Source organism: Hornefia butyriciproducens (assembly GCF_009695915.1).
Taxonomy (GTDB): domain Bacteria; phylum Bacillota; class Clostridia; order Peptostreptococcales; family Anaerovoracaceae; genus Aminicella; species Aminicella butyriciproducens.
This window is the reverse complement of record NZ_VUMZ01000006.1, coordinates 115,344-169,041: the sequence shown is the minus strand read 5'-3', so window position 1 is coordinate 169,041 and position 53,698 is coordinate 115,344. Positions and strand designations below refer to the sequence as shown.

The window sequence follows — 53,698 nt, the reverse complement described above, 5'->3', positions numbered from 1 at the left end:
AACTGAATCCGGTGGCAATAGCGAGGAGGTCACACCTGTTCCCATCCCGAACACAGAAGTTAAGCTCTTCAGCGCCGATGATACTTGGCGGGTGACTGCCCGGGAAAGTAGGACGCTGCCGGTTCAGTTTTTTTTCATCATATGGCCCCATGGTCAAGCGGTTAAGACACCGCCCTTTCACGGCGGTAACTCGAGTTCGATTCTCGATGGGGTCACCACACGGCAGGATCTTTCCCGGATCCTGTTTTTTTGTTTGGATATATGGTATACTATAACCCGACGGAGGAACTTTTTTATGGAAATTACACTGATCATAATGGCAGCAGGAATCGGATCCCGGTATAAAGGTGGAATCAAGCAGCTGGAGGCGATGGATGATCAGGGTAGAATCATTATCGATTATTCGGTCTATGATGCAGTTGAGGCAGGATTCAACCACATTATCTTTGTGATCCGCAGGGAGATTGAAGACGATTTCCGGTGCATTATCGGAAACAGGATTGAGCGTCTGTACTGTGAACGGGGCGTCCGGTTTGAATACGCCTTTCAGGAACTGGAAGACATTCCTCAGGGACACAGTGTCCCCGCTGGCCGTGTCAGACCCTGGGGAACCGGTCAGGCTGTTCTGTCCTGCCGGGAGCTTGTCAGCGGTCCCTTTGCGGTGATCAATGCGGACGATTATTACGGCAGGGATGCGTTTCAACTTCTGGCGCGTTACCTGACCGAAGACCCGAAGGAGGCGGAGGCCTGCCTGATCGGTTTTGTACTGAAAAACACCCTGAGCGAAAACGGAGGCGTGACCCGGGGCATGTGCGATGTAGACGGACGGGGAATGCTCCGGAGCATTCGGGAAACTTATAACATCCGCAGTACGGGCGGGATGATCGTCTCGGACAGCGGAATTCTGGATTCGGACGCCGTCGTTTCGATGAATATGTGGGGATTCGGTGCGGATTTTATGCGTGTACTGGGCAGGGAGTTTGCTTCGTTCCTTGGCAGCGGTGAGGAGCTTGCAGAGCAGGAGTTCCTCATTCCGAAAGTTGTCGGGAGCCTTCTGGAACAAAAGAAAATTCGCGTGCACGTCCGCCGGACGCGCGACAGGTGGTTCGGCATTACCTACAAGGAGGACCTTGAGCCGGTCAGGGACGAATTCACCAGACTTCGCTCGATGGGCGAATACCAAGAAAACTAAACGACGATAATATGATACTGTACGACCGCTTGTTTTGAAATTTCCGAGCTTTTCATACACGAAGAGGGGGGATAAGACGTACACTGCATAAAACACGCTGAAAACAGTTATATTTCCACTTGAAAAATCCTTTCCTGCACGCGTTGTTTGCTCTGTTTTTTCCTTGACACAATTCAATGATTTTGTTAGAATTTACATCGTGATCACTCGCGCGATTGGCGGAACTGGCAGACGCGCCAGATTTAGGTTCTGGTGGGAGACCGTGGGGGTTCAAGTCCCTCATCGCGCATTAGGAAAACCCTGTAGCCGTAACGGTTGCAGGGTATTTTGTTGCATTCGAAGACGCGCTAGATTATTTAATGGTTTCGGGAGGGTCTAGTGCGTCATAAAATTACGTTTAAGAAAGAAAATATTACCCCGGATTCAGCGGTAGAAGAGTTCCTCGAAAACAAACGGTTGATGGGACTGTCAAAAGCAACCCTGACAACTTACTGCGATCATTTGAATATGTTTCTCACCGCGGTTTCCTGTGATTCCATGGACGACATTACGCAGCAGAGCATCTCTCAGTTCGTCTCTTTTATGATGGATCGAAACGTGACCGGTCAGACAATCAATTCCTACCTCAGGACAATCCGCGTCTTTCTCAGATGGAGCGCAGGCAAGGAATATCTGGGTGAAATAAAAGTCACTATGGTTCGTTCCGACAGAAAATTAAAAGACACCTACACCGATGCCGAGCTGAGACTGCTTCTCGGTCATAAGCCGAAGAAAAAAGAGGGATTCCGCGTCTATCAGATTTGGGTACTCGAAAACTATCTATTGGCAACGGGAAATCGGATCGGTTCTGCGCTGGGTCTGCAGATTCAGGATATTGACCTCACAGAGGCCACAGTCAGGCTGAGACGGACGAAAGGACGCAGACAGCAGATAATCCCCCTTCAGGACAGTTTGGTTGCAATTCTGGCCGAATATCTTTCGGTTCGCGGTGGAAATGCGGAAGATTATGTTTTTTGTAATGTTTACGGCGGTCAGGGAGACCGGAGAACCTTTCAGGAAGCGGTTCACGATTACAATATCAGGCACGGGGTTGCTAAAACATCCTGTCATCTTTTCCGTCATACCTTCACGAAAAAATGTGTTCTTGCCGGAGTCAGTCTGCCGACCATCCAGCGGATGCTGGGCCATAAAGACATCACGACAACACAGAACTACATCAATCTGGTGGTATCGGATATGCAGATCGATATGAAAAACATCGATATTCTTAATAGTTTCCGTCACGATAAAATACAGCTCTGAGATTGGACGATTATGTATATTTTGAGGCTCATATGCTAGGAAATATGCTTAATGGTAGAGTTAAACTTCTGACAGTAAAACGTTAATGGTGACTTTAAAACGTTGAAATTCCAATGTGTTTTTTATGTGAAATAACTGCATACTGATTGTTTTTTTATATCGAAAGTTGTATAATGCATCTGCCAAAAGACAGATATTGATAAATCCGTTTCGGGCGGGATGCCGGCATGTACGGGTGACCGAAAAAGATTTGGCTTTAATCCGTTATTGAACTAATAAAAGAAGGAGAGATGATATGTCTATTAATCTTTCTACAACAGTGGTTCTCCATTTTGAGCCGCTGGAGGAAGGTTACTACCGGCTGACGATTCCTAAGGAAGTACTGAAAGCCGGCGAAACTGATACAGATGGAAACCTCGTCATGTATGCAGTTTTGAGTCCTGAGGATGATGAGAAAGGAGGAGCGTTTTGAAACTTCATGAGCTGAAACTATCTCCTAGTATGATCGGAGAAGTCCTTCAGTGCGTAAAGACCACAGACTGGCATGAATACGCTGAGGACGGCAGTAAAGGGAAAGTAATAGGAACAAAGTATTCCTGCTTATCCCGTGAACTGAATTACGATAAAGTGGTTCTTAAGTGCAAGGGACCTTGTACGGTTGATGTGGAGAACCGAATTGTACCGGTTACATATGAAGGGGCGACGATTAAGCCCTATTACGATAAGGCTGGCGAAATTCAGTTGTCAATCGTAGTGGAAAAGGTTGAACCGTACGAATAGGCTTGCCTACCGCAAGGCCGGGGGGCGGGGCGAATCCCCCGCTTCTGAGGCCAGGCGGGACATGCTGAAGTGAACGAGCTAGTATTACCTTTATGTTCACTTCTATTACAAACAAATGAAAGGAGGCCGCAAGGCCATAAGCATAAGTAACAGGCCGCAAGGCCATAGGCATAAGTACATAGGGAAAAGAACTGTTCTACAAAATAAAAGGACATAGAGATTATCGGAGGTAATTATGGAAAACACAAATCATCGGGAAATCATGGAAAACACAGAAAGAGATAAAGAAATCATGGAAAGCATCAGAGAAGCCATTAAGAGCCTCGGTGGACTGCAAGTTAGGGCGATGAGTGAGCCGCTCGAAAGAATGTACACCGGACGAAGAAAGAAGTGGATCGGCACATACAACAATCCGCCCATGGACTTCAACACATTCGTGGAGGAACTGCATCAACTCCCGCTGAAATACTGCGCAGCCTGCCACGAAAAAGCATCGCAAAATCACTACCACGTATATCTTGTGGCCAAGAGCACCATCGAGGCCCAAAGAATCCTGAGCCTGTTTCCCGGGATGCATCTGGAACCGAAGGGACATTCTACATCCAAGCAGGTGCGGGACTACATCTTCAAAGTGGGGAAACATTCCGGAAAATGCCAGACACTGAATACGGCCGAATGGGGAGAACTGCCAAACGAAAGTCAGGGAGAGCGCACAGACCTGAAAGCGGCCCTTCAGATGCTCAATGACGGGTATTCTCTGAAAGACGTGATCCTGAATATGCCGGGAACCATCCGCTACATGAATCAATTAAGGCAGGCCAAAACCATGCTACAGAAACCGGTACATGGGAAAAAAGAAGTCATTGTGTTAATCGGCCCCACACGATGCGGTAAGACCAGTTGGGTGTATGCTCACAACCCCGAGGAAGATCTGTATTGCGTGGATGATTGGGATCACCCGTTCGATGAGTACGAATCGGAGTCGACACTGCTTTTGGATGATTTCCGGGGGGAATTCAGTATCAGTTATCTTCTGCGGTTGCTCGACCGATACCCGGTCAAACTGCTGGCGAGATATGCAAACAAGCAGGCGGCCTACACGAAAGTGTTCATCACGAGCAACACCCCAATTGATCTGTGGTACCCTAAAATCGATCCAGAGACACGGAAAGCCCTGTATGCCCGATTCGATAGGGTTTACGAGTGGAAAGACGGGATAATGACGGACACCACGGAGAATTACAGATAAAAAGATACCCAAAATAGTGCAGATTTGTGCTATAATTGAACTACCGAAGACACGCGGGAAGTAACGCCTGTGGACACTGCGGTGGAGGAAGCAGGAACAGTGTCTTTAACGAAAGTGTTGAGAAAGAAAGGAAGGACGAATGAAATGTAATTATCCCCCGTGAAAACGGGTTTGAGTTTAAGAATGATGTAATTCTGTAGGGCAAAAACCCCAAATCCAAGGAAAGTGTTAGGAAAGGAGAAACCATGACCATAACAAAAAGACTAAGCATAGTGATTATCGCGATAGCCGTCACGATGGCATTCATGCCGATGATGAGCCAGAACCAGATTTACGCGGCAAGCAAGAAACCTGCGACCGTGAAGATAACGAAGGTGTCAGTCAAAGGAACAACCGTCACCGTGAAGTGGAAGAAAGCCAAGAGAGCGAAGAAATATCAGGTCAAGGCGGGAACAAAGATTGTCAAGACCACGAGCAAGACAAGTGCGGTATTCAAGGTTAAGAAATCCTGCACAGTGAAGGTACGCGGGGTAAACGGCAAGAAGAAGGGAAGTTATTCCAAGTCCAAGAAAGTGACGATTAAAACCCCATCCAAGCCAAAAAACCCGCAATCCAAGGAAGGGAAAGTGCATAGCGAAACGATAGCCATTGACAAAGATTTCAACTACGGTAGTCTGGTGGTCGGAGATACCTATATGCTGAAAACCAAGTTTGCTCCCGAACCGTACAAGGTCAAGGTGACGAGCATAGAAGATAGAGGCGGTGTATGCGGTACAGGAGTTGGGGGAACGACTGAACACGGCGGTAAGTTCTATTACTCATACGCTAATAAGAATGCTCATGGAAACACTTGCGAATACTATGATTTCTCCGACAGCGTGACGGATAACGATATGGCACTTGCGATGATTGGCGAAAGAGATGTTCCGTACTCCTGTGTGTCTATTGACGGTGCGGGTTTCCAGTGGGAACTGAAATCTAAGGCGGGAAGTGGAGTGACCTTCTACTGGACACTTGACGGAACCGAGCCGAAGATTGGACAGAAAGACCGCTACGGAACCACTGAATACTTCCATTACGACAACAAGCCTGTTGAAAATGTGAAATTGGCGGGAACCGTAACCGAAGGGAACACGGACATCATGGGGAAAGAAGCCAATGACAGAAAGGGAAAGCAGTTCTACTGGGTCAAGGGCTATCAGGGGAATAACCTTGTATACGAAAGTATTACTCATCTTGAATAAACGATTAGTGCTAACAAAATTCCATAAATTTCACCATTACACGGCTCTGCCACACGGCGGGGCTTTTTTCGTAGAAAGGAGTCTTTGATGATAACAAGAAAACGGTCAGTAATAGCGATTGTGTTGATTTTGCTGATGCTGATGATATGCACGGTCAGCGTACACGCGATGTATGCCCCCGCAAGCAGTTCAAGAGTGACTCGCCTAAAAAATGATTTATTTACGAAATATGCAAGCGGGCAAACAAGCACCCCCGTAAAGACCACCATCAAGGGTATGTATGCCGTCAAACCGATTGACCCTGCCTATCAGTACATGATTCAGCCGAGCCAGATAACCAAAAAAAGCAGTCGCATCGTGTCTGGAACAAAACTGAGCGACAATCACATGAATGAAATCGCAAACAAAGGAAAAAGGGATTATGGCAAATGGACAGACGCAAATTTCTGCTTCAACCTCGATGCCAACGGACATCCGAAAGTAGAATACACAGGCTACGAGATATACGATGCCCAGAAACACGCGTATGTGCAGTTGAAAATCATCGGTGAGGTTAAAAGTTATAGTTATGTGAAGGACAAGGACGAATATTATACCGAAGGAAAGAAGAAAAAGTACAAGCCGATTGTGACCTTCGGAAAAAACCTTCACGGACTGCCTCAGATTATGGCGGTCAACTGCGGGAACGTGAAAATCAAGTGGAGTTTCTACACCACGGACGGAAAGCCGTATAATGTTAGAATGTCCATGACATACAACGATATTGACTGTATGCAGGCACTCAGCATTGACAAGGCATCTTCCGCAGGAGTTTTTTTCCTTGGATTACAGGTTTTTTTGTTGGACTTTGATTTTGCGTGATTTACATCCCGATGAAGCGCGTTATAATAGGGGCAGTCTAGCGCGCCAAATTTCAACGTTTATAGCGTGTCTTTATGAAAAATCGTTACGCATGGCCTGATGTTTCTCCCCGTCTGATTTAGGTTCTGGTGGGAGACCGTGGGGGTTCAAGTCCCTCATCGCGCATTAGGAATACCCTGCAGCCGTAACGGTTGCAGGGTATTTTGTTGCGCCGCCCCGGTTACCCGAAGCGGTGCGTTGGTTATCTTTTTTAACCGAGCAGTTACTCTATATAATCTGAACGGTTATCGAGAACAGATGTTCGGTTATCCAAATGGAAAAATATGGAAAATTTATTCCAGACGAAGCACATTAGTCCATGAAAAATATTTGGTCGGAGCGATGGAAATCTCGGTTCCAGAGCTGTCGCCGGATTTGCCGTCGCGGTCGTCATGGGCGGCAACGGAAAGAACATTTCCGTATTTGTCTTTTTCTCCGGTATAGATCTCTACATGGCGGGATGGGTTGATCAGGATGTCTCCACGTTTCAGTTTACTGATGGATAGACGGCCCTTATCCTTCCATCCGGCCTTTTTCAGCGTATTATAAAGGGTAGTGCAACCGCCGCTGTGAGAGCAGTAGGCGTTCATGACGGAGGAGCCGCCATAGCCGTGAGCAACAGCTGCCGCCACAAAGGAAGCACAGTCGTAATCGCGGGAGGCTTTGCTGCCATGGCAGAAGTAGCAGAAGCGATCGACCTTGGAGTTGATATTCGTTCCCATGCTGTATCCGAATCGATTGTCCCGGGCGATTTTTTCTGCCCATACAACCATTCCTTCCAGTGTGCCGGTGACCTGAATTTTTACTTTGGCACAGGCGGCGGATTTACCGGATGCTGCCTTCGCCTTTGCAGTGATGGTTGTGGTACCGATACCTACTGCCTGGACCGCGCCGGAGGAGGAGACTGTGGCGACGGATTTTTTGGAAGAAGTCCACTTTATTGTCATATCACCTGCCTGACTGGCAGTTGCACTGAGCTGGATTGCCTTTCCCTGTTTGACAGTCTGCTGCTTCGTGGTTGACAGCGTCACCTTGGTCGGATACTGGGGGATTACCTGAACTTCAATAGAAGAAACTGCAGGCTTTGCACCTTTTTCCGACTTTGCGGTTGCAGTGATGGTGGCAGTTCCTTCTTTCTTCTTTGCCGTAACGGTACCGTCGGAGCTGACGGTGGCGATGGAAGTATTGGAGGATTTCCAGGTGAGGGAAGTGTCTCCCGCCTCGTCTGTCTGTGCGGTCAGGGAAATCTTATTTCCGGTGACCAGTGTCTGAGAGGACTGGAGGATGGAAACCCTAGTCGGGTATTTCGGAATCACACGTACAGAGATCGATTTCCGGAGTCCGTTGTGAGCGACTGCGGTGATGGTGGTGGTACCGGCTTTTTTTCCGGTAACGACGCCTTTCTTTATGGAGAGGATCTTATCGTTTCTGATTGACAGTTTAACTTTATGGTCAACTGATCCGTTGGCTTTAGCCACGATTTTCGCGGTTTCTCCGACTACAATTACAGTCGGTTTCTGGGTGAAGGTGATGACCGTAGCGTTTTTCTTTCCGGGACGCACGAAAACAGAAGACGCTTTTCCGGTCTTCTTTTTGTGATAGGCTCTGACCTTGATGCGGTAGCTCCGTTTCTTTAGCCTGAGCTTTGCGCTTGTTTTCGTTACGGTTTTAACTTTCTTGTATTTATCGAATTTTCCCTTTGCGACGTAGATCTTATACCGGGTGGCTGTTTTGGAGCCGGCGGATTTCCATTTCAGCCGGACGATGCGCCGGGTCTTTTTCTCCTTCTTGCTGAGTCCCTTTGTGGAAATCTCTGCGTTCAGGTTGATGACCCGAACATCCGCTTTTGAAGTTTTCTTCTTAGCGCTTTTTCCGGAAGCGGCGTATGCCGGATCCGCCAGTAGCGGGAAAAAGGCCAGTGCAACGACAAAAATGAGCGCAATAAACAGCGCCTTCGACAAAAAAGTTTTCGGTGAATTGTGATAAACCATATCGTACCTCAATCATTATATGATTCTGTTCAGCGTGCCGCCCTCGATATAACTTGCGAGGTTCGCCGCGCTTACATCAACGACTTTCTGCCGGGTTTCTCTGGGCATCCACGCAATGTGCGGCGTTACGATGCAGTTTGGCGCACCGATCAGCGGGTGAGGGCGGACCGGCGGTTCTGTTTCCAGAACGTCGATGCCTGCACCTGCCAGCTTGCCGCTACGGAGTGCCTCCAGAACGTCGTCCGTCTGAATCAGTCCGCCTCGGGCAGTGTTGATCAGAATGGCGCCGTCTTTCATTCCGGCAATGAAATCTCTGTTGATCAATCCATGATTTTCGGAGTTCAGCGGGCAGTGGAGTGTAAGAATATCCGATTTACGCGCGGCTTCAGGATCGCGGCTGTAAATGTTTACCGTCATACCGAATGCTTCCGCAATGCGGGCGACACGTCTGCCGATGTGTCCGTACCCGACAATGCCGAGGCTCTTTCCGTCCAGCAGCGAGATGGACTCGCGCATGTAACAGAAGTCCGGACTGTCGTACCAGTCTCCCTGAAGCACGGAACGGTGATAACTGCCGACATGGTTCGTAAGTTCCAGGATCAGAGCGAATGCGTGCTGTGCTACCGCCTCGGTAGAATAGGCCGGATTGTTGGTCACGGCGATGCCGTGTGCCTTCGCGGCCGCGATATCTACGTGGTCGTAGCCGGTTGCCGTCACGCCGATGTATCGGAGGCGTGGGAGGGCATCCATAATTTCCCCTGTAATGACGCACTGACTGACATAGATTCCATCCATGTCCCGGCTTCGCCGGATGATCTGCTCGTCGGAAGTTCTGTCGTAGCATACCAGATCGCATAACTTCGCCAGTGGATCCCAGCTGAGATCTCCCGGGTTGATGTTATAACCGTCCAGAATTGCTACCTTCATCTTATCTCCAGTGCCGAAAATTGGTTTACATAATTTTCGATGCAGTTGACAATAACTTATGTAACGATTATTATACCACAGATTGTCAAGAATGTGGTATAATATTTTTCAAAGTACTGAAAGTAATATTGGAGACTTGAAAGGCGTATCATCATGGAATTAATCATTGCGGCGTCAAAGAACGCGAACAAAATCCGCGAAATGAATGAAATTACAGCGAAACTGGGACTTCACATCATCTCACGGGATGAGGCCGGTCTCCCCGACGTGGAAATCGAGGAGGACGGCGCAACCTTTGAAGAAAATTCTTTTAAGAAGGCTAATGAGATCATGAAGCTGTCCGGACATATTGCGATTGCGGATGATTCAGGGCTGGAGGTGGAATATCTTCATGAGGCTCCCGGCGTGTACTCTGCCAGGTTCGCGGGAGAGGATGCCAGCGACGAGAAAAATAACGAAAAACTTCTGTCCCTGATGGAGGATCTTCCGTATCGGGACAGGCGCGCGCGCTTTGTTTCTGTAATCACAATGGTCTGGCCGGACGGGCGGAAGCTGGTGGCCAGGGGAGAATGTGAAGGTCATATTCTTACCGAACCAATCGGTGAGAACGGATTTGGCTATGACCCGCTCTTTGTGCCCGACGGATATCAGCGCACATTCGCGCAGCTGTCCGCTGAGGAGAAGAACAGAATCAGTCACAGGGCGAAAGCTCTGACCAGACTGGCAGAGATGCTGAAAGGAAATGAATGAGGCGAGATCAGGTTAAGGAACGCATCCGGCAGATGGTACTTCTGGGAATCAAGCAGTTCGGAGACCCCTATTATCAGGGATTTGCCGCGCAGATTGCTTTTTTTGTAATGCTGTCGCTGGTTCCGACGATTATCGTGATCACCCAGCTGCTCGGTTTTTTGAATATCAACAATCTGGACTTTCTGGAGGACTGGATCGATAAATACATAACCTCTGATATGGGGAACACGATTAAAGGGCTGCTGAGGAATCACTCTTCTGTCGGGAACAACATCGTTCTGACTGTGCTGGCGCTCTGGGCGGCCTCCAGAGCTCAGTTCGCGATGATGCGCATTGCAAATTACACATACAGCAGCAGCCGCACAACGGGGAATTTCTGGACGGAACGGCTCAGGTCGCTGAGGACCATGGTTCTCACCATCCTGACCTTTGCCTTTGTCATCGTCGTTCTCGTCTATGGCAAAAAAATCCTGTATATCTTTGTCGGAGGTGTTGTCGAGGAATACAAGATCACGATGCTGTGGACCCTGTTCCGGTGGCCGCTGATCGCTGTGCTGTATTTCCTGGTCATCATGCTGAACTATTATGTGATGCCTGTGGAGCGTCTGAGCCTGCGGGATCTGCTGCCGGGCTCCATATTCGGTTCGCTGGGACTGCTGATCGTGACGTTCTTCTATGTGGTATACACTCAGTACATCGTGAATTACAACATTATATATGGTTCCATGTCCTCTGTGGTCGCTCTCATGTTCTGGTTCTATTTCCTGGCGTGGGTGCTGGTGCTCGGGGTGCTGGTGAACAAAGTATTTCGTGATACGAGGAGGAAACGATAATGGCGGATTATGAGGATTACAAAGAAGAAATCGGAGATGTGCTCTACGACTACGGGCGCGGACTCTATGTGAATATCACCAACCGCTGTCCGTGCCGGTGCGAATTCTGCATACGGGATATGACGGATTCCCTTGGCAGCGCGGATTCTCTGTGGCTGAAGCGTGAGCCGACAGTGGAGGAGGTAATCGCGATGCTGAAGGAGTGGAATCTGAACGCCTATGAGGAACTCGTATTCTGCGGCTACGGCGAGCCTACGGAGCGTCTGGACGATCTGCTCGCAATTGCGAGTTATGTCAAGGAAAATACGGATCTGTCCGTCCGTATCAACACCAATGGGCTTTCGGATTTGATCAACGGAAAGGAGACCTGTCCGATGCTCGAAGGCATCATCGATTCCGTCTCAGTCAGTCTGAATCAGTCTGACGCGGAGAAGTATACAGAGCTCTGCCATCCTAAATTCGGTCCCGCGGCCTACGACGCCATGCTGAAGTTCACGAAGGATGTGCAAAGGTATGTTCCACATGTCGCAATGTCGGTCGTAGGCGTGATTCCGGTGGAGGATATTGAGAAATGCAGAGAGATCGCGGCCGGTCTCGGTGTGCCGTTCCGCGTTCGCTGATTCCGGAACACAAAGTATGTCATGCGCCGCGGAGCGCATTCAATTTACGGTTCTTTACTGCGGAACAGAAGAAAAGGAACCGCGGTTCCGCATAAAGGCGGAAAAGGGCAGAAAGAAAGAATATGGCAAGAGGGAAACGACAGAAAAAAAGAAAACGATACAGACTGAAACCCCGGTTCTTTGTGATTACGGCGACGCTTCTGCTGATATTGTTCCTGCTTTTGTTCAGGGTGATTACTCTGATGCTCCCATTGTTCGTCGATCCGGAGGAAGAGACAGCGCAGGCGCAGGCAGCAGATCACGGATGCACCTATCAGCAGGGGATCCGGATCATGATCGGCGCAAAGGGATACATTAATACCGGCCTCACCTACAGTGACCGGTATTACAGCGGCGGATACCCGCCTGAGCGCATCGGCGTCTGCACAGACGTGGTGTGGCGGGGACTGACAGGACTGGATGTGACCCTGAAGGAACTTGTGGATCAGGATATCGCTTCGAATTTTCAGGCGTATTCGCAGGTGATTGCGAGCGCGGATCCGTCCATCGATTTCCGGCTCGTACCGGTGCTGCGCGTCTACTTTGACCGGCACTGTGTGCGGCTTTCCGATGATCCGTTCAATCTGCTGGCGTGGCAGCCGGGCGATTTCGTGGTCTATGATGATCAGCATGTCGCGGTGGTCTCTGCTATGCGAAGCTTTTTGGGATATCCGTATATTATCCAGCACGGGAAGGACCCGGCAGGGGATGAAGATCGTCTTTTCAATGACAGCGGTCTGAAACTCACAGGGCATTACCGCTGGCCGAAAACAATTGTAATGGGGAGTAATTGAGATGAAGAGAGCATTGGTAATCATTAATCCGTGCGCGGGAACTAAACAGGCGAACCGGCATTTCGTTCAGATCACGGATATTCTCTGCAAGGCAGGGTATGAAACTGTGGTTGCGACGACGGCGGGCCGGGGAGACGGCACGGAGATCGCACGGACCAGAAGCAGAAAATTTGACCTGGTGGTATGTATCGGCGGCGACGGGACATTTAATGAGGTTGTGGCCGGAGTACTGGAGTCGGGCTCGAAGGTTCCTATCGGATATATTCCGGCAGGCAGTACGAACGATTTCGGAGCCAGTCTCGGGCTTTCCAGAAACATCATTCAGGCGACAAAGGATATCGTGATGGGAGTGCCGGTAACGCTGGATATCGGAAGCTTCAACGACCGGTATTTTTCCTATGTAGCTTCCTTCGGGGCCTTTACGGCCACCAGCTACAGCGTGCCTCAGGATCTGAAAAACACGCTGGGGCATCTGGCGTACATCCTGGAGGGAATCCGTGACATCCCATCCATCAAGCCGCTGAAACTGAGAGTCCGGAATGAGGTGGGGGTCTACGGCGGAGAGTACATTTTCGGCGCTGTATGCAATTCGACCTCAATGGGAGGAATCATCACTCTGGATAAAAAACTGGTGGACATGAATGATGGCCTGTTCGAGGTCCTGCTGATCCGTTCCCCCAAAAATATCTTTGAGCTCACGCAGATTACCATGGCGCTGACGCAGGGGAAATATAAGGAGTGTCCGATGATGTCGTTCTTCAGCTCAGGAAATCTGCATATTGAGGCGGATCCGGATATGCCCTGGACGCTGGACGGGGAATATCAGCCGGGGAGCGAGGAGATCAGCATCCGGAACAACAGGAGCGCGATCCGCATCATGGTCGGAAGGGACAACGCCGCGGCGCAGGACGTTCTGCGAACAGCGGGGAACAAAGGAAAACTGTGACGCCCTCCGGAACACAGCACTGGTTTCCGAAATATTGCTTATCGTAAATCGAAAGCAAGTTTCAGCAACGGTGTGAATGTATCAATATACCAAATATAACATATTAATGAATCAAGGGCCCGGAAATTATTAAGAAATCTTAATAATTTCCGGGCCTGTTTAATGCTTGAAATTCCAATAAAAATGGTGAAAGCATCTGTGAAAATTATGTGAAAATGAACATTATGCAGTTGACAGTGCCTTGTATATAGAATAGGATATTTTTTATTGGTACAGCTGCGACATGAACAGAAACAGAAGAAACCGGAAAGAAGCATAGAAGAAACATAAAGGAAAGGATTTGTGCTTATGTTTGCAGGGAATGACTGCAAAGGGGTGTTCAGGGAGCTGACTGTATATAACAGGGGAAATAAGACAGACGGAGAGAGGAACCGATGAGAGCCATGATAAAAAAGATTTCCGATGCCTCGAGCCGGAAGAAGCACAGAATCTATGCGGTCATCGCAGTGGAAATTCTGGCGCTTATCCTGGTTCTGATTACATCGACGGGCGTTTACGCCGCGAAGGATTACTGGACGGTGGAAGGCGGCGACAAGACCCTTGCGACACTGACATCCAAAGCGGAGGCGGAGAAGGCGATCCGTCTGATTCAGCAGAATTACACAAAAAAAGGCGCAAAGAACGTAAAGGTAAAACTGAATCCCACGCTCAGCGTGAAACAGAAGTTCTATGGAAAATTCGACAGGAAACCGAAGGTTTCCTCAGCTGAGGAGACCGCTGCCGCAGTGACCGTGAAGAAGGACGGGAAGAGCCCCGTCGTGGACGTTATCACGAAACAGACGGTCGCAAAGAAATATAAGCTGGATTATAAGACTGTATATAAAGAATCCAGTGAAGCGGCACTGAATACCACCGCAGTGAAATCCGAAGGAAAGAGTGGCGTGAAGACACAGACGGTGACATCCACGTCTCTGAACGGTGATGAGGTGGATTCTGAAGTTCTCAGCAGTAAAACATTGGAAGAGGCGGTCGATAAGGTGGTCCTCCGGGGAACCGGAACCCGAGAGGCCGCGAAAGGCGAGACCACGACCAGTCTGGGCACACAGTACAGCCGTGAGAGCGGCGAGGCGCTGGTGAAATATGCAAGGCAGTTTCTGGGAAATCCCTATGTGTACGGTGGTTCCAGTCTCACAAAAGGCTGTGACTGCTCCGGATTCGTAATGGCGCTGTACGCTCATTACGGAATTCAGCTCCCTCACGATGCCGGTGCGGACCGGGCGTACGGAAGAGGCGTCTCGCTTGCAGAGGCGCAGCCGGGCGATTTGATCTGCTTCTACGGACATATCGGAATCTATATCGGAAACAATCAGATCATCCATGCGATGAATGAACAGAACGGAATCACGATCTCTACGATCGGATATAACGGAAAAAGAGTGCTGACTGTCCGGCGGATATTCGGATAGCGCGGCAGACAGACTGCCGCGCTATGCAGACGGTCGGATCGTTATCCGATCTGGCGAATCAGGTTGACCATCTCGATGGCACCGAGGGCACAGTCATAGCCTTTGTTGCCGGCCTTGGAACCGGCCCTTTCCAGAGCCTGCTCGATGCTGTCTGTGGTCAGGACGCCGAACATCACCGGAACGCCGGTTTCCAGACCGATGGCCGCGATGCCTTTGGAAACCTCTGCGCATACATAGTCGTAATGGGAGGTTGCGCCGCGGATTACGGCGCCAAGGCAGATTACCGCGTCATAACGGCCCGAGAGGGCCATTTTTTTTGCGGTCAGCGGAATTTCGAACGCGCCGGGGCACCAGGCGACGTCGATATTCTCTTCGGGAATTTCATGACGTTTAAGACCGTCCATCGCGCCGCTCAGGAGTTTGGAGACTACGAGCTCGTTGAAACGGGCGCAGACGACACCCACGTGTATGTCTTTGTTTACTAATTTTCCTTCATAAATCATTGTTAAATCCTCCGTTTCTTTTAATGTTTTCATCTGACGTTCTTGTCTGATATTTATGTCTGAGGTTTATATCCCTCAGGTCGATGTCCCGGACTTTTCGACATCTGTCTCCGCCTCCGCTCAGAAAGTTTTACGGATCGGTGCGGAGCCGTGTCTGTTCTGTGATCCGGTGAGACGGCCGGCAGATGCCGCGGTCCGGGGCTTCAGTAGTCGAGAATATGTCCCATTCGGTTCTGCTTTGTTCTGAGATAGAAAAGATCATGGGAGTTTGCCTTCATCTGGATGGGAACCCGCTCGATGATTTCCATGCCGTATTCACTGAGTTCGTAGACCTTCTGCGGGTTGTTCGTCAGAAGTCGCATTGTGCAGACGCCGAGTTCCCTCAGAATCTGTGCGCCGATGTAGTACTCCCGCAGATCCGGCGGAAACCCCAGCGCCACGTTTGCCTCAAGCGTGTCCATTCCCCGATCCTGAAGCTCATAGGCCTTCAGCTTGTTGATCAGACCGATGCCGCGTCCCTCCTGTCGCATATACAAAAGAATCCCGCGGCCTTCCTTTTCGATGGCGGTCAGGGCCGCGGCCAGCTGCTGTCCGCAGTCGCACCGGCTGGAACCGAAGGCGTCTCCGGTAAGGCATTCAGAGTGGACGCGGCAGAGAATGTTCTCACCGTCGCCGATTTCACCTTTGACCAAAGCAACATGATGTTCGCCGTTCAGTCTGTTGATGAAACCGATGGCGCGAAAATCTCCGTACCGGGTGGGAAGGGATGTGTTGGCAACCTCTTCAACAAGAATGTCATGCTTCTTCCGATAGTCCTGCAGTGCCCTGATGGAGATGAATTTTATGCCATATTTCGCCGCCAGCTTTTTCAGCTTCGGCGTGCGCATCATAGTTCCGTCTTCATCCATAATCTCACAGCAGATTCCCACGGGTTCCAGGCCGGCCAGACGCATCAGATCAATGGTTGCTTCAGTGTGCCCGTTGCGCTCCAGTACGCCGCCGGGTCTGGCCAGGAGCGGGAAATTGTGCCCGGGGCGGCGGAAGTCAGAAGCCTTGCTCCCGGGATCCGCAACCTTACGGGTGGTGAATCCGCGTTCCTCAGCGGATATTCCGGTGGTGGTATCGGCGTGGTCGATGGAGATGGTGAAGGCCGTCTCATGATTATCAGTATTGTCGGTGACCATCTGGGTCAGATTCAGGCGTCGGGTGACTTCTTCACCGACCGGCATGCAGATCAGGCCTTTGCCGTGGACAGCCATGAAATTGATGTTTTCTGTGGTGGCGTACTGACCGGCGCAGATGAAGTCGCCTTCGTTCTCCCGATCCGGATCGTCGGTGCAGAGAATCAGTCTGCCGCGGCGCAGATCTTCAATGGCTTCTTCGATGGTACTGAATTGAAATTCGTTTCCGTTTTCTTTTTTGTTCATCACAGATTCCCCTTTCTGAATAACTGTTCTGTGTATTTGGCGATGATGTCGGTCTCGAGATTTACCACACTGCCGCTCTGACGGTCGGAGAGTGCGGTGACGGACAGAGTGTGCGGAATAACAGAAACCTGAAATTCCGCTTTTCCCGGCGTGTGATCCACATTTGCCACCGTCAGACTGATGCCGTCGATGGCGATAGAGCCTTTTTGCACGATATAGCGGATCAGCTCGTCCGCTGCGGTGATGGTAAACCAGACGGCGTTGCCGTCACGGGTGCGTTTTGTGATCGTCCCTGTACCGTCGATATGGCCGGTTACGATGTGACCGCCGAACCGTCCGTCCGCCGGCATGGCCCGCTCCAGATTCACACGGACGCCGGGGCGGAGAGCCGCCAGCGAGGATCGGGAGAAGGTTTCCGGCATTACATCGGCGGTGAAGGTTCCGCTTCCCAGTTCTGTTACAGTCAGACAGACTCCGTTTACGGCGATGCTGTCGCCGATGCGGGTTGGCGCGCCCCCAGAGGGATCGCTGCTCATGGAGCCGCTTTTTCCCAGTACCCGGCGGCAGGCGATAGTAATTCTGGCTTCAGTTCCGCCGCGGCGTATGGCCCGTACTGTACCGACTTCTTCTATGATTCCTGTGAACAAAGTTCCACCTCGCTTTCTATCAGATAGTCCTCGCCGATCCGGGTTATCCGGCTGTCTGTCAGCATGAAGGCATGCTCCGGTGAATCTACTCCGGCACCGCCCACCGGCCCCTTGGCTTTCGCACCGCCGAAAATTTTCGGCGCGATGTAGGTCTGTACCCGGTTCACGATTCCTGAGTTCAGTGCAGACCAGTTCAGTTCGCTGCCTCCCTCCAGCAGGATGCTGTCGATCTGCATCGTTCCGACTGCCTGGACGAGCGCGTTGAGATCAATGTGTCCGTCCGCTCCGCGGGGGAGCGTCAGGAATTTTACGCCAAGCTCCTCGTAGGGTTTTGTTCGCAGGGGAGAGTCCTCTGCGGTGGCGATGACGGTTCGGGGCTGACGCAGAGACGGACCGGTTTCTGCAGCTGTCTGTACCAGTCTTGAACTGAGAGGAGTGTTCAGCTCCGTGTCGCAGATGATGCGCACCGGAGAAAGTCCCTGGCTGTCGCGGCAGGTCAGTTCCGGATCGTCTGCCAGGACGGTGCCGAGGCCGGCCATGATGGCCATGTTCCGACCCCTGCTGTGATGGACATGTGCCCGCGCAGCCTCGCCGGTGATCCATCTGGAACTGCCGCCTGCGGTTGCGATCCGTCCGTCCCGGGTCATGGCGTATTTCGCGGTAACAAAGGGAAGGCCGGTGCGGATATAGTGGAAGAATACCGGATTCAGCGCGTCACATTCCTTTTGGAGGCAATGTTCTGTTACGGAAATTCCGGCTTCCCGAAGGCGGGCGATTCCGCGCCCGGAAACCAGCGGGTTTGGATCTCCGGAGCCGATGACGACGCGGGAAATCCGGCGTTCGATGACGGCCTCAGTGCAGGGAGGCGTTTTCCCCTGATGGCAGCAGGGCTCCAGCGTGACATAAAGTGTGGCCCCGGCTGGGTCTTCCGTACAGGAGGCGAGGGCGTTTCTCTCTGCGTGGGGCTCGCCGAACCTCCTGTGCCAGCCTTGTCCGATGATGCGCCCGTTCTTGACAATTACAGCGCCGACCTGGGGATTGGGGTTCACAAAGCCTGCGCCCCGGCGGGCGAGCCGTATCGCCTGCTCCATATATGTTTTGTCCTGTTCGCTCTGGTTAATCAGATCCATTATGTTCATCATCTCCTGTCTGGTTCGGGTCTGTCTGATTTTGTCTGATTGCCTGACTGTCAGCTCCTTTTCAGCTGTGCCGAAGCGTATGATTCAGTGTCTGTTCATGATCAGCGTCGGAATCAGCGACGGACTTAATGATGACGGCAGTTCGTCATCAGTGCCGCGGCGCACGATCCGATATCCGGGCACGTATTAAAAAAAGAAGCCTCTTGAGGCTTCGGGGGAGTCGGATGCCGGAGATGACGGCTCATCAAATAAAAACCCGGAATCAATGATTCCGGGACATGTTTCAGCAACAAAAGAACTCTGCTGTCGATCTTCTCTCATCCAGACTATACTGTCGGCTCCGGAATCTCACCGGATCATGCCTGTCGGCTCGCGGGCTGTACCGCCGGTAGGGAATCTCACCCTGCCCCGAAGATTTCAATTGACATCATTGTATACCGAAAGGAAGCGTCTGTCAAGGGAGTAAGGGAGTTGTATGAAATTTATAGAAATGGTAAATAATGGTTGACGATGTATGGGGAAATTGTTATTCTCATGGTACAGAAGGGAGCCGGATATGGATATCATTCATGTAGGATTATGTATCGCCGATCGGGATTTCGCTATGGCGCTGGCGCGTGGGATTTCCAGAGAGTCGCGGTGCATTCAGTTTCATATGGAAAACGGGAGAACCTGTGAGCTGATTCTGGTGGATGAGGGGGCAGATGGGGGTTCCTCCGCTGTTCAGCTGACCGATATTCGCTGCAGGAGTGATCCGGAACGCGGGATTTTATATCGCTATGAAGCCTGCTCATCGCTGGCGAGACAGATTGTGTACCAGTATTACCGAATCACGGGACGGCCGTTTGAACCCATGGAGTGCAGAAGGAGCCGCCTTGTAGCCTTTGCCGCAGTCAGCGGAGGAACGGGAGTAACAGCGTGCGCCGTTGCAGTTGCCAGGATGATGAAAATTCTCTACGGAAAGCGCTGTATTTATCTGAATCTGCAGACAGTGAACGATTCCGTGCGGTATTTCCGTCAGGAAGGCGGTACGGCGGTCAGACGACTGATTTATGAATTGAACCGGAGCGGGGAGAGGAAGGAGCAGATTCTTCTGTGGATGGAATCTGTCATTGCGGGAGACGGGGATCCGGATTATCTGAATACTTCGGCGTTTAACGAGATTGCAGAGGATATTGATGAGAAACTTCTGGATCGGCTGATTCTGGCGCTGGATCAGATGGGGCGGTACGATTATATCTTGCTGGATCTCGGAAATGATTTCCGGAGACGTGATCTCCATGCGTTAAAACGCTGTGACTGCGGAGTACTTCTGCGACAGAGGGAGCCGTCCCAGGAGACGGTGTTTACAAAGGCGATGCTGCATCGTGTTATGGAGACCGCACCGGCTCTGATTCAGGTTCTGTGCGGACCGAGATCTGGCGAAGAGCGCGGGGAAAAGGTATGCAGCATTTGCTGTGACAGGACTTCTTTTATCCGGATGAACGGTCAGATCAGAATCAATCTGCGTCGGAATTACGGAAGGGATATAGCGGTTCTGACAAAGAAAATTGCGGGGATTTGCAGTGAATATGGACAGATACGAGACCAGGAGGAGACTCTGCGATGAGGTGAGGCGCAGAGCGGAGGAAAATGCGGGCGAACAGGAACTGCAGGATATCATTGAATCCGTTGTGCTGGAGAGGAAGGACGGATTTCCGCTGAAAGAATGCGGAGAACTGATCCGTTGGCTGAATTCCAGATTCGTGTACCGTCTGGGCGTGATCCAGCCGTATATTGAGAATGAGGAAATCAATGAGGTGATGGTGAACGGAATCGACAGGATTTTTCTGGAAGATCGGCGGGGCATTTACAGAGCGCCTGAATCCTTTGAATCCGAGGAAGAACTGGAGGAAGTGATCCGGTTCATTGCGGCCAGTGTGCATCGGGAGATTACAGAAATGAATCCGGTTCTGGACGCGAGGCTCAGCGACGGTTCACGGGTAAATGCAGTTCTTTCCAATGTAGCGCTGGACGGACCGGTACTGACGATACGTAAATTTTCCCGGGAACACATTTCCATGCGGCAGATGGTGTCAGGCGGAATGCTGACAGAGGAATGCGCAGAGGATCTGCGTACTCTGGTACGCTGCGGATATAATGTGTTCGTCAGCGGAGGAACCTCTTCTGGAAAGACGACTTTTCTCAATGCACTGGCGGACGCTATCCCGAAGGAGGAAAGGGTGATCATTATTGAAGATTCCCGGGAACTGAATTTGGAACAGATTCCCAACCTTGTGCAGATGGAGTGCCGGAACGCGAATTCGGTCGGCAAGGGGAAAATCACAATGGAAATGCTGATACGGACCAGTCTCAGAATGCGGCCCGACAGGATCATCGTGGGCGAAGTGCGGGGCGCAGAGGTGGCGGATATGCTTCAGGCCATGAACACCGGCCATTCCGGAAGCATGTCCACCGGGCACGGTAATTCCGTTTCCGGGATGCTGCGCAGGCTGGAGGCGATGTATCTGATGTCAGCGAATATTCCGATGGATGCGATTCGTGCGCAGATTGTAGAAGGGATTGATATCATGGTTCATCTCGTACGGAACGCCTCAGGAGCGCGTCAGGTGATGGAGATTTCCGAGCTTATCGGTTTTGAAGGCGGAGAATATGTATTGAATCCGCTATATGTGAGGGAGGACGCCGGAGGACTGCGCCGGACTTCCGAAGAACTGCGAAACCGGCACAGACTGGCGCTGGGAGGAAAGGAAAATGCGTTATGACAGGTTTGAACTGACGGTACGGGAGAAGGTGGGTTTCTGTATGGGACTGCTGTTATGTGCGGCTGCCGTCAGCGTGATATTCTACAACACACTGCTTCCGGTTCCGGTTGCCGCACTTCTGTACAAACCGGGAAAGAGAATGATGGAGCAGGTTTCGTGTGATAGGCGCAGGCGGGATCTGCGGATCGAATTCTGCGATTTTCTCCATTCAGTTTCCGCATCTCTCGCTACAGGGTGCCATATGCGGGATGCGATGGAAAATGCCCGACAGGAGCTCTCCGGAATCTATGGGCCGCAGGATCTGATCATGAAGGAACTGAATTGGATGCTCCGGGAACTGGATCGGCAGGGAGCCGCAGAACCGCAGGTGATTCTGGAACTGGCTGAACGGACGGGAATTGAAGAGATTCATGAGTTCGCACAGGCGTTCCTGATCTGCCGGGAAAGCGGAGGCGATCTGGTCGGGGCAATGACGGAAACCGCACGGATCATTACGGAGAAGACAAATATAGAAGGTGAGATCAGGCGCATGAGCAGTCAGAAGCGGCTTGAGGGGCAGATTATCACGGCGATGCCCGTTCTTGTGATCCTGTTTCTGCGTTTCTCTTCGCCGGAATATATTGCAGTGATGTACGAAACCTGGGCGGGCCGGGTTCTGATGAGTCTTGCGCTTGCGGTCAGCGCGGGAGCCTTCTGCCTGATAGAAAGGATGACGAAAATTGAAGTATAAAGGATGGAGAATTCCGCTGAAGGAATTGCGGGAGCTGGTCAGAATGTCGGAAAACAGACGGAAGATTGCCCTGATTTTTCTTTTTTCAGCCGCAGTTTCAGGGCTTCTGTGGATTCGGGGAACAGGAGGAGGGAACCGGTTTATCGTAAACGAGCGGGGACGGCTGGTGGGAATCCTGCGGGAGGATGACGGAAGGGAAAGCACATTCCCGCTGACGGTCGAAATCCGTTCCGGGGAGGCAAGTCTGCGGAAAGAACTTTTAGTCACACTGCGAGGGGAAAAGGCAGAGCGAATTCCCGGCAGAAGTAAAAAGGAGAAGGACTCTGTGGCGGAACTTGAACGTTCTGTTTCCGAAGTCCAGGCAAAACTTCAGGAGCGCAGAGGCAGGAAAATCATGCTTCCGACAAAAACAGAAGAAGGGGCAGTTCTGCGATGGGAACGTGTTCCGAACCGCTCCCCGCTGAAGGTCATGGTATTGCCTTTTTTCTATCTTCTGTTTTTATACGCGGGACGTAATGAAAAGGAGAAAAAAGCGGCAGAGAGACGCCGCAGCAGCATACTTCGGTCGATGCCATCATTCTGTGACCAGCTCCTGCTGATGATGAACTGCGGGCTCATTTTTCGGGATGCGTTCGCAAGAATCGCAGAAGGATATCAGAAGCACGGTGTGAAGGACGATTATTTCAGAGGTATGATCGTAGAGCTGGAGCATTCTGCCCGAAGTGGGAAACGGAATCTTGTTCCGCTTCTGGAAGAACAGGCGAGGGCTATCGGGAACCGTTCCTTTTCCAGACTGGTGAATCTGATTTCAGACAATCAGCGAAAAGGAACGAATATGACCGGAAAACTCAGAGAGGACGCTGCGACTCTCTGGGAGGAACGGAAGCAGGCTGCGGCGGAACGCGGAAAGCTGGCGGAAACAAAGTTATCGCTGCCGCTGGCAATGCTGCTGATGGTACTGATTGTAATTACTGCGGCTCCGGCGATGCTGCAGGTGAAAGGAGTATGAAATGTTCAGAAAGCTGAAGGAAAAGAAGGGCATGGTGTGTCCGATGGAAATGGTGCAGGTCGCTCTGCTGATTGCTCTGGCAATTGCAGTAGGTCTGATCTTCAAGACGGAGGTTACTGAATTTGTAAACAAGACCTTTGAGAATCTGAATGGTTAAAGGGATTCTTAGGAACCGGCGCGGAGCAGAAATGGTGGAAGCGGCCATCGTGATACCGCTGCTCATTCTGATGCTTCTCAGTATGCTTATGGTACTGCTGTATTTCTACAGAGCAGAGCAGGAGCAGTCAGCGGCGCATATCGCACTTACAGAAGCAAGCATTGCGGATAACCGTATCTTTGCCGTACAGAAGAAATCATACGAAACAGGCGTCGGAATGAGAGGTGCGGTGAAGATCCGGATGGAGCAGAAGCGGATCCGGAGGTGTTATGTACTGAATCCGGCGGACGGAGTGCGTATGGGAGATTTGTTTCATGAGAAAGATGAATAAAAGAGGATCGGTCACCGTGCTGGCGGCAATGCTGCTGGTGACAATGATTACCGTGATCATGACATTTGTTCACGCGTCGAAAATGCTGGCCGTGAAGGGAGTGGCCGCCGAAGCCGGGCTTCTCTGGTGTGAATCGGTTCTGGGAGAATATGATCTGAACCTCAGGAATCGATATGGACTGTTCGGATTTTACGGCGTTGAGTCTGACATATCGGAGAAAATCGACGACTATGCGCAGCGCTCCTTCGCTGATAAAAGATACATCAGGTATGAGGGAAGCAGCTGTGAACTGTATGAATACAGTCTTGCGTCAGTGCGGAACTTTCGTGAGCAGGCGGTGAAGACGGGAAAACTTGTCGCAGCGGGTGTTGTCAAAAAACCGGACTGCGGGATCCGTGCCGCGGTTTCCGCAGATACTCCGGTAGATGGAGAGTCTGCGCTTCAGGAGCTTCCGTCAGCGGGAATGCGGGAAGGCATGAGAATGCCGTCACTGAAACAGCTGGGAAGGAGTGAGAAGGAGAATCCGGTGAAGAAAGGAAGCGACCGGTATTTTGAGGATCGGTACATTCAGACATTTTTTCGTGACTTTCTGGATGAGGAAACGAGTCCGGTATATTTTCGGGGAGAGGTGGAATATGTTCTTGCGGGAAAGAAATCGGACAAGGAAAATCAGAGGACGGTAAAGCGTGCGCTGATGACGATGCGGACTGCTTTGAATCTGGCATATATCCTGAAGGAGCCGGAGATGAAGGCAAAAACAGCGGCAGCTGCTGCGCTGCTCGCACCGGAGGCTCAGCCGGCCATGCAGAAGGCTGTCGAGACGGCGTGGGCGGCTGCGGAGGCGTGGAACGACTGTCAGCTCCTTCAGCACGGGAAGAAGGTTCCATGGATGAAGGACAGGAAATCCTGGGCCACTGATCTGGAATCAGTCATCCGGAGTTTCTCTGCGGAAAAGGGGAACTCCTCGCTGAAGAAAAGAACCCCTTATGTGGATCCGGGGAATGTGGACGGGCCGGATTACGGGGGATATCTCGCGGTGCTGCTCTATGCGATGAATCGGGAGGTGAAGATCATGCGAGCGATGGATCTGATCCAGATTAACATGAGACGCTGTTATTACGGAAGTTTTCGTATTCGCAACTACAGCTGCGGACTTGACGCAGAACTAAAAATCAACGGGAGCAGAGTCCATGTTCGGAAAATGTATTAAAAACAGACATGAGAAAAGTCTTAATACTCCTGATGGCATGCACAGGAAATGTGTCGGCAGCAGGGAGATAAGGCATATCAATAACAGACGCGGAAGTTATCTTGTTGAAGCTGCCGTCGTTATTCCTTTCTTCATCATTGCTGTGATGCTTCTGATCGGAATCATGCCGGTAATCTCAACCTGTGAGAGGATCACATTTGATGTGTGTGAGGAGATGCGGCTTGAGATGGCAAAATCTGCAGTCCGGAGCAGTCGGGCGGCACTTCCGCTGTCTGTACAGGCACGCGTACCTGCTGAAGAATCAAAAGTGACGTCCTTTCGTGTCACGGGTTTTCGATACCGCTTTGAAGAGGACGGCACCGGGGACAGAATCGAACTGAAATTCCGGGCGGTGTTTCATGAAAAAACTCCGGTCGGCGCATTCGGAAGGATCCGGTTTGACGGAAGAATCGAAGGAAGAACATTTACCGGCGCCTATTACAGAGGCGGAGGAAGAGGAGGGGGGATCGTCTGCATTTTTCCAAAGGCGGGCAGGTGTTATCATTCCAGGGCATGCTCCTTTGTGAAAGCAAACTGTCATCAGACTTTCCTGTCAGAGGAAATCCGGAGGAGATATCGTCCATGCCCCAACTGCAGAGCGGGGAAGGCGTCAGCCGGCAGTCCGGTCTTTGTATTTGAAGACACAGGAAGAGCTTATCATCTGGCGGGATGCAGCGCAGTGAGCCGTTATTATATCGAGACAGATAAAAATCAGGCTGTGGAGAAAGGTTATACACCATGCGGGAAATGCGGCGGTGTACCGCGGGGAGTTTCGCAGCAGAAGGGAGGAGCATGAACGGATATATTGAACGGACTTATCGGAAGGGGATGTTCCGATCTTATCAGAAGGAAATTCTAAGCAGGGAACTGTGCGATATTTTTATGCCGGTGAATTTTATTGAAAGAGATACAGAGGAAACGGCGATTTACAGGGTCGCCGGATATGTCCCCCTTGCCGCGGCCGGACCTCTTTCCGAGGAACAGGCGCTTACACTGGTTTCGTCATTGATTGAAGGAATGATCCGGGCGGAGCAGCACTGCATTTTTATCGGTGAATATCGGATCTGTGAAGAGGTTATGGGGGTTTGTCCGGATTCTATGAATGCGGCGCTGCTTTATCAGCCATGGAGATATGACAATCGGGAAGAACTGCTTCGGGAACTTCAGCGGATTATGGAGGGAATGGAACGCAGGGCTGCGGGGCGCGGCAATTCCTGTCTGCACAGGGCCGTGGAAATCGTGGCAGCCGGAAGATCCGGTCTGGATATCATAGGTCATCGCATCGAGATGCTTCGCCAGAAAAGTGCGGAACATCCTTCGGATACAGAAAATGATTGCCGTAGCGCTGCCGATGGAAATGGCGAACGAAGAGCCTTATCCGGGCACAGAGAATAATTCAGATCAGCTGTCTCTCTCTGCAAGACCGAAATCAATCTGACGTTCATCGGGATTTGCATTCAGGACTTCGATTGTAATCCGATCACCCAACGCGAAGACACGGTGGGTGCGCTCACCGATGAGCCGGTACTTTTCAGCTTCAAAGATATAATAATCGTCGTTCAGATCAGAAAGGCGAATCATGCCTTCCACCGTATTGGGCAGCTGAACGTAGATCCCAAAGCCGGTGACTCCGCTGATAATACCGTCGTGTATCTCTCCGATGTGATCCTTCATATACTGCGCTTTTTTCATTTTCTCCACATCGCGCTCCAGTTCCTGCGCCTGGCGTTCCGTCTGAGACGCGATTTCCGCGGCCTGCTCCGCAGAACGGCGATACTTCTTCAGGACGCCTGCCGGAACGCTTCCGCGGAGAAAGGATTTAATGATCCGGTGGTCGATCAGATCCGGATATCGGCGGATAGGGGAGGTGAAGTGGCAGTAGTAATGGAAGGCCAGTCCGAAATGGCCGGCACATTCGGTGCTGTAATACGCTTTCGTCATGGAGCGGAGAAGCACTGTGCTGACGATATTTTCCTCAGGTTTTCCGTGAACAAGATCCAGAATGCGGTTTAGTTCGGCAGGGTGAACGTTGTCTGCGTTTCCGCGCAGGTCGATGCCGAATCCGGCGAGGAACTGACGCAGCTCCATAATTTTTGCCGGGTCGGGTTTTTCATGGACGCGGTAGACAAACGGCGCCTCAAACTGATAGAAATGTTCTGCTATGGTCTTATTGGCGGCGAGCATGAACTCTTCAATCATCCGGTTCGCAGTCCGTCGTGGAGCGATGGAAATATCAACGGGAATCTCCCGCTCACCCAGTGTGATGTCCGCTTCATCGAAGTCAAAGTCGATGCTGCCCGAACGCTTCCGTTTCTCCCGGAGAATTTCCGCCAGTTCCTCCATCAGGAGCAGACTGTCACAGATGTTTTGATATCTCTGGATCAGCGCTTCATCACGGTGCTCCAGAATGTCGGAAACATCGTCGTAGACCATGCGGGCCTTATTATTGATGACACTTTCGTAGATATCGTGGTTGACTATATTGCCGTTCCTGTCGATCTCCATTTCGCAGCTCAGCGTCAGACGGTCAACGCCTTCGAAAAGGCTGCAGATACCGTTGGAGAGACTTTTTGGAAGCATCGGAATGACCTGTGTCAGCAGATAAACGCTGTTTCCGCGGCACATGGCCTCACGATCGAGAGGAGATCCGGCGGAGACATAGTGGCTGACATCTGCGATGTGGACACCCAGCAGGTAATTGCCGTTATAGAGACGGTCGATGGACACAGCGTCATCCAGATCTTTGGAATCCGCACCGTCGATGGTGATGATTGTTTTTTCCCTCAGATCACGCCGGCCGGCAATATCCTCCGGTGTAATGATCTGCGTTGCTTTCATTGCGGCATCGGCTTCACAGCGGGCAGGGAAGCGGACTTTCAGTCCGGCGGCGCGGATCATTGCACGGATTTCCCCGCCGACTTCACCGCGGCGGGCAATAATTTCCGTCAAACGACCCTCCGCCAGCGATTTCCGACCGGGGTAGCGAGTGATGACGCACACGACCCGGTCACCGTCCCGGGCGCTTTTTGACGCAGAACGGCGGACAAGAATATTATCGGAATTGCGGCGGTCGTCGGGAATTACCATATCACTGCGCTTTCCCCTGTGATAGGTTCCGACAATTTCACGGCTGCCGCGTTCCAGAATTTTGTCGACGATGCCTTCGGGATTTCTCCCCCAGAACTGAGGGGGAAGCAGATCAACGCGCACCCGGTCGCCATGCATGGCTCCTCCGATGTTGGAGCGGTCGATATAGATGTCACCGTACTCAGAGCGGACAAAACCTGAGCCGTTTCGTGTCTTTTCCAGAATACCGGTCCTTGTGCCGCTTTTTTTCTTTTTCATTTTCATCTTGAGACTCGTTTCCTTTGTGTTATGTACAGAATGAAGATATGAAAAGGGGACCACCGTTCGGTGATCCGCCTTTTAAACTCTGATTGAAGCGGCCAGAGTTAAATCTCCTCAGCTGTACCGATTTCCGCGGATTCCTCCACGACTTCCTCTTCGGTTTCCGGGGTGTGATGCTCTGCCTTTTCAACTGCTGTTTCAACCTCTACGACAGAGGACTCGTCCTCCTCCGCGGGAGTGTCTTCCACCGGCGCTTCCTCTGCAGGAATTTCGGCTTCTTCGCCGATCGCGTCCTTGATGGAGAGACTGATTCTTCTTCTTTCAGTGTCGATGTCCAGAATTCTGGCATTGACCATCTGGCCGACAGTGAGCTCATCGCCGATGTTTGCAACGCGCTTGTTCGCAACTTCAGAGATGTGAACCAGTCCGTCCAGACCAGGCTCCAGCTCTACGAACGCACCGTACTCCTTCAGCTGAACGACTTTACCTCTGACGATCTGATCGACATGATAATTGTCCTCGATGACGGACCAGGGCTCCGGAGTCGTCTGCTTCAGACCCAGAGAGATCTTGCCTTTTTCTTTGTTCATGGAAAGAATCTTGACGTTGATCTTCTGACCGATGTGCAGAACCTCATCAGGATGCTTCAGCTTGCCCCAGGAGATTTCAGAGATGTGGAGCAGACCGTCGATTCCGCCCAGATCTACGAACGCACCGTAGTCGGTGAATCTCATGACAGTGCCTTCCACGATATCGTCCACGCTAAGGGCAGCCCAGATCTGATCGATCTGTTTCTGCCGCTCTTCTGCCAGAACCGCCTTGTGGGAGAATACGGCACGGCCTCTTCTCTGATCCACTCTGGTGACCTTGACAGAAAGAACCTGTCCCAGAAACTCATCGGCGCTCTCCACATACTTGTTGGAAAGCTGGGAGAGGGGGATGAATCCGGAAACCTCCTTGTAGACAGCGATCACGCCGCCTTTAACAGCTTTGACAACCTTGACGTCGATAGGTGTCTTATTTTCGAGAGCCTCATTGATTTCGTTCCAATGCTCGTTAACTTCCAGTCTTTTCTTCGACAGGAGGATACCTCCGTCGCTGTCATCTGTCTTGATGACCTTCGCCTGGACTTCATCGCCCACCTTGAATAAATCAGTCAGCTTCTGACCTTCCTCAAGCGATACCTCGTTCGCTGTAAGGATGCCGTCCTTTTTGCAGCCCATGTTCACGATAACTTCGCTGTCGTTCACCTGGTCAACTTTCCCCGTGACGATGTCTCCGGTGTGAGGGAGTCTCAAAGATGCATCGATTTCGTCCATGTAATCTGCCATTGAAATGTTGTTTTCGTTGGTGATGTTTTCACTCATTGTAGAAATAACCTCCTTAATAACACGTTCGGGTGTCGAGGCACCCGCCGCAATACCTATTCTATTACATTTTTGCAATTGTTTCAACGGTAAATCTTTATTATTTTCGACAAAAAAGCATTTATTTTGATTTTTTTTGCATATCTCGTACAACTTCTTTGTGTTTGAGGAGTTTCTGCCGCCGATTACGACCATGGCGTCCACGTGTTTTGACAGTTCGGCGGCTGACTGCTGCCGCTCTCGTGTGGCGCTGCAGATCGTGTTTTGTATCTCGAGACGCACGCCCATACGACGAAGCATTCCGGTGATTTCATCGAATACCTTTTCATTGAGGGTGGTCTGGCTTACGACGAACGCATCCGTAAACGGATAAAGGGAGGCCTCCTCCGCAGTCGAAGCGATGAAAGCGGTGTCTTCGCACCAGCCGTTGATGCCGATTACTTCAGGATGCTTTTTGTCGCCGACGATGACGATATGAGCGCCCCGTGCGTAAGCGTCGTGAACCAGCGTGTGAATCCGGGCGACAAAGGGACAGGTGGCGTCGATGACGTGCAGCCCCCGTTCATGGGCCGTGCTGTAGAACCGCTTCGGCTCTCCATGGGATCGGACGATGACTGTATCGCCGGATGACGCCTCCTCCGGCGAGTTGATGATACCGACGCCCCGGGATGCGAGCTCGTCGGTGACGGTGGCATTATGAATCAGCTGGCCGCAGGTGTATATGTGGCCGCCGGCGTTCCGGCCGATCTGCTTCATCGTGGTGTCGATGGCCTGCCTGACGCCGAAGCAGAAGCCGGAATGTTTTGCTCGTATGATTTCCAATAGTTGTACCTCCTGTGCGCGGTGTCTGCGCGCTGTATGATGTGTGCACCGCGGCGCGCGGCCGCCGAATACGATCCCTGTATTACTGATATTTCAGGCACATTCAATGGCTGATCACGCATTAAATACTGCGGTGATGTGCCGGTCAGTTCTGTCTGCAGATCCGGGGCTCTTTCTGAAGCTCGTAGACTGCCATCCGATCGCCGTCCAGATCCTCCCGGTGCATGTCTACGCAGGATATTCCGCTGTTTTCGTAGGTCGTATAGTAATAGATTCCCCGATCCATATTGCAGCAGGAGGAGTAGATGGTGTACTCGCAAAGCAGATTGCCGTCTTCATCAGTTCCCAGCCTGCAGCATCCTTTCTGCTGCTCTACAGAGCCGAGAATCTTGAAAAACTGGCTGACGCTTTCCTCTTCGCTGTCGCCGGACAGAGAATTCATCTTCGTGAATGCGACCTTGACAAAACGGGAGGCGGAGGAAAGATCACCGGGAATCCCGAAGCCTCCCATACCTCTGCTGTACGGCTCCAGTCCGACGCCGGGCACGAGTCTGTTTTCCGGAAGCTGTGCGGAGGCGTTCATGTAGTCCTGCAGATGGAGCATATGGTAATCGAAGGTGGGGTTGTTGGTCATTACCCCCACGGGGTTGTCAAATATCCGGGCTCCGTTTTCCGTCTGCTCGAACACGATGGATTCCTTTTGATCTGCGATGAGCCAGTGCAGGGGAGACGGCGGAAGCTGCGGGCTGAACGCTGTGTCGGTCAGGTTGACATCTGCCAGAAGGTTCCGGGCCTGTTCGACGGTGTCGCACTGTCCGAGAATCCAGGGGATCAGTTCAAAGGATGCGAGGTTCCGGTGCCCGTCCGCCGGTGCATTGTAATGCGCGTTTCCGGGGAAATTAAGACCGGCCATGGACAGTCCCTTTTCATTCGTGGCGTCATAGTAGAGAGGGTAATCCTCAACTACAAAGGCCATTCCTATCATCGCGTAATGCTCCTCCAGAGCGTCAGTGTGGCGCATCGGAAGAACCTTTCGGCGAGGAGTGACCGTCACGGTTTCGTGGTAGGAAAATTCAAGATCCAGGTTTCTTCCGAAATAATGATTCTTTGTCGTATAAGTTGCTGCAGTACACATAGCAGAGCCTCCTTTTCAGATTGTATCAGTTTTTTTGTATCAGTTTTTTTGTGTTGTTCCTGTGTCAGTGTGTCGGCGGGTATTATCGGATCCGTCGGGTATTATCGAAGCCGCCGGGCCTTCTCAATGGCGCGTATCATGTCGTCGGGCAGGGGAGCGGTGATCTCGGAGGGCCGCCTGCTGACCGGGTGCAGAAACCGGATCCGCCAGGCGTGGAGTGCCTGCCGCCCGATGAGTTCAGGCGCGTCGCCGCCGTACAGGGAATCCCCTGCAACGGGATGCCCGAGCCAGGACATATGGACGCGGATCTGGTGAGTCCGTCCTGTTTCCAGGCGCAGCAGCACCTGTGTGTAGCCGGATTCGTAGCGCTCCAGCACCCGGACGCGGGTCACTGACGGCCGACCCTGTCCTTCGGGAAGGACGCAGCGGGTCACGCTGTCCGGCGTCGGTCTGCCGATGGGTCGGTCGATGGTGAATTCCTCCTGTTCGATGATGCCGTGAACCAGAGCAATATAGGATTTCTCCATTCCGCCGCCGTGCATCTGCCGGACGAGATCGTCTTGTGTATGGGAATTTTTCCCGACGATCAGTATACCGGAGGTGTCCATGTCCAGTCGGTTCACGAAACGAATCTTGAACAGCTGATCCGTTTCCCGCATGTATTTCATCAGCCCGTTGGCGATGGTGTGGGAGGCATGACCCTTTGTGGGATGGACGGTGACGCCGGCCTGCTTGTTCAGAATCAGCAGATCTTCATCCTCGTGAAGCACTTCGATGGGGATATCCTCCTCCGGAAAATGGCTGGCTTCCTCAGGCAGAACTGCCCGGATGATGTCGCCCTCCTTCGGCTTCATCCAGCCTTCCAGCACCTGATCGTTCAGATAGACGCTTTTCTGCGCCCGGAGCCGGGTCAGGAGACGGGAGGAAAAACGGAAATTTCTGCGGAGCATCCGGCGGATGCCGACGCCTTCGTCTTCCTTGCTGACAACAAAGGTATATTCGCGCATAGTTCCTCCTATAGAAATTTACTCTTGACCTTGGTCCAGAAATCGTAGCCTTCAAAACGGATCAGGTTCACCTTAATATCAGAGTAATCCACTGTCATCTCGCGCACATCGCTGTATTCGGTGGTGTAGCCGTCTCTGCAGATAGCGATGGCGGTATCGCTGCTCATATCGGGAATCAGTCCAAGGGAAAGATCCGAGGGCAGCAGGATGCTGGAGGTGAAAGCCCGGTACGCCGTGGTGTTCATCGGTGCGATGGGCGTGATCTGCAGGAGATTCAGCCGGGGATCCACTATGCTGCCGCCCAGAGAATAGTTATACGCGGTGCTTCCGGCCGGAGTGGCCACCACCAGTCCGTCGCCGCTGAACCGTTCGATGAAACTGCCGCCGATTGAAAGATTCAGGTGGACGTTGTAACTGTTGATTCCTTTGATGCTGACCTCATTGAGCCCGATGTGCTCATGGGTCTGGTCACCGCAGATGATGCGCAGCCGCACCGTGGAGAGGGGCTGCAGCGTGTAGTTACCCTGGGAATAGTTGAAAATGAAATCGTCAAGCTGGTCCGGCATGATTTCCTGGAAAAATCCCAGATGCCCGGTGTTGATGCCGATAATCGGAATCGTAGGGAAATTATATTTGTGAATCGCTTCCAGAAATGTCCCGTCGCCGCCGATGCAGACCATGAGCTCCGCATCCTCTGAATATGTACGGGTCACGGTGTACCCGGAGTTGTCCAGCTTTCCGCACAGAGCCCTTCCCGCCGCGAGGGAGGAAGGCGTCTGATTGGAGAATACGAAAATCTTTTTGTTCATCGCTGCTCTGTCAGTCCTTTCAGGTCATCCACCAGTGTGCGGAAGGTATCCATCGCCATCGCGACAGGTTCCTTGCTTTCCATATCCACACCGGCGATTTTCAGAAGTTCCACCGGATCGTCATTTGTACCGCAGGCCAGGAAACGCAGATAGGCATCGCGGGCCGGCTTGCCCTGCTCCAGAAGCATTGCGGAGATCGCTGTTGCTGCGGAATAGCCGGTGGCGTACTGATAAACGTAGTAGCTGCGGTAGAAGTGGGGGATTCTGGCCCATTCGTACTGGATGAGATCGTCGTGCTCCAGCGCCGGTCCGAAGTACCGCGTGTTCAGCTCGTCATATGTCCGGTTCAGCCATTCCGGTGTCAGACTGCCGCCATCTTCAACATAACGGTGCGCACTGTGCTCGAACTCCGCGAACATGGTCTGGCGGAACAGAGTAGTGCGGAAAGCTTCGATATACATGTTCAGCACATAGGCGCGCATCTGCGGGTCCTCTGCGGTATTCAGCAGGTGACGCATCAGCAGAGACTCGTTTACGGTGGAAGCGACCTCGGCGGTGAAAATAGAGTGATCGCCGTAGACATACGGCTGGGTCTGCCGGGTATAGAAGGAATTCATGGAATGTCCCATCTCGTGAACCAGCGTAAATACGTCTTCCAGTCGGTTGTCGTAGTTCATCAGCACATAGGGTGCAGAGTCGTAGGAACCGAAGCTGTATGCGCCGGATGTCTTTCCCTGGTTTTCGTAGCGGTCGATCCAGCGGTCATCAATTCCCTTCTGAAACTGGCGCAGATAATCTTCGCCCAGCGGGGCAAGACCTTCCATGGCAATGCGGACGGCCTCCTCAAAAGAAATGTTCTTTTCCGGCAACTGAATCAGCGGAACATAGACATCATACATTTTCAGTTCGTCGACGCCCAGAAGATCCCGGCGGATCCGGATGTAGTCGTGGAGGGCGGGAAGCGCCTCATTGACCGTTTCTACCAGATTGTCATAGACGGCTTCGGGAATGTTTCCGCCGGACAGGGCGGAGGCCCGGGAGGAGCTGTAACGGCGAATCCGGCTGACGATGGCGTCAGTCTTCACGTTAGTGCTGTAATTGGATGCCAGCGTGTTGATCAGGGACCTGTAGGTCTCATAGCAGGCAGTGTAGGCTTCTTTCCGGACATCCCGGTTATAGGAGCGCATGAAGTTGATATAGTTTCCGTGGGTCAGCTCCGTTTCCTCGCCGTTTTCATCGTGAATTGAGCCGAATTTCAGGTCGGCGTCGTTCAGCATGGTGAAGAGGCTGTTCGATGACCCGAGAACTTCACCGAGCTGTGCCATCAGATTCTCTTCTTCGGTGGAGAGGACGTGCTCCTTTTCGCGCAGGGTGCTGCGGAGCAGGTGGCCATATACTCTGAGGCGGGGTTCCTCATCCATAAACTGAAGGATACGGTCTTCCGGAATGGAAATGATCTCCGGGGTCACAAAGCTCAGGGCGGCTGAGACGCGGGAGATAGTCTGCATGGCCTTGTCCAGCATGGCCTGCTGCCGGGAATCGCGGTTGTCCTCGTCCAGCTTCATCCGCGCGTAGACAAAGGCTTTTTCCAGTGTCTGTCCGATCCGGTCGCTTTCCTCCAGCGCGTCCGCCAGGGTTGCCGGAGAATCTCCCAGATGTCCCCGGAACCGGTCATAGCCGCCGGCGCCGGAAAGTGCGGCGTCGATATCTCGGTTCCACTCCTCTTCAGAGGTGTACATGGCCTCCAGATTCCATTTGTGTTCCGGAGCGATTTCCTCACGGGTTCGTAATTTTTTGTTTCCCATTTTGTCCTCCTGTTGTATAATAAACAATAGTATATCATAAATCGGAAAGGAATTACAGATGGATAACAGACCGATCGGCTTCTTTGACTCGGGAATCGGAGGGCTGACAAGCATACCGTATATCATGAGGAGGCTTCCGGAAGAACGTATTATTTTTTTTGGAGATACGGCTCGGACTCCGTATGGCTCCAAGTCGAATGAAACCATTCGCCAGTTCACGATGCAGATCGGGGATTTTCTTGCCCGGAAGGGTGTTAAGATGATGGTCATCGCCTGTAACACCATCAGCTCCACCTGTATAGGGGAGCTTCAGAAGGCCTATCCGGAGATTCCGGTGATCGGGGTCATTGCGCCTACCGCCCATGTGGTTGCGAGGGACTGCAGTCCTTCGGATCATATCGGAATTCTGGCGACCCGGGCGACTGTGCGCAGCGGTGCTTATGTGGAGCAGATCCGGGAGAAGAATCCGCAGATGCGTCATCTGTATGCAAAGGCCTGCCCTGCCTTTGTTCCGCTGATTGAAGAGGGGATAATTGAAAATGAGATTATGGATCTGACGATCCGATATTATCTGGATGATTTTATGGAGGAGCATCAGATCGACACTCTGGTGCTGGGCTGCACGCATTATCCGCTGATCGCGGGACGCCTGCAGCGGATTTACCCGGGGGTGCGCATCGTCAGCTCCTCGCAGGAGGCGGCGACTGCAGTCTCCATCGAGCTGGAGAAACGGGACATGCTTGCCGATCGGCGACAGGGAGAAAATGTGTTCTACGCAAGCGACCTTTCCGAGAATTTCGTGAATATGATCCAGCTGATTCTGGGCAGAGATCAGGAGGATCTGAACATCCGTTTCAAGAACCTGGACCTTTGATTGGAGGCAGAGATGAACAGAGAAGAATTTTATGATCTGCTGGACATCGATACCGGCGGAGATTTTCAGTATTTTGAGAATGTGGCAGAACTCTTCGAATCCTCGGAGGAAGTCAGTGACGACCTGATCTATGAGCTGCTGTCCGAATTGGATCTGGAACAGTTTGGCGAGCTTGTGGAGAATTATTTTGACCATATCGAAGACTGGATCCCGGACGGAGAGGTGGAGTTCTTCACGCTGATGACCAATATTGAACGAGTCATGCTCGGCATGATCCAGTCCCTGATCAACAACGATGAAGACGATGAAACCGACGAGACCCTGTTGCAGCTTGCCGATGAGATCGGCCGTTTCCGTCAGTGGTACAGCGATACCGACAATGTGGAATGTATCAGCGACGCCACGGGAGAAAAGAACATTCTCCCTGTGCGGGACGCGCTGGCGCTCAGCAAGGAGGAAAAACTCGGCGGAGCTGAATATACGTTTGATTTTTCTGACGCGCTGAATTATGAACTTGGAGATTTTGTCATGAGCTTCGCGGATCTCGCGGAGCTGGAGCAGTAGGAGGTCGCGCAGGCGTGTCAGGAACTACAGAGAAGAAACTGAACTTTGTCAGCGTGGCGGCGATGTATGTGGGCGTCATTATGGGCGCGGGTTTCGCATCGGGCAGGGAAACCTGGCAGTTCTTCGGGATTTTCGGGGACAAAGCCTTTTACGGCGTGGTAATCGCGGCCGCGGGTTTCGCGGCTATCGCCTACATGATCGGATATCTGGCGGTCCGCCTCAATACGAGAGATATGGGCAGGATTGTCTGCTTTATTGATAACCGGTACCTTTCCGAGGGGTTCGGTTATTTTATGGCGGTTTTTCTGTTTACTACGATTATTTCCATGACGGCGGCGGGGGGCTCCTTTCTGTATCAGCAGTTCGGCGTTCACCGGGCGATCGGCGGAGGAATCATCGCGATTCTGGTGGCGGCAACGATTCTGGGAGACTTCGATCGGATCTCCCGGCTGTTCCGGTATATCGTGCCGGTGCTGTTTGCGGTGGTCATCATATGCTGCGCCCTCGTGATTCTTTCGGATATGAAGCAGAGCGGAGCGACCGGGGGATTCAAACCCAGCAGAATGGCGCCTGACTGGCTGATCGCGGCGCCTCTCTATGTCGCATATAATATGATGGGGATGATTCCTATGGGAGCGACGGCGTCGCTGAACGCCAAAAGCCGGGGGCATGCTTTGTGGGGATCTCTGTTCGGCGGACTTCTGCTGGGGATGATGATTCTGGTGCTGGTGTTTGCGCTGCAGAAGGATATGGCATTTTCCGCCAGCCTGGATCTGCCGATGCTGGGATATTCAGTCCGGCTTTCGCCGGTTATCAATGTTTTGTACGGAAGCGTTCTGTACGTTTCCATCTATTCTGCAGCGACCAGTGTGTTCTACGGATTCACGACCAAACTGCCGGAGGGACCGCACCGGAGCAGGATTATTCTGATTTCAATTCTGATCGGATATCTGCTGGGATTGGTAGGCTTCCGGAACCTTGTCGCATATATGTATCCCATTGAAGGGTATTTCGGACTGGTGGTCATCTTCATGATCACGGTGAACTTTTTCAAAGTATTGCTTGGAGGGAAAAAGACAAGAAAGAAGGGCGTTCATGAACAATACGATTGATCCGCAGGAGCTGAAGCTGTATTATTCGTTTCCCGGATATGACCGGTTTGATTTTCCGGAAGGAATCTACCGGGTTACGGCGGGAATGGGCGGCGAGTCGCTGCTGATCTCCGGAGAAAAGTATGTGGCGCTTTACGATACGGGTATGGCGTATCCTCACCAGGCGCTGATCGGGAATATCCGGCGGGTACTTGCGAAACTGGGACGGGACAGAGTGGATATTATTTTGTTGTCGCATACGCATTACGATCATATCGGAGCGCTGCCGTACCTGCTGAAGGAATGGCCGGAGGCGGTCGTGGTTGCGGCGGACAAGGCGCGGTCGGTGTTCGCCAGTGAGGGCGCGCGCAGAACCATGAAGCGCCTGGGGGAGGTGGCCAGGGACAGCTTTTCGGACTCCTCGGAGCCTGTGATCACCGACGGTCTGCGGGTGGACTGGACGGTCGGAGACGGCTCCCGCATCGACATCGGAGGTAGGTGGCTGGATGTGCTGGAAACCGGAGGTCATACCGACTGCTCGCTGACCTATGTGCTGCAGCCGGACAGCATCATGTTTCTGTCCGAGAGCACCGGGATCATGCGGGGACAGGACGAGGTCCGCACCACGGTGCTGAAAAGCTTTCCAGATTCCATCGAGTCGGCGCGGAAATGTAAGGAATATCATCCGGAACGGATTATCGTGCCGCATTACGGCATCGTTCCGGAATTCTATACACAGAAGTATTTTGATGTCTATCTCCGGGAACTGAGGGGCGAAATAAACCTGGTTTGCGGACTGGCACAGCAGGGTATGAATGAAGAACAGATACTTGAACAGGTCGAACAGATCTACTGGTTCAAGGGAAGAGAATATTATCAGACGAAGGAGGCGTTCCGGCTGAACACTGGCATCTCTATCCGTCTGATTCTGAAAACCTACGGAAAGGACGGCATACCGACGGAATGAAGAAAATCGCATTTGCATTCGTTGCCATCGTCCTGGCGGCCTTTCTGCTGATCCTGACATTTACAGGGCTTCTGGGAACATATTTTGGAAAGAAAGCGGAGATCGTCAGTCTGATCGTGATCGCGGTCATCCTGCTGATTCTTCTGCTGCTGAACAATCGATCTGACAGGGGGAATGAGAATGATAAAGACGAGAACATTGAATAACGGAGTCCGGGTGGTCATGGAACACATGCCCTCGGTGCAGTCTGTTTCCATCGGCATCTGGGTCCACACCGGTGCGGTGAATGAAACAGATAAAAACGCGGGCGTATCTCACTTTGTAGAACACATGATGTTCAAGGGCACAGAACAGAGAACCGCGCGGCAGATTGCCGGTGATATTGACCGCATCGGCGGACAGATGAACGCATTTACCGGCAAGGAGGCGACCTGCTACTATGTGAAATCCGTCGCAGAAAATTATCGTAAGGCTGCCGATGTTCTGGTGGACATGCTGGAGCATTCTCTCTTCGATAAAACCGAGATGGATCGGGAACGCAGGGTCATCTGCGAGGAAATTAAAATGACCAGAGACACACCGGATGATCTGGCGCACGACACACTGATGGACGAGATTTTCAGGGGCGACAGTCTGGGCAATTCCATTCTGGGAACACCGACATCCCTGAAACGTATTACTCGCAATGTAATCACGGACTACGTCAGAACTCATTATGTGAGGGAAAACATCGTTGTTTCCGTCGCCGGAAAATTTGACGAGGATGATTTCTGCGAATACTTTGAGAACAGCTTTCAGACGCTGGGAAGGGAATTGCCGGAGAACCGTATGAAGCGGGGAGAATACAGACCCTCGCTCCGATCACTGAAAAAAGATATTCAACAGTCTCACCTCTGTATGGGGGTTCGTACAATTCCTCTGGGAGATGAGGATCTGTACGCGGAGAGAATCATGAACAACCTCTTCGGCGGCAGCATGAGCTCCAGACTGTTTCAGAACATCCGGGAACAGAAGGGCCTCGCCTATTCCGTCTGTTCCATGCTGGGAACGTTCAGCACTGACGGATATATGGAGATTTACGCCGGCGTCAGCCATGAGAAGATCCGCGACGCTATTGAGGGAATCCGGGAGGAACTGCAGACGCTGAAGGATGCGCCGGTATCCGGAGAGGAACTGGAGTCCTCCAGAGAACAGATGAAATCGGGGTATGTTTTCAGTCAGGAGAGTACATCCTCGCGGATGATGGCCAACGGGAAAAACTTCATGCTCATCGGACGGGTTTTTGTTCCTGAAGAGGTAATCGAGGGATATAACAAAGTCACGGTCGAAGATATTGAGCGTCTGAAGCAGATGATCTGTGATCTCGACCGGTACTCGGCGGTCGTTGTCTCGGGAACGAGGGTCAATCTGCGGTCGATGATGGGACGTGCGTGATGAAGATAAAAATAATCAGCAGAAGCGGCAGGATCCCTGCCTATGAAACAGGCGGCGCGGCGGGTTTTGATATCCGCGCGCTGCTCGAACATGATTTTGTTCTCCCTGCAGGCGGACGGGCGCTGGTGCCGACGGGGCTTTACCTCGAAATTCCGGAGGGATGTGAGGCACAGGTGCGCGCCCGGTCGGGACTGGCGATTCGTCACGGTATCGGTCTGGTCAACGGGGTAGGCACCGTGGACAGTGACTACCGCGGCGAGCTCTGCGTCCCTCTGATAAACTGGGGGGAACGGGATTTCGTGATCCACGACGGAGACCGGATTGCCCAGGTGGTGATCAGCAGGGTGGAACAGGTGGAATTTGAAGAGGTCGAAGCCCTCTCGGATACCCGGAGGGGCGGAGGAGGTTTCGGTCATACGGGGGTATAAGTATGCGGAAACGTGAAGAACTTGAGGAAAAAGAATTAAGGGAACTGTCACTGTTCGCCAGCAAGGCGGCGGTGAGCAGGGGACGTGCGGAGGAGGAGGAACCGTGTCCGTTCCGCACGTGTTTTCAGCGTGACAGGGATCGTATCATTCATTCCAAGGCGTTCCGGAGGCTGATGCACAAGACGCAGGTTTTTCTCTCTCCGGAGGGGGATCATTACCGGACGCGGCTGACGCACACGCTGGAGGTGACACAGGTGGCCCGGACGATTGCCCGGACGCTGAATCTGAATGAGGATCTTACGGAGGCCATCGCACTTGGGCATGATCTGGGGCATACCCCCTTCGGTCATAACGGTGAGAGCGTGCTGAACGCCATCTGCCCCGGAGGATTCCGTCACAACGAGCAGAGTCTGCGGGTAGTGGATGTGCTGGAATACCATAACGGAAAGCGGGGAATGAATCTCACCTTTGAAGTCCGCAACGGTATCCTCAATCATACCGGGAATCTTAAGGCAAAGACGCTGGAGGGGCAGATCGTCGGAATCAGCGACAGAATCGCCTATATCAACCACGACATCGATGACGCCATCCGCAGCGGTGTGATCCGGCAGAAAGATCTTCCGTCCGGCCCTATCGAGCTGTTCGGAGAACGGCACGGCGACCGGATTGCCAACATGATTGAAAACGTGGTCATGAACAGCGACGGAAAAAACGAGATCGCCATGGACGAGGAACATGCAGAGCAGCTGAATGTTCTGCGTGATTTCATGTTTAAAAACGTCTATAAAAGCAGATCGGTGAAGAAAGAGGAAGACCTTGCCAAGGTGGAGGTCGTCCTGACTTCCCTGTATAACTATTTTCTGTCGCATCCTGAAAAGATGCCGGACGATCTCCGGGAGCTGGGAAAGGATGAAGGAACGGAAATCGCCGTGAAGGATTATGTGGCGGGGATGACAGACCGGTACGCGGTGAGCCTGTACACGGACATTTTCGTACCGGACATGACCTACGGATATCGAAAATGAACGCCGCGCGGGAGTGCGGAAGAAAGAGCCGGAATTCCCGCCGGCTTTTTTTGTTATCTGAAAAATGTAACATACGCGGTAAAAAAAAGAGATAAAAAATAGTCGTTTTAGAGGAAAACGGAACATTTTACGGAATAATACAGTATGAGTGTTTCATTTTCTGCAGGGTCAATTGAAAATCTGAAGAGCCGGGTCGATATAGTTGATGTGATCGGGCAGGTCGTTCCGCTGAAACGGGCGGGTTCCAACTATAAAGGGCTCTGTCCGTTCCACGGCGAGAAGACGCCCTCTTTTATGGTGTCGGAATCGAGGCAGTATTTTACCTGCTTCGGCTGCGGCGCAAAGGGTGACGTGATCGAGTTCGTAAAGCGGTACTATAACATGGATTTTGTAGAAGCCGTGGAGAAGCTGGCCCGGGATTACGGCGTGACGATGGAGACGCGAAACTACGATGATCACCGCGGAGAATATTATGAAATCAACCGCATGGCGGCGCAGTTCTTCTACGACGCGTTCACAAAGAAGGCGAACCGGGGGTACAGCTACATGGAAGGACGGGGAATCGCTCCGGCAACTCTGAAGAAGTTCGGAATCGGCTATGCAGATGGAGAGTGGGACAGCCTGTACCGGTTCATGGTGTCTCAGGGTGTAGAGGTGAAAAAACTTCAGGAGCTGGGTTTGGTTTCCACCAGTAAGGGTAAATGTTATGACAGATTCCGCAATCGCGTCATGTTTCCGATTATCAACACGAGCGGGAAGGTGATCGGATTCGGAGGAAGAGCCGTCAGCCCGGAGGACAATCCTAAATATCTGAATTCGCCGGAGAGCAGAATTTTCCAGAAAAAGAACAATCTGTACGGCTTGAACATATCCCGGAAGGCGGCGGGGGACGAGGGCTTTCTGATCCTTGTGGAAGGGTATATGGACGTCATCGCCCTCTATCAGAGCGGAGTACACAATGTCGCGGCGTCACTTGGGACGGCGCTTACAGAGAATCAGGCCAGACTGATTCATCGATATACAAAGGAAGTCGTGCTGAGTTATGACGCCGACCGGGCCGGACGGGCCGCTGCTCTGCGCGGAATTGAGATCCTCCGGAAGGAGGGTAGCAAGGTGAAGGTGCTTCACGTTACAGACGGAAAGGATCCGGACGAGTATGTGAAGAAGAACGGCCGGGATGCCTTTCTGGAACTGGTCGGAAATGCTTTGTCCTACGGAGAATACAAGCTGGAATCCGCGAAGCTGGGGTATGATCTGAGCAGCGACGAGGGCCGCCTCGATTATATGAAAAAGGCGGTGGAAATCATCGCCGCAATGAGTCCTCTGGAGCAGGAAATTTATAAAAAAAAGATGGCCGGAGACCTGGGTGTCGCGGAGTCAGCCATCGATCGGGAACTTGCGCTTCGCGACGGCAGAAGATCGCCGCAGACATCGGAGACCAGAAGGCAGATGCGCCGGGAGGAAAATGCACCTGAAGCGCGTGAGGAAATTTCCCCGCTTGAAAAGACGCTTCTGAAGCTGGTTCTGACCGATGACGACTATCTTCCGCGGCTTGCTGAGGAAAAAGATGTAGAACTTTCGCTTCCCGCGCAGGATATCCTTGAGCATGCTCTGCGGGAGAAGGAGCGGCATCCGGACGCTGTTACGGATACCGTACAGCTGATTGAGGGACTGCCTGAACCGGAGAGCCGGGCGCTGCAGCAGCTGATGGAGGAGATCATGCTGGACCCGGAGCATGAGAAGGTGTACGAGGAATGTCTGAAGACAGCAAGAAGCGAGAAACTGGCAAAGCGGGAGCAGGAGATTCTGACGATGCTCTCCATGGCGGACGAGGGCGGCAGCCAGGAACAGATTCGGCAGATGACCGACGAACTGATGCGAATACAGAGAGAACGGAAAAATCTCAGATGATAAGATAAACAGATAATCAGGCGAAACGCATTCACATAGAAACAGAGGAGAAACGGATGGCAAACGAAACAAAGAAAAAAACAACTGTGACAAAAAAGAAGCCTGCGGCGAAGAAGGGGGCAGACCACAAAAAGGCAAAGCCGGCGGAGAACGGTCAGGGAGCCGGTAACGCTCCGGCGGCAGATGAACTGGCGGGACTCAAGCCAGACGAACTGAAGGCCGAACTGGTCAAGAGACTTCTTGCCCGAGCCGGGGAGAAGAAACAGATTCTGACGTATTCTGACATGGCCGATTATCTGGACAAGTATGATCTGGACAAGAACGCTATCGACGAAATCTACGAGGAACTTCTGTCCCGGGACGTAGAGATTACAACGGAATCCGCGCCGGAGGACTTTGCTATGATCCTGGACGGCGACGACGATGACGAGCCCGACGATGACGGCGTGGTGCTGACAAAATCCGGCGAAATCGATGTGGACGCAACGGTTCCCAAGGGAATTGCCGTTGACGATCCGGTTCGTATGTATCTGAAGGAGATCGGTAAGGTTCCTCTTCTGACGGCAGAGGAGGAGATCGACCTTGCGAAGCGGATGGAGATGGGCGATGAAAGAGCCAAACAGCGTCTCTGCGAGGCGAATCTCAGACTTGTCGTCAGTATCGCGAAACGTTATGTCGGCCGGGGGATGCTGTTCCTTGACCTGATTCAGGAGGGCAACCTCGGACTGATCAAGGCGGTCGATAAATTCGATTACCGGAAGGGTTATAAATTCTCGACTTATGCGACCTGGTGGATCCGCCAGGCGATCACCCGTTCCATTGCAGATCAGGCGAGAACGATCCGGATCCCGGTGCATATGGTGGAGACGATCAACAAGCTGATCCGGGTTTCCCGTCAGCTGCTTCAGACCTATGGGAGAGAGCCGACGCCGGAAGAGATCTCAAAGGAAATGGGGATTTCAGTCGAAAAGGTTCGGGAGATTCAGAAGATTGCCCAGGAGCCGGTTTCGCTGGAAACGCCTATAGGCGAGGAGGAAGACAGCCATCTGGGCGACTTTATTCCGGACGACGATGTGCCCGCCCCGGCAGAGGCGGCGGCCTTTTCCATGCTGAAGGAGCAGCTGGTGGAGGTGCTGGATACGTTGACAGAACGGGAGCAGAAGGTGCTGAAACTCAGGTTCGGGCTGGAGGACGGCCGCTCCCGGACACTGGAAGAGGTCGGCAAGGAATTCGACGTTACAAGGGAACGGATCCGCCAGATTGAGGCGAAGGCTCTCCGGAAACTGCGCCATCCCAGCAGGAGCAAGAAACTGAAAGATTATCTGGAATAGAGATACGCATGGAGCAGAAATGAAACTCAGCGAAAGATTACAGACGATCGCCGATGAAATCAGAACGGGAGAAACCATGGCCGACATCGGCACAGACCATGGTTTTTTGCCTATTTATCTAAAGCAGAGCGGAAGATGTCCCAAGGTGATTCTGACAGACGTCAGCCGCGGGTCGCTGAACAAGGCGATGCGGGACTGCCGCATCTACGGCCCGGAAGAGGAGTTTGATCTGCGGATCGGCGACGGCCTGTCCGTGCTGCGGCCGGGCGAGGTGGACAATATAGTCATTGCAGGGATGGGTGGCATCCTGATTACAGAAATTCTGGGCGCGGATCCCCAATTGAGCCGATCCTTCGGCACATATATCCTGCAGCCCAGGAACAACCTCGGACGGCTTCGCTTCTGGCTGGCGGAAAACGGATACGAAAGGATTCGGGAGCATATCGTAAGGGAAGGCCGGTTTCTGCCGGTGATTATGACTGTACGGCCGGGAGAGACCGCCGACCGTCACGACCGTTATGAAGACGCTCCGGAGCTGTGGGATTATCCTGATTCAATGCTGAGGGACCGGAACCCGTACAGCCGGGAATACCTCGAGGCAGAGCGGGAGCGGCAGCAGAGGATTCTGGACGCGGTTTCAGCAGGAGGCGGAGAGCATCGTATACAGGAACAAAAGGCGGTTCGGCGGCTGCGCCGGATCGGGGATTTGTTAAGGGAGATGAATTGAAATGATAAAGGAAAAATTTTATCGGATCATGGAAGGAATTTGCCCGGTTGAACTGGAGGAAGACTGGGACAACTGCGGGATACAGATCAACACAGAATTTCAGGATGTGGAGCGGATTCTGGTCGCGCTGGAAATCACCGATGCGGTGATCGACGAGGCGATTGAGAGAGATGCGGATATGATCGTAACACATCACCCTCTGATTTTCGGCGGCCTGCATAATGTTGACCACAGCAATATCACCGGAAAGTATATCAACCGTCTGATCCGCGCGGGGATTTCCGTATATTCCTGCCACACATCTTTCGATACAATGGAGGGAGGAAACAACGATCATTTCGGTGAGGTGCTGGGTCTCAATGATGTGGAGCCCTTTGAAAGCGGAAACCGTTTCTGCCGCAAGGGCGTGACGCCGATGGAGATCAGTTTCCAGGAGTTCATTTATCAGGCGGCAGAGGCTCTGGGCGTCAGCGTCCGGTTCTTCAGCGCGACGGGAGACCTGAAACGGAAGATCTGCACTGTGGGATGGTGTACCGGCTCCGGCGCGGAATTCATGCGGGAGGCTGTCGATGAAGGCTGCGACCTGTACATCACCGGAGACCTGAAATATCATGATGCGCAGAACGCCAAAGCTATGGATCTCTGTGTCCTGGACGCAGGCCATTACGGAACGGAAAAAATCTTTGTCGATAACATGGCGGAAATCCTGAGCCGCAAAACAAATTGTGAGATCCTGAAAACGAAGATTGATATCAATCCGTTTGTATGATAAAATAAGCATTCAATGGGCAGGCCAGACAATCGCGTGCACAGCATGAGGAAAGTCCGGGCTCCGCAGGGCAGGGATGCCGTGATAACGTCCGGCGTAGGTAACTATAGGGAAAGTGCAACAGAAACACACCGCCGAAACGGGTTATGCCGTGGTAAGGTTGAAATGGTGAGGTAAGAGCTCACCGGCGTCATGGAGACATGGCGGCCGTGTAAACCCCATCCGGAGCAAGGTCGGAGGGCAGTATGGTGGCGGCCCGTCACCGCCCGAAAGGTGGACCGCATGAGCGCGCAGAGATGTCGCGCCTTAGATAGATGATTGTCGAATACAGAACCCGGCTTACAGACCTGCCCATTTTTTATTAGTAAAAAACTGTTACTGATGTGATTACAGAACAGGTGATTAGATTAGAGGAAAAAAGGGAATCAAGATTATCGGAACAGAAACAGAAAGGAAGAAAGTGAAAAATAAGCATAAGGGCGAAAAACCGGAAACGATTGACAGCGAAAGAGAAGCTGACGAAGTACTGACTGATGTCGGGACGGAAACCGGAGAAATGAGAATCGACAGCGACGCGAACAAGATGGGGTCGGCACCGGTGGGGAGGCTGCTCGCATCCATGGCGTGGCCGGCGATGCTGTCTATGACTATAGCGGCGCTTTACAACATTGTAGACAGTGTCTTTGTCGCGATGCTCAGCGAGAAAGCTCTGACGGCCGTATCGCTGATTATGCCGCTGCAGATGCTGATGATTTCAGTCGCAGTGGGCAGTGCGGTGGGAGTCAATTCGCTGATTGCCAGAAGGCTGGGGGCCAAACGGTTCGAGGAAGCCGACAAGGCGGCAAGCACCAGTATCCGGATCGGCGTGTTCAATTTCGTTGCGTTTGCGGTAATCGGCCTTTTGATTGCTGAGCCTTTTATGAGTGCGTATTCGGATGATCCTGAGATTTTTTCTTACGGAGTGGCATATCTCCGCATCGTCACGACGCTGTGTCTTTTCAGCATGGTGGAGATTCAGCTGGAGAAGGTGCTGCAGGCCACGGGAAATATGATCGCACCGATGATCATCAGTCTCAGCGGTGCAGTGACAAATATTGTGCTGGACCCGATTCTGATTTTCGGACTGCTGGGTATGCCCCGGCTTGAGGTGGCGGGTGCCGCACTGGCCACAGTGATTGGCCAGGGTGTGTCCATGGCTGTGGCGATATGGATCATCCGTCACCGGGAGCACGCAGTGGAGGTTCGTCTCCGCGGCTTCAAAATAGACTGGAGGGTAGTGAAAGATATTTATGCGGTCGGATTGCCGGGCATGGTGATGCAGGCGATTGGATCCTTTATGTTGCTGGGTTATAACGCGATTCTGGCAGTGAATGCGACAGCGGTGGCGGTGCTCGGTGTTTATTTCAAGCTGCAGTCCTTTGTCTTCATGCCGGTGTTCGGTCTGAATCAGGGCGCCATGCCTATAATGGGGTACAATTACGGAGCAAGAAACCGTGAACGACTGATGAAAACATATAAATGCGCGCTGATTACTGCGCTGGTGATCATGAGCTGCGGTGTGGTTGCGTTTCACGTAGCGCCGGGGCTCCTTCTGAAACTCTTCAGTGCGGATGCGAATATGATGGAAATCGGCATACCAGCGCTTCGTATCATCAGTCTGTGCTTCATTCCGGCCGCCTTCGGCATCATTTGTTCCACACTGTTCCAGAGTACAGGACACGGCGTGTACAGCCTGTTTGCGTCGCTGCTTCGTCAGCTTTTGGGCATACTGCCGCTGGCTTATCTTTTGTTCCACTATGTGGGTCTGACTGCCTCCTGGGCGTCTTTCCCGCTTGCGGAGATCATCGGGACGACGTATTCCGCAATAATGATTGCGCATCTGTACAAAAAAGAGATTCGGGATCTGTAGGGCGGAAAACGTGTTACATCAGAGGGTGAATATGAAATTAGGAATCGATATCGGATCGACCACCGTGAAACTGGTGGCATTGGACGAAAATGAGAATGTAATATACTCAAGATATGAGCGGCATATGTCGAATGTCTTCGACAAGGTCGATGAACTGGTGAACGATATGTACCGGGAAATGGGAGATGCAGAACTGCAGCCGGTGATTACCGGATCCGGCGGGCTTGCTCTTGCCAAACTTCTGGGGATCCGCTTCGAGCAGGAGGTTATTGCCTGCAGTAAAGCGGTTGAAACGCTGATTCCGGAAACGGATGTCGCCATCGAGCTTGGCGGGGAAGATGCCAAGATTACCTTCTACGGCGCGACCATCGAGCAGCGGATGAACGGTACCTGTGCAGGAGGTACCGGCGCTTTTATCGACCAGATGGCGATTCTGCTGAATACGGACGCCGGAGGACTGAATGAGGTCGCCAGAGATTACAAGGTCATCTATCCTATTGCGGCGCGGTGCGGAGTGTTCGCCAAGACAGACATCCAGCCGCTGATCAATGACGGCGCGGCGGTGCCGGATCTGGCAGCCTCGATTTTCCAGGCGGTAGTGAATCAGACCATAAGCGGGCTTGCATGCGGTCATGTGATTAAAGGAAAAGTTGCGTTCCTCGGCGGACCGCTGTCCTTCCTCTCGGAACTTCGCAAGCGCTTCATTGAAACGCTGGGACTTTCAGATGAGGACGTTATCTTTCCGGAGGACTCGAAGTATTTTGTCGCCATCGGTGCGGCGATGCTCAGTGGAAACGAGGAGCCGGTGCGCCTGGGAGAGATCGTGAACCGGATGAAGACGGCGGATAAATCTCAGATGGCGGAGACCAGACATGTGGAGCCGCTGTTTGCGAACGGCCAGGAGTACGAGGAATTTCGGAACCGGCACAACAAAGATAAAATCAAGAGGAAAGATATCAGGAAAGCCAAGGGAAACGTGTATCTCGGAATCGACGCCGGATCTACGACGACGAAGGCGGCGCTGATCGATGAAGACCGGTGCCTTCTGTATTCGTTTTACCGCAGCAACGAGGGAAATCCTGTAGAAGCTGTACGGGCGATGCTCAGGGAACTGTATTCCCGGCTGCCGTCCTCTGCGGTGATCGCCAACACCGCGGTCACCGGATACGGGGAAGGCCTGATTAAGGCGGCGTTCAAGGCGGACATGGGTGAAATCGAGACCATGGCGCACTACAAAGCCGCCGCTGAATTCCTGCCCGGAGTGGATTTCATTCTGGATATCGGCGGGCAGGATATGAAGTGCATGAAAATCAAAGACGGCGCGATCTACAATATCATGCTGAATGAGGCCTGCTCCAGCGGCTGCGGCTCATTCCTGGAAACCTACGCCAAATCCGTCAACCTGGACACTGACGCTTTCGCGCACGAGGCTTTGTTCGCGGACAGCCCGGTGGATCTGGGGACACGATGCACCGTGTTTATGAACTCCAAGGTGAAACAGGCGCAGAAGGAAGGGGCATCCATCGGAGATATCTCCGCAGGGCTTTCCTATTCCGTTATCAAGAATGCGCTGTATAAAGTCATCAAACTCCGGAACAATGACGAAACCGGAGATAAAATCGTTGTGCAGGGCGGAACCTTCATGAATGACGCTGTCCTCCGCAGCATTGAAAAAATCATCGGGAAAAATGTTGTCCGACCGGATATCGCAGGTCTGATGGGCGCCTACGGATGCGCATTGATCGCTCAGGACAATTATGTGACCGGAACCCGTTCCTCTATCATCGGAAAAGAGGAACTGGAGGACTTTCATGTGGAGCATTCCAACGGCAGATGCCACGGGTGTGAAAATCAGTGTATCCTGACAATTAATAAATTCAGCGACGGCTCCAGATTCATCACGGGCAACCGCTGTGAAAAGGGAGCGGGAGGGCAGATGACCGATCATCAGATCCCCAATCTGTACGCTTATAAATTCAAGCGTCTGTTCGACTACAAACCGCTGTCCGATTTTGATGCCGAAAGAGGTACCGTGGCGATTCCGCGCGTGCTGAACATGTACGAGGATTATCCGTTCTGGTTCACATTCTTTACAAAGCTGAAATTCAGGGTCGAACTGTCGCCGCCCTCGAGCAAGCACATTTACAGCATGGGGCTGGAGACTATCTCCTCGGACACCGCATGCTATCCGGCGAAGCTGGTACATGGGCATATTAAATGGCTGGTGGACCAGGGGCATCAGTTTATCTTCTATCCGAGTCTCAACTTTGAGAAGTCGGAGGATCCGGATGCACCGAACCATTATAACTGCCCGATCGTCGCAACTTATCCTGAGGTCATCGCGAACAATATGGATGATCTGTTCGCAGAGAAGAACGTCAGGTTCCTCCATCCGTTCCTGCCGTATGACAGCGATCTCCGGCTGATCCGGGAACTTGGCCGTGTCCTCAAACCGCTGCATATCAGCCATGAGGAAATACGCAAGGCTGTACTGACTGCGCGTACAGAGCAGACCCGGTTCAAGAGAGACATTCAGAAGCAGGGGGAGTACGCCCTGAAATATGCCAGAGATCACGGAAAGAAGGTCATTATCCTTGCAGGTCGCCCGTATCACCTGGATCCGGAGATCAACCACGGGATTGACAAAATGATCAATTCCTTTGATATGGTCGTGATTACCGAGGATTCCATTTCCGGACGGGTCAGCCTTCCGAGACCGATACGCGTACTGGATCAGTGGGTCTACCATTCCAGGCTGTATAAGGCGGCGGTCTTCGCAGGTGAACATGAAAATGTGGAGCTGGTTCAGCTGAATTCCTTCGGCTGCGGGTTGGACGCTGTTACCACGGATCAGGTTGAGGAAATCTGCCGCAGACATAATAAATTGTATACGGTACTGAAAATCGATGAAGTCTCGAATCTGGGAGCTGCGAAAATCCGCATCCGTTCGCTGAAAGCGGCGATGGAGGAGCGAGAGAAAAACAATATTCACATCGTTCATGGCGGGGAACCTGCCAAACGCAGGATCTTTACTCGTGAGATGCGTGAGAATTACACACTGCTGATTCCGCAGATGTCGCCGATCCACTTCAATTATCTGAAGGAGGCGATGAAGGCCTGCGGATACAACGTGGTGCTCCTTCCGCCGGTAGACAAAAACTCAGTGGAAGAGGGTCTGAAATACATCAATAATGATGCCTGCTATCCGACGATCGTGACACTGGGGCAGATTATCTCCGCGCTGAAATCCGGAGAATATGACCTGAACCGCACTGCAGTGTTCATGTCGCAGACCGGCGGCGGATGCCGCGCCAGCAATTACGTTTCGCTGCTGCGGAAAGCGCTGGCGGATCTGGGTATGAGTCAGATTCCGGTAGTGTCATTCAACGTCGTCGGACTGGAAAAGAACCCCGGTTTTAAAATTACCGCCAAAATGGGCTTCATGCTGGCGGTCGGCTGTATTTACGGAGATCTGATGATGCGGCTTCTCTATGCGACTCGGCCCTATGAGAAAACTCCCGGTACCTGTCAGGCTCTGATGGAGAAATGGTATCAGCCGATTGTGGACAATATTCTGAACTTCAACAGAAAAGTCTACGCGGAGAACATGAGGAAAATCGTAGAGGATTTCGACAGCGTAGAACGGCTGGATGTGAAAAAGCCGAAGGTGGGTGTGGTCGGAGAGATTCTTGTCAAATATCATCCGAACGCCAACAATGATATCGTGGGAACCATTGAGGCTGAAGGCGGTGAAGCCGTGGTGCTGGATCTGATCGACTTCTTCCTTTATGGAATGGAGAACAAAAAATTCAACTATGAGCATCTGTCCGGCACATGGAAGTCCATGAAGATCAATCAGATGGCTATCCGCGGTGTGGAATGGCTGCGAAAGCCGATGAGAGATGCGCTGGTAAACAGCCGGCATTACACAGAGCCCGCCCGCATTGAGGAGACGGCGCGCGCTGCATCGCAGGTTGTGTCCATCGGAAATCAATGCGGAGAGGGATGGCTGCTGACCGGTGAAATGGTGGAGCTGATTCACAGCGGTGTGGAGAACATCGCGTGCCTGCAGCCGTTCGCGTGTCTTCCGAATCACGTTACGGGAAAAGGCATGATGAAGGCGATACGTAAAATGAATCCCAAGGCGAATATCGTCGCCATCGATTACGATCCCGGTGCCAGCGACACCAATCAGCTGAACCGTATTAAGCTTATGATGAGCACGGCCCACAAAAATCTTGAGACAGAGCTCGCTCAGCAGGCCGGAGCGGAATAAAAGGAAATATTTGACATATCACCCGGAAGATGGTAAAATTGATAGTGTCAGAAACCAGGCTCAGGCAGTCCCTTAAGGGGCTGCCTTTTCTGTTTCTGGAAATCGACAGAACTGCAGCATGCTGCAGTTTTTTTGTGTGTAGGAGGTAAAAGATGGCAAGACAGCGAAACAAACGATGGATACGATGGAAACAATGGAGAAGGATGACGTTGCGCGGCGGTGCGGTCTGTCTGGGAGCGCTGATCCTGGGAACGGCATGCCTTTCTGCGGAAACCCGGTGCGTTGACGCAAAGGTCACTGTGACTGTCCGGGAACAGAGGACATCCGGAACCGGGGGAGAAGAGAACTCGCATCAGAAACTGATTGTATCGGCGTTTTATGAGGGACTGATTCAGGGAGGAGCTTATCGTCTGGAAATCCGACTTCAGGATGCGGAAGGGAATTCGTTACAGCCGGAAAGTGAAGACAGGAAGATAATCGTACATGATTTTACGGCGGGAGGAGGACGCGCCGAAGACTCTTCGTCTGTGGTGACAGAACCGGATCCCCAGACGGAGTCCGGGCAGAAGGAGCGGGAAGTGCGGGGAGAGACTGTTTCTCCGGGGACAGAGAACAGAGGAAACGCCGGCACGGAAACCGTGGAGAAGGGTCGGAAACCATCGGAGTCCGTTGCTCCGGAACCTGAAACGTCAGAGGATCCAGAGACGCTTAGGGATTCGGAATCCGGAGCGGTGGACGTTACCTATGATGCTGTCACGGGAAAAAGCAGTACTGTGGGCGAGCCGGATGATGCATACGCCAGCGGAATTCTCACAAAGGAAATCGCCGTCGACGTCCGGAAGGCGGCGGGGAAACCTGTTTTTGTCAATGTACGGTGCTTTGCGGATGGGGAAGTCGTATGCGAGGGAACGCAGCAGTTTAGTTTCACTTCGTCGGCAAAGAAGGCAGGCGGCAGCACGGATAAGAACGAGAGAAAGGAGAATGCTGAAAAGGCCGAAAATAACGAAAAGAGCGGGACGCATCCGGCCGAAGACCCCGCATCCGTGCAGTCAGAGGACGGTGCGGCAGACAGAGCCTCAGAAGACACAGGGACGGCGATGACAGAGGAG

General features: G+C 52.3%; 49 protein-coding genes, 2 tRNA genes, 1 rRNA gene, 1 other RNA gene and 1 riboswitch (1 of these 54 running past the window's edge). Of the genes, 41 read left to right on the top strand and 12 right to left on the bottom strand.

Annotated features, from left to right (window positions below):
• Positions 1 to 7 precede the first annotated feature (7 nt).
• From rrf to FYJ64_RS07750, 10 genes are all read left to right on the top strand, one after another.
• Positions 8 to 124 (top strand): 5S ribosomal RNA (rrf, locus tag FYJ64_RS07795).
• A gap of 19 nt (positions 125 to 143) precedes the next feature.
• Positions 144 to 218, top strand: a tRNA-Glu gene (locus tag FYJ64_RS07790).
• Between the two features lie 77 nt (positions 219 to 295).
• Positions 296 to 1,192 carry a glycosyltransferase family protein gene (locus FYJ64_RS07785; protein WP_154574610.1) on the top strand — a complete coding sequence of 299 codons (897 nt, stop codon included), beginning with the start codon at positions 296 to 298 and terminating at the stop codon, positions 1,190 to 1,192.
• A 209-nt stretch (positions 1,193 to 1,401) separates the two neighbouring features.
• Positions 1,402 to 1,481, top strand: a tRNA-Leu gene (locus FYJ64_RS07780).
• An 89-nt stretch (positions 1,482 to 1,570) separates the two neighbouring features.
• On the top strand, positions 1,571 to 2,494 hold the full coding sequence (locus FYJ64_RS07775; protein WP_154574609.1) for a tyrosine-type recombinase/integrase: 924 nt from the start codon (positions 1,571 to 1,573) through the stop codon (positions 2,492 to 2,494).
• A 295-nt stretch (positions 2,495 to 2,789) separates the two neighbouring features.
• Positions 2,790 to 2,966, top strand: coding sequence for a hypothetical protein (locus FYJ64_RS07770; RefSeq protein WP_154574608.1), 177 nt, complete (start codon positions 2,790 to 2,792; stop codon positions 2,964 to 2,966).
• 29 nt (positions 2,967 to 2,995) lie between these two features.
• Positions 2,996 to 3,274, top strand: a complete 279-nt coding sequence (locus FYJ64_RS07765) for a hypothetical protein (protein WP_154574607.1) — start codon at positions 2,996 to 2,998, stop codon at positions 3,272 to 3,274.
• Positions 3,275 to 3,509: 235 nt separating this feature from the next.
• Entirely contained in the window at positions 3,510 to 4,523 is a 1,014-nt protein-coding gene (locus FYJ64_RS07760; RefSeq protein ID WP_154574606.1) for a P-loop NTPase family protein, read from the top strand.
• Between the two features lie 245 nt (positions 4,524 to 4,768).
• Positions 4,769 to 5,767 (top strand): hypothetical protein, encoded by a 999-nt coding sequence (locus FYJ64_RS07755; protein WP_154574605.1) that lies wholly within the window; start codon positions 4,769 to 4,771, stop codon positions 5,765 to 5,767.
• A gap of 357 nt (positions 5,768 to 6,124) precedes the next feature.
• On the top strand, positions 6,125 to 6,628 hold the full coding sequence (locus tag FYJ64_RS07750; protein WP_154574604.1) for a hypothetical protein: 504 nt from the start codon (positions 6,125 to 6,127) through the stop codon (positions 6,626 to 6,628).
• 332 nt (positions 6,629 to 6,960) lie between these two features.
• Here FYJ64_RS07750 and FYJ64_RS07745 read toward each other — a convergent pair whose 3' ends face one another.
• On the bottom strand, positions 6,961 to 8,658 hold the full coding sequence (locus FYJ64_RS07745) for an Ig-like domain-containing protein (protein ID WP_154574603.1): 1,698 nt from the start codon (positions 8,656 to 8,658) through the stop codon (positions 6,961 to 6,963).
• A gap of 15 nt (positions 8,659 to 8,673) precedes the next feature.
• A complete protein-coding gene (locus FYJ64_RS07740) occupies positions 8,674 to 9,585 on the bottom strand; it encodes a D-2-hydroxyacid dehydrogenase (RefSeq protein WP_154574602.1) in 912 nt (303 codons plus the stop codon).
• A 153-nt stretch (positions 9,586 to 9,738) separates the two neighbouring features.
• Between FYJ64_RS07740 and FYJ64_RS07735 the strand changes: the two genes are divergently transcribed.
• The 6 genes from FYJ64_RS07735 (at position 9,739) to FYJ64_RS11560 (ending at position 15,033) form a co-directional block, all read left to right on the top strand.
• Positions 9,739 to 10,335, top strand: coding sequence for an XTP/dITP diphosphatase (locus FYJ64_RS07735; protein WP_154574601.1), 597 nt, complete (start codon positions 9,739 to 9,741; stop codon positions 10,333 to 10,335).
• The gene (locus tag FYJ64_RS07730) at positions 10,332 to 11,168 is read left to right on the top strand and encodes a YihY/virulence factor BrkB family protein (protein WP_154574600.1); all 837 of its coding nucleotides are present in this window, start codon (positions 10,332 to 10,334) and stop codon (positions 11,166 to 11,168) included. Before FYJ64_RS07735 ends, FYJ64_RS07730 begins: the two co-directional genes overlap by 4 nt.
• On the top strand, positions 11,168 to 11,788 hold the full coding sequence (locus FYJ64_RS07725; protein ID WP_154574599.1) for a TIGR04100 family radical SAM protein: 621 nt from the start codon (positions 11,168 to 11,170) through the stop codon (positions 11,786 to 11,788). The genes FYJ64_RS07730 and FYJ64_RS07725 overlap by 1 nt, the downstream gene beginning before the upstream one ends.
• 122 nt (positions 11,789 to 11,910) lie before the next feature.
• Positions 11,911 to 12,621, top strand: coding sequence for a DUF1287 domain-containing protein (locus FYJ64_RS07720; RefSeq protein ID WP_154574598.1), 711 nt, complete (start codon positions 11,911 to 11,913; stop codon positions 12,619 to 12,621).
• Position 12,622: 1 nt separating this feature from the next.
• A complete protein-coding gene (locus tag FYJ64_RS07715; RefSeq protein ID WP_154574597.1) occupies positions 12,623 to 13,567 on the top strand; it encodes a diacylglycerol/lipid kinase family protein in 945 nt (314 codons plus the stop codon).
• 443 nt (positions 13,568 to 14,010) lie between these two features.
• Positions 14,011 to 15,033: a C40 family peptidase gene (locus FYJ64_RS11560; RefSeq protein WP_235897149.1), complete on the top strand. Its 1,023-nt coding sequence runs from the start codon at positions 14,011 to 14,013 to the stop codon at positions 15,031 to 15,033.
• A 41-nt stretch (positions 15,034 to 15,074) separates the two neighbouring features.
• Here FYJ64_RS11560 and ribH read toward each other — a convergent pair whose 3' ends face one another.
• The 4 genes from ribH to ribD all read right to left on the bottom strand — a co-directional run bounded on the left by ribH (position 15,075) and on the right by ribD (position 18,752).
• Positions 15,075 to 15,536 carry a 6,7-dimethyl-8-ribityllumazine synthase gene (ribH, locus tag FYJ64_RS07705; protein WP_154574596.1) on the bottom strand — a complete coding sequence of 154 codons (462 nt, stop codon included), beginning with the start codon at positions 15,534 to 15,536 and terminating at the stop codon, positions 15,075 to 15,077.
• 203 nt (positions 15,537 to 15,739) lie between these two features.
• On the bottom strand, positions 15,740 to 16,963 hold the full coding sequence (locus FYJ64_RS07700; RefSeq protein ID WP_154574595.1) for a bifunctional 3,4-dihydroxy-2-butanone-4-phosphate synthase/GTP cyclohydrolase II: 1,224 nt from the start codon (positions 16,961 to 16,963) through the stop codon (positions 15,740 to 15,742).
• Entirely contained in the window at positions 16,963 to 17,610 is a 648-nt protein-coding gene (locus tag FYJ64_RS07695) for a riboflavin synthase (protein WP_154574594.1), read from the bottom strand. Before FYJ64_RS07695 ends, FYJ64_RS07700 begins: the two co-directional genes overlap by 1 nt.
• Complete coding sequence (ribD, locus tag FYJ64_RS07690) at positions 17,592 to 18,752, bottom strand: bifunctional diaminohydroxyphosphoribosylaminopyrimidine deaminase/5-amino-6-(5-phosphoribosylamino)uracil reductase RibD (RefSeq protein WP_235897148.1); 1,161 nt, start codon at positions 18,750 to 18,752, stop codon at positions 17,592 to 17,594. Before ribD ends, FYJ64_RS07695 begins: the two co-directional genes overlap by 19 nt.
• 302 nt (positions 18,753 to 19,054) lie before the next feature.
• Positions 19,055 to 19,169, bottom strand: a riboswitch (FMN riboswitch).
• Between the two features lie 94 nt (positions 19,170 to 19,263).
• Here ribD and FYJ64_RS07685 point away from each other — a divergent pair.
• The 9 genes from FYJ64_RS07685 to FYJ64_RS07650 are packed head-to-tail and all read left to right on the top strand — an operon-like array spanning position 19,264 to position 26,385.
• Positions 19,264 to 20,358, top strand: a complete 1,095-nt coding sequence (locus FYJ64_RS07685; RefSeq protein WP_154574593.1) for a P-loop NTPase family protein — start codon at positions 19,264 to 19,266, stop codon at positions 20,356 to 20,358.
• Positions 20,321 to 21,514: a CpaF family protein gene (locus tag FYJ64_RS07680; RefSeq protein WP_154574592.1), complete on the top strand. Its 1,194-nt coding sequence runs from the start codon at positions 20,321 to 20,323 to the stop codon at positions 21,512 to 21,514. The genes FYJ64_RS07685 and FYJ64_RS07680 overlap by 38 nt, the downstream gene beginning before the upstream one ends.
• Positions 21,504 to 22,244, top strand: a complete 741-nt coding sequence (locus tag FYJ64_RS07675) for a type II secretion system F family protein (protein WP_154574591.1) — start codon at positions 21,504 to 21,506, stop codon at positions 22,242 to 22,244. The genes FYJ64_RS07680 and FYJ64_RS07675 overlap by 11 nt, the downstream gene beginning before the upstream one ends.
• Positions 22,234 to 23,253, top strand: coding sequence for a type II secretion system F family protein (locus FYJ64_RS07670; protein ID WP_154574590.1), 1,020 nt, complete (start codon positions 22,234 to 22,236; stop codon positions 23,251 to 23,253). The genes FYJ64_RS07675 and FYJ64_RS07670 overlap by 11 nt, the downstream gene beginning before the upstream one ends.
• A gap of 1 nt (position 23,254) precedes the next feature.
• Entirely contained in the window at positions 23,255 to 23,410 is a 156-nt protein-coding gene (locus FYJ64_RS11355; RefSeq protein WP_206045593.1) for a hypothetical protein, read from the top strand.
• The gene (locus tag FYJ64_RS07665) at positions 23,403 to 23,741 is read left to right on the top strand and encodes a TadE/TadG family type IV pilus assembly protein (protein WP_154574589.1); all 339 of its coding nucleotides are present in this window, start codon (positions 23,403 to 23,405) and stop codon (positions 23,739 to 23,741) included. Before FYJ64_RS11355 ends, FYJ64_RS07665 begins: the two co-directional genes overlap by 8 nt.
• Positions 23,725 to 24,951 carry a DUF5702 domain-containing protein gene (locus FYJ64_RS07660; RefSeq protein ID WP_154574588.1) on the top strand — a complete coding sequence of 409 codons (1,227 nt, stop codon included), beginning with the start codon at positions 23,725 to 23,727 and terminating at the stop codon, positions 24,949 to 24,951. The genes FYJ64_RS07665 and FYJ64_RS07660 overlap by 17 nt, the downstream gene beginning before the upstream one ends.
• 37 nt (positions 24,952 to 24,988) lie before the next feature.
• Complete coding sequence (locus tag FYJ64_RS07655; RefSeq protein ID WP_154574587.1) at positions 24,989 to 25,786, top strand: TadE/TadG family type IV pilus assembly protein; 798 nt, start codon at positions 24,989 to 24,991, stop codon at positions 25,784 to 25,786.
• Positions 25,783 to 26,385 (top strand): hypothetical protein, encoded by a 603-nt coding sequence (locus FYJ64_RS07650; protein WP_154574586.1) that lies wholly within the window; start codon positions 25,783 to 25,785, stop codon positions 26,383 to 26,385. Before FYJ64_RS07655 ends, FYJ64_RS07650 begins: the two co-directional genes overlap by 4 nt.
• Before the next feature lie 6 nt (positions 26,386 to 26,391).
• Here the strand turns inward: FYJ64_RS07650 and rnr are convergent, their stop codons facing one another.
• The 6 genes from rnr to pepF form a co-directional block, all read right to left on the bottom strand.
• A complete protein-coding gene (gene rnr, locus FYJ64_RS07645) occupies positions 26,392 to 28,398 on the bottom strand; it encodes a ribonuclease R (RefSeq protein WP_328596997.1) in 2,007 nt (668 codons plus the stop codon).
• A 44-nt stretch (positions 28,399 to 28,442) separates the two neighbouring features.
• A complete protein-coding gene (locus FYJ64_RS07640; RefSeq protein WP_154574584.1) occupies positions 28,443 to 30,527 on the bottom strand; it encodes a bifunctional 4-hydroxy-3-methylbut-2-enyl diphosphate reductase/30S ribosomal protein S1 in 2,085 nt (694 codons plus the stop codon).
• Positions 30,528 to 30,672: 145 nt separating this feature from the next.
• Positions 30,673 to 31,662 (bottom strand): choloylglycine hydrolase, encoded by a 990-nt coding sequence (bsh, locus tag FYJ64_RS07635; protein WP_154574583.1) that lies wholly within the window; start codon positions 31,660 to 31,662, stop codon positions 30,673 to 30,675.
• Between the two features lie 101 nt (positions 31,663 to 31,763).
• Positions 31,764 to 32,669: an RluA family pseudouridine synthase gene (locus FYJ64_RS07630; protein WP_154574582.1), complete on the bottom strand. Its 906-nt coding sequence runs from the start codon at positions 32,667 to 32,669 to the stop codon at positions 31,764 to 31,766.
• An 8-nt stretch (positions 32,670 to 32,677) separates the two neighbouring features.
• On the bottom strand, positions 32,678 to 33,478 hold the full coding sequence (locus FYJ64_RS07625) for an NAD(+)/NADH kinase (RefSeq protein ID WP_154574581.1): 801 nt from the start codon (positions 33,476 to 33,478) through the stop codon (positions 32,678 to 32,680).
• A complete protein-coding gene (gene pepF, locus FYJ64_RS07620; protein WP_154574580.1) occupies positions 33,475 to 35,283 on the bottom strand; it encodes an oligoendopeptidase F in 1,809 nt (602 codons plus the stop codon). The genes FYJ64_RS07625 and pepF overlap by 4 nt, the downstream gene beginning before the upstream one ends.
• A gap of 58 nt (positions 35,284 to 35,341) precedes the next feature.
• Between pepF and murI the strand changes: the two genes are divergently transcribed.
• The 16 genes from murI to FYJ64_RS07540 form a co-directional block, all read left to right on the top strand.
• A complete protein-coding gene (gene murI / locus FYJ64_RS07615; RefSeq protein ID WP_154574579.1) occupies positions 35,342 to 36,157 on the top strand; it encodes a glutamate racemase in 816 nt (271 codons plus the stop codon).
• Between the two features lie 12 nt (positions 36,158 to 36,169).
• On the top strand, positions 36,170 to 36,721 hold the full coding sequence (locus tag FYJ64_RS07610) for a hypothetical protein (protein ID WP_154574578.1): 552 nt from the start codon (positions 36,170 to 36,172) through the stop codon (positions 36,719 to 36,721).
• A 14-nt stretch (positions 36,722 to 36,735) separates the two neighbouring features.
• Entirely contained in the window at positions 36,736 to 37,833 is a 1,098-nt protein-coding gene (locus FYJ64_RS07605; protein WP_154574577.1) for a YkvI family membrane protein, read from the top strand.
• Positions 37,817 to 38,779: an MBL fold metallo-hydrolase gene (locus FYJ64_RS07600; RefSeq protein WP_154574576.1), complete on the top strand. Its 963-nt coding sequence runs from the start codon at positions 37,817 to 37,819 to the stop codon at positions 38,777 to 38,779. The genes FYJ64_RS07605 and FYJ64_RS07600 overlap by 17 nt, the downstream gene beginning before the upstream one ends.
• Complete coding sequence (locus FYJ64_RS07595) at positions 38,776 to 38,985, top strand: hypothetical protein (RefSeq protein ID WP_154574575.1); 210 nt, start codon at positions 38,776 to 38,778, stop codon at positions 38,983 to 38,985. The genes FYJ64_RS07600 and FYJ64_RS07595 overlap by 4 nt, the downstream gene beginning before the upstream one ends.
• Positions 38,960 to 40,213, top strand: a complete 1,254-nt coding sequence (locus FYJ64_RS07590; protein ID WP_206045591.1) for a M16 family metallopeptidase — start codon at positions 38,960 to 38,962, stop codon at positions 40,211 to 40,213. Before FYJ64_RS07595 ends, FYJ64_RS07590 begins: the two co-directional genes overlap by 26 nt.
• A complete protein-coding gene (dut, locus tag FYJ64_RS07585; protein ID WP_154574573.1) occupies positions 40,213 to 40,641 on the top strand; it encodes a dUTP diphosphatase in 429 nt (142 codons plus the stop codon). Before FYJ64_RS07590 ends, dut begins: the two co-directional genes overlap by 1 nt.
• A 2-nt stretch (positions 40,642 to 40,643) precedes the next feature.
• Entirely contained in the window at positions 40,644 to 41,666 is a 1,023-nt protein-coding gene (locus tag FYJ64_RS07580; protein ID WP_154574572.1) for a deoxyguanosinetriphosphate triphosphohydrolase, read from the top strand.
• Between the two features lie 144 nt (positions 41,667 to 41,810).
• Entirely contained in the window at positions 41,811 to 43,577 is a 1,767-nt protein-coding gene (dnaG, locus tag FYJ64_RS07575; RefSeq protein ID WP_154574571.1) for a DNA primase, read from the top strand.
• Between the two features lie 56 nt (positions 43,578 to 43,633).
• Positions 43,634 to 44,908, top strand: a complete 1,275-nt coding sequence (gene rpoD, locus FYJ64_RS07570; protein ID WP_154574570.1) for an RNA polymerase sigma factor RpoD — start codon at positions 43,634 to 43,636, stop codon at positions 44,906 to 44,908.
• A gap of 19 nt (positions 44,909 to 44,927) precedes the next feature.
• The gene (locus tag FYJ64_RS07565; RefSeq protein WP_154574569.1) at positions 44,928 to 45,635 is read left to right on the top strand and encodes a tRNA (adenine(22)-N(1))-methyltransferase; all 708 of its coding nucleotides are present in this window, start codon (positions 44,928 to 44,930) and stop codon (positions 45,633 to 45,635) included.
• A 1-nt stretch (position 45,636) separates the two neighbouring features.
• The gene (locus tag FYJ64_RS07560) at positions 45,637 to 46,404 is read left to right on the top strand and encodes a Nif3-like dinuclear metal center hexameric protein (protein WP_154574568.1); all 768 of its coding nucleotides are present in this window, start codon (positions 45,637 to 45,639) and stop codon (positions 46,402 to 46,404) included.
• A 16-nt stretch (positions 46,405 to 46,420) separates the two neighbouring features.
• Positions 46,421 to 46,762, top strand: an RNA gene (gene rnpB / locus FYJ64_RS07555) — RNase P RNA component class A.
• A gap of 102 nt (positions 46,763 to 46,864) precedes the next feature.
• Entirely contained in the window at positions 46,865 to 48,313 is a 1,449-nt protein-coding gene (locus tag FYJ64_RS07550) for an MATE family efflux transporter (protein ID WP_321074328.1), read from the top strand.
• Between the two features lie 31 nt (positions 48,314 to 48,344).
• The gene (locus FYJ64_RS07545; RefSeq protein WP_154574567.1) at positions 48,345 to 52,589 is read left to right on the top strand and encodes a 2-hydroxyacyl-CoA dehydratase; all 4,245 of its coding nucleotides are present in this window, start codon (positions 48,345 to 48,347) and stop codon (positions 52,587 to 52,589) included.
• Between the two features lie 152 nt (positions 52,590 to 52,741).
• Positions 52,742 to 53,698: the 5' portion of a putative sodium/potassium/calcium exchanger gene (locus tag FYJ64_RS07540; RefSeq protein WP_154574566.1), read on the top strand. Its footprint extends 249 nt past the window's final position; the window shows 957 of its 1,206 coding nt (coding positions 1-957); its start codon is at positions 52,742 to 52,744; its stop codon lies beyond the right edge, outside the window.

Coding starts and splice junctions, on each gene's coding strand:
- FYJ64_RS07785 (WP_154574610.1), top strand. CDS start 296: ATGGAAATTACACTGATCATAATGGCAGCAGGAATCGGATCCCGGTAT.
- FYJ64_RS07770 (WP_154574608.1), top strand. CDS start 2,790: ATGTCTATTAATCTTTCTACAACAGTGGTTCTCCATTTTGAGCCGCTG.
- FYJ64_RS07765 (WP_154574607.1), top strand. CDS start 2,996: ATGATCGGAGAAGTCCTTCAGTGCGTAAAGACCACAGACTGGCATGAA.
- FYJ64_RS07760 (WP_154574606.1), top strand. CDS start 3,510: ATGGAAAACACAAATCATCGGGAAATCATGGAAAACACAGAAAGAGAT.
- FYJ64_RS07755 (WP_154574605.1), top strand. CDS start 4,769: ATGACCATAACAAAAAGACTAAGCATAGTGATTATCGCGATAGCCGTC.
- FYJ64_RS07745 (WP_154574603.1), bottom strand. CDS start 8,658: ATGGTTTATCACAATTCACCGAAAACTTTTTTGTCGAAGGCGCTGTTT.
- FYJ64_RS07740 (WP_154574602.1), bottom strand. CDS start 9,585: ATGAAGGTAGCAATTCTGGACGGTTATAACATCAACCCGGGAGATCTC.
- FYJ64_RS07735 (WP_154574601.1), top strand. CDS start 9,739: ATGGAATTAATCATTGCGGCGTCAAAGAACGCGAACAAAATCCGCGAA.
- FYJ64_RS07730 (WP_154574600.1), top strand. CDS start 10,332: ATGAGGCGAGATCAGGTTAAGGAACGCATCCGGCAGATGGTACTTCTG.
- FYJ64_RS07725 (WP_154574599.1), top strand. CDS start 11,168: ATGGCGGATTATGAGGATTACAAAGAAGAAATCGGAGATGTGCTCTAC.
- FYJ64_RS07720 (WP_154574598.1), top strand. CDS start 11,911: ATGGCAAGAGGGAAACGACAGAAAAAAAGAAAACGATACAGACTGAAA.
- FYJ64_RS07715 (WP_154574597.1), top strand. CDS start 12,623: ATGAAGAGAGCATTGGTAATCATTAATCCGTGCGCGGGAACTAAACAG.
- FYJ64_RS11560 (WP_235897149.1), top strand. CDS start 14,011: ATGATAAAAAAGATTTCCGATGCCTCGAGCCGGAAGAAGCACAGAATC.
- ribH (WP_154574596.1), bottom strand. CDS start 15,536: ATGATTTATGAAGGAAAATTAGTAAACAAAGACATACACGTGGGTGTC.
- FYJ64_RS07700 (WP_154574595.1), bottom strand. CDS start 16,963: ATGAACAAAAAAGAAAACGGAAACGAATTTCAATTCAGTACCATCGAA.
- ribD (WP_235897148.1), bottom strand. CDS start 18,752: ATGATGAACATAATGGATCTGATTAACCAGAGCGAACAGGACAAAACA.
- FYJ64_RS07685 (WP_154574593.1), top strand. CDS start 19,264: ATGGGGAAATTGTTATTCTCATGGTACAGAAGGGAGCCGGATATGGAT.
- FYJ64_RS07680 (WP_154574592.1), top strand. CDS start 20,321: ATGGACAGATACGAGACCAGGAGGAGACTCTGCGATGAGGTGAGGCGC.
- FYJ64_RS07675 (WP_154574591.1), top strand. CDS start 21,504: ATGCGTTATGACAGGTTTGAACTGACGGTACGGGAGAAGGTGGGTTTC.
- FYJ64_RS11355 (WP_206045593.1), top strand. CDS start 23,255: ATGTTCAGAAAGCTGAAGGAAAAGAAGGGCATGGTGTGTCCGATGGAA.
- FYJ64_RS07665 (WP_154574589.1), top strand. CDS start 23,403: ATGGTTAAAGGGATTCTTAGGAACCGGCGCGGAGCAGAAATGGTGGAA.
- FYJ64_RS07660 (WP_154574588.1), top strand. CDS start 23,725: ATGAGAAAGATGAATAAAAGAGGATCGGTCACCGTGCTGGCGGCAATG.
- FYJ64_RS07655 (WP_154574587.1), top strand. CDS start 24,989: ATGCACAGGAAATGTGTCGGCAGCAGGGAGATAAGGCATATCAATAAC.
- FYJ64_RS07650 (WP_154574586.1), top strand. CDS start 25,783: ATGAACGGATATATTGAACGGACTTATCGGAAGGGGATGTTCCGATCT.
- bsh (WP_154574583.1), bottom strand. CDS start 31,662: ATGTGTACTGCAGCAACTTATACGACAAAGAATCATTATTTCGGAAGA.
- FYJ64_RS07630 (WP_154574582.1), bottom strand. CDS start 32,669: ATGCGCGAATATACCTTTGTTGTCAGCAAGGAAGACGAAGGCGTCGGC.
- FYJ64_RS07625 (WP_154574581.1), bottom strand. CDS start 33,478: ATGAACAAAAAGATTTTCGTATTCTCCAATCAGACGCCTTCCTCCCTC.
- pepF (WP_154574580.1), bottom strand. CDS start 35,283: ATGGGAAACAAAAAATTACGAACCCGTGAGGAAATCGCTCCGGAACAC.
- murI (WP_154574579.1), top strand. CDS start 35,342: ATGGATAACAGACCGATCGGCTTCTTTGACTCGGGAATCGGAGGGCTG.
- FYJ64_RS07610 (WP_154574578.1), top strand. CDS start 36,170: ATGAACAGAGAAGAATTTTATGATCTGCTGGACATCGATACCGGCGGA.
- FYJ64_RS07600 (WP_154574576.1), top strand. CDS start 37,817: ATGAACAATACGATTGATCCGCAGGAGCTGAAGCTGTATTATTCGTTT.
- FYJ64_RS07595 (WP_154574575.1), top strand. CDS start 38,776: ATGAAGAAAATCGCATTTGCATTCGTTGCCATCGTCCTGGCGGCCTTT.
- FYJ64_RS07590 (WP_206045591.1), top strand. CDS start 38,960: ATGATAAAGACGAGAACATTGAATAACGGAGTCCGGGTGGTCATGGAA.
- dut (WP_154574573.1), top strand. CDS start 40,213: ATGAAGATAAAAATAATCAGCAGAAGCGGCAGGATCCCTGCCTATGAA.
- FYJ64_RS07580 (WP_154574572.1), top strand. CDS start 40,644: ATGCGGAAACGTGAAGAACTTGAGGAAAAAGAATTAAGGGAACTGTCA.
- dnaG (WP_154574571.1), top strand. CDS start 41,811: ATGAGTGTTTCATTTTCTGCAGGGTCAATTGAAAATCTGAAGAGCCGG.
- rpoD (WP_154574570.1), top strand. CDS start 43,634: ATGGCAAACGAAACAAAGAAAAAAACAACTGTGACAAAAAAGAAGCCT.
- FYJ64_RS07565 (WP_154574569.1), top strand. CDS start 44,928: ATGAAACTCAGCGAAAGATTACAGACGATCGCCGATGAAATCAGAACG.
- FYJ64_RS07560 (WP_154574568.1), top strand. CDS start 45,637: ATGATAAAGGAAAAATTTTATCGGATCATGGAAGGAATTTGCCCGGTT.
- FYJ64_RS07545 (WP_154574567.1), top strand. CDS start 48,345: ATGAAATTAGGAATCGATATCGGATCGACCACCGTGAAACTGGTGGCA.